62 protein-coding genes (1 of these 62 only partly in view) are annotated in these 57549 nt (G+C 37.5%); 18 read left to right on the top strand and 44 right to left on the bottom strand.

Annotated elements, in window-relative coordinates; translation table 11 throughout:
* From ACG916_RS09805 to rpiA, 3 genes are all read right to left on the bottom strand, one after another.
* Nucleotides 1-229 carry the 5' portion of a VOC family protein gene (locus tag ACG916_RS09805; protein WP_336951402.1) on the bottom strand. It extends 128 nt beyond the left edge of the window, so the window shows 229 of its 357 coding nt (coding positions 1-229); it begins with the start codon at nucleotides 227-229; its stop codon lies beyond the left edge, outside the window.
* 52 nt (nucleotides 230-281) lie between these two features.
* A complete protein-coding gene (locus ACG916_RS09800) occupies nucleotides 282-956 on the bottom strand; it encodes a M48 family metallopeptidase (RefSeq protein ID WP_419327471.1) in 675 nt (224 codons plus the stop codon).
* A gap of 92 nt (nucleotides 957-1048) precedes the next feature.
* Entirely contained in the window at nucleotides 1049-1720 is a 672-nt protein-coding gene (rpiA, locus tag ACG916_RS09795; RefSeq protein WP_336951404.1) for a ribose-5-phosphate isomerase RpiA, read from the bottom strand.
* 115 nt (nucleotides 1721-1835) lie between these two features.
* On the opposite strand from rpiA, the gene ilvA reads away from it, so the two are divergent.
* Nucleotides 1836-3374 carry a threonine ammonia-lyase, biosynthetic gene (gene ilvA, locus ACG916_RS09790; protein ID WP_336951405.1) on the top strand — a complete coding sequence of 513 codons (1539 nt, stop codon included), beginning with the start codon at nucleotides 1836-1838 and terminating at the stop codon, nucleotides 3372-3374.
* A gap of 81 nt (nucleotides 3375-3455) precedes the next feature.
* Here ilvA and ACG916_RS09785 read toward each other — a convergent pair whose 3' ends face one another.
* Both ACG916_RS09785 and ACG916_RS09780 read right to left on the bottom strand, forming a co-directional pair.
* Nucleotides 3456-3956, bottom strand: a complete 501-nt coding sequence (locus ACG916_RS09785) for a hypothetical protein (protein ID WP_419327470.1) — start codon at nucleotides 3954-3956, stop codon at nucleotides 3456-3458.
* Between the two features lie 48 nt (nucleotides 3957-4004).
* Nucleotides 4005-4550, bottom strand: a complete 546-nt coding sequence (locus ACG916_RS09780) for a hypothetical protein (RefSeq protein WP_419327544.1) — start codon at nucleotides 4548-4550, stop codon at nucleotides 4005-4007.
* A gap of 245 nt (nucleotides 4551-4795) precedes the next feature.
* Here ACG916_RS09780 and ACG916_RS09775 point away from each other — a divergent pair, with 245 nt between their 5' ends.
* Together ACG916_RS09775 and ACG916_RS09770 are read left to right on the top strand one after the other, a co-directional pair.
* On the top strand, nucleotides 4796-5446 hold the full coding sequence (locus tag ACG916_RS09775; protein ID WP_004720766.1) for a potassium channel family protein: 651 nt from the start codon (nucleotides 4796-4798) through the stop codon (nucleotides 5444-5446).
* 8 nt (nucleotides 5447-5454) lie between these two features.
* The gene (locus tag ACG916_RS09770; RefSeq protein ID WP_336951408.1) at nucleotides 5455-6807 is read left to right on the top strand and encodes a TrkH family potassium uptake protein; all 1353 of its coding nucleotides are present in this window, start codon (nucleotides 5455-5457) and stop codon (nucleotides 6805-6807) included.
* 203 nt (nucleotides 6808-7010) lie between these two features.
* Here the strand turns inward: ACG916_RS09770 and zapE are convergent, their stop codons facing one another.
* Together zapE and ACG916_RS09760 are read right to left on the bottom strand one after the other, a co-directional pair.
* On the bottom strand, nucleotides 7011-8159 hold the full coding sequence (gene zapE, locus ACG916_RS09765) for a cell division protein ZapE (protein WP_004720770.1): 1149 nt from the start codon (nucleotides 8157-8159) through the stop codon (nucleotides 7011-7013).
* Between the two features lie 108 nt (nucleotides 8160-8267).
* Nucleotides 8268-9278, bottom strand: a complete 1011-nt coding sequence (locus ACG916_RS09760; protein WP_336951409.1) for an AraC family transcriptional regulator — start codon at nucleotides 9276-9278, stop codon at nucleotides 8268-8270.
* Nucleotides 9279-9432: 154 nt separating this feature from the next.
* Between ACG916_RS09760 and ACG916_RS09755 the strand changes: the two genes are divergently transcribed.
* Both ACG916_RS09755 and ACG916_RS09750 read left to right on the top strand, forming a co-directional pair.
* Entirely contained in the window at nucleotides 9433-10956 is a 1524-nt protein-coding gene (locus ACG916_RS09755) for a flavin-containing monooxygenase (RefSeq protein WP_336951410.1), read from the top strand.
* Nucleotides 10957-11043: 87 nt separating this feature from the next.
* Nucleotides 11044-11952, top strand: coding sequence for a LysO family transporter (locus tag ACG916_RS09750; RefSeq protein WP_419327467.1), 909 nt, complete (start codon nucleotides 11044-11046; stop codon nucleotides 11950-11952).
* A gap of 203 nt (nucleotides 11953-12155) precedes the next feature.
* Here ACG916_RS09750 and pyrF read toward each other — a convergent pair whose 3' ends face one another.
* Both pyrF and ACG916_RS09740 read right to left on the bottom strand, forming a co-directional pair.
* Nucleotides 12156-12851, bottom strand: coding sequence for an orotidine-5'-phosphate decarboxylase (gene pyrF, locus ACG916_RS09745; RefSeq protein WP_419327466.1), 696 nt, complete (start codon nucleotides 12849-12851; stop codon nucleotides 12156-12158).
* A 103-nt stretch (nucleotides 12852-12954) separates the two neighbouring features.
* The gene (locus ACG916_RS09740; RefSeq protein WP_419327464.1) at nucleotides 12955-13503 is read right to left on the bottom strand and encodes a helix-turn-helix domain-containing protein; all 549 of its coding nucleotides are present in this window, start codon (nucleotides 13501-13503) and stop codon (nucleotides 12955-12957) included.
* A 116-nt stretch (nucleotides 13504-13619) separates the two neighbouring features.
* Here ACG916_RS09740 and ACG916_RS09735 point away from each other — a divergent pair, with 116 nt between their 5' ends.
* The 6 genes from ACG916_RS09735 (at nucleotide 13620) to ACG916_RS09710 (ending at nucleotide 20638) form a co-directional block, all read left to right on the top strand.
* On the top strand, nucleotides 13620-14282 hold the full coding sequence (locus ACG916_RS09735) for an AzlC family ABC transporter permease (RefSeq protein WP_419327463.1): 663 nt from the start codon (nucleotides 13620-13622) through the stop codon (nucleotides 14280-14282).
* Between the two features lies 1 nt (nucleotide 14283).
* Nucleotides 14284-14619 (top strand): branched-chain amino acid transport AzlD family protein, encoded by a 336-nt coding sequence (locus ACG916_RS09730; protein WP_419327462.1) that lies wholly within the window; start codon nucleotides 14284-14286, stop codon nucleotides 14617-14619.
* A 1078-nt stretch (nucleotides 14620-15697) separates the two neighbouring features.
* A complete protein-coding gene (locus tag ACG916_RS09725; protein ID WP_004821263.1) occupies nucleotides 15698-16234 on the top strand; it encodes a fimbrial protein in 537 nt (178 codons plus the stop codon).
* Nucleotides 16235-16321: 87 nt separating this feature from the next.
* Entirely contained in the window at nucleotides 16322-17026 is a 705-nt protein-coding gene (locus ACG916_RS09720) for a fimbrial biogenesis chaperone (protein ID WP_419327461.1), read from the top strand.
* A gap of 24 nt (nucleotides 17027-17050) precedes the next feature.
* Nucleotides 17051-19555, top strand: coding sequence for a fimbria/pilus outer membrane usher protein (locus tag ACG916_RS09715; protein WP_419327460.1), 2505 nt, complete (start codon nucleotides 17051-17053; stop codon nucleotides 19553-19555).
* Nucleotides 19556-19570: 15 nt separating this feature from the next.
* Nucleotides 19571-20638, top strand: coding sequence for a fimbrial protein (locus ACG916_RS09710; RefSeq protein WP_419327459.1), 1068 nt, complete (start codon nucleotides 19571-19573; stop codon nucleotides 20636-20638).
* A gap of 141 nt (nucleotides 20639-20779) precedes the next feature.
* Here ACG916_RS09710 and ACG916_RS09705 read toward each other — a convergent pair whose 3' ends face one another.
* From ACG916_RS09705 to ACG916_RS09575, 27 genes are all read right to left on the bottom strand, one after another.
* A complete protein-coding gene (locus ACG916_RS09705) occupies nucleotides 20780-21145 on the bottom strand; it encodes a lipopolysaccharide assembly protein LapA domain-containing protein (protein ID WP_336951420.1) in 366 nt (121 codons plus the stop codon).
* A gap of 24 nt (nucleotides 21146-21169) precedes the next feature.
* Nucleotides 21170-21472: an integration host factor subunit beta gene (locus ACG916_RS09700; protein WP_004720793.1), complete on the bottom strand. Its 303-nt coding sequence runs from the start codon at nucleotides 21470-21472 to the stop codon at nucleotides 21170-21172.
* Nucleotides 21473-21631: 159 nt separating this feature from the next.
* Entirely contained in the window at nucleotides 21632-23314 is a 1683-nt protein-coding gene (gene rpsA, locus ACG916_RS09695; RefSeq protein ID WP_336951421.1) for a 30S ribosomal protein S1, read from the bottom strand.
* A gap of 119 nt (nucleotides 23315-23433) precedes the next feature.
* Nucleotides 23434-24123, bottom strand: coding sequence for a (d)CMP kinase (gene cmk, locus ACG916_RS09690; RefSeq protein WP_419327458.1), 690 nt, complete (start codon nucleotides 24121-24123; stop codon nucleotides 23434-23436).
* Between the two features lie 11 nt (nucleotides 24124-24134).
* Nucleotides 24135-24569: an SRPBCC family protein gene (locus ACG916_RS09685; protein ID WP_419330061.1), complete on the bottom strand. Its 435-nt coding sequence runs from the start codon at nucleotides 24567-24569 to the stop codon at nucleotides 24135-24137.
* A gap of 85 nt (nucleotides 24570-24654) precedes the next feature.
* Entirely contained in the window at nucleotides 24655-25179 is a 525-nt protein-coding gene (tadA, locus tag ACG916_RS09680; protein WP_419327456.1) for a tRNA adenosine(34) deaminase TadA, read from the bottom strand.
* Nucleotides 25180-25185: 6 nt separating this feature from the next.
* Nucleotides 25186-26307: an enoyl-CoA hydratase/isomerase family protein gene (locus ACG916_RS09675; RefSeq protein ID WP_419327454.1), complete on the bottom strand. Its 1122-nt coding sequence runs from the start codon at nucleotides 26305-26307 to the stop codon at nucleotides 25186-25188.
* Nucleotides 26304-27017, bottom strand: a complete 714-nt coding sequence (gene ung / locus ACG916_RS09670) for a uracil-DNA glycosylase (protein WP_419327453.1) — start codon at nucleotides 27015-27017, stop codon at nucleotides 26304-26306. Before ung ends, ACG916_RS09675 begins: the two co-directional genes overlap by 4 nt.
* 73 nt (nucleotides 27018-27090) lie before the next feature.
* Nucleotides 27091-27687, bottom strand: a complete 597-nt coding sequence (locus ACG916_RS09665; protein ID WP_336951426.1) for a 6-pyruvoyl trahydropterin synthase family protein — start codon at nucleotides 27685-27687, stop codon at nucleotides 27091-27093.
* A gap of 220 nt (nucleotides 27688-27907) precedes the next feature.
* On the bottom strand, nucleotides 27908-28864 hold the full coding sequence (gene gspK, locus ACG916_RS09660) for a type II secretion system minor pseudopilin GspK (protein WP_419330060.1): 957 nt from the start codon (nucleotides 28862-28864) through the stop codon (nucleotides 27908-27910).
* 48 nt (nucleotides 28865-28912) lie between these two features.
* Nucleotides 28913-29569, bottom strand: a complete 657-nt coding sequence (gspJ, locus tag ACG916_RS09655; protein WP_336951429.1) for a type II secretion system minor pseudopilin GspJ — start codon at nucleotides 29567-29569, stop codon at nucleotides 28913-28915.
* Nucleotides 29569-29952, bottom strand: coding sequence for a type II secretion system minor pseudopilin GspI (gspI, locus tag ACG916_RS09650; protein WP_336951430.1), 384 nt, complete (start codon nucleotides 29950-29952; stop codon nucleotides 29569-29571). The genes gspJ and gspI overlap by 1 nt, the downstream gene beginning before the upstream one ends.
* Nucleotides 29939-30505, bottom strand: coding sequence for a prepilin-type N-terminal cleavage/methylation domain-containing protein (locus ACG916_RS09645; RefSeq protein WP_419327450.1), 567 nt, complete (start codon nucleotides 30503-30505; stop codon nucleotides 29939-29941). Before ACG916_RS09645 ends, gspI begins: the two co-directional genes overlap by 14 nt.
* A gap of 5 nt (nucleotides 30506-30510) precedes the next feature.
* Nucleotides 30511-31125, bottom strand: a complete 615-nt coding sequence (locus tag ACG916_RS09640) for a TetR/AcrR family transcriptional regulator (RefSeq protein ID WP_004821232.1) — start codon at nucleotides 31123-31125, stop codon at nucleotides 30511-30513.
* 89 nt (nucleotides 31126-31214) lie between these two features.
* On the bottom strand, nucleotides 31215-31988 hold the full coding sequence (locus ACG916_RS09635) for a TatD family hydrolase (RefSeq protein WP_419327449.1): 774 nt from the start codon (nucleotides 31986-31988) through the stop codon (nucleotides 31215-31217).
* A 27-nt stretch (nucleotides 31989-32015) separates the two neighbouring features.
* Nucleotides 32016-32357 (bottom strand): PilZ domain-containing protein, encoded by a 342-nt coding sequence (locus tag ACG916_RS09630; RefSeq protein ID WP_336951434.1) that lies wholly within the window; start codon nucleotides 32355-32357, stop codon nucleotides 32016-32018.
* Between the two features lie 26 nt (nucleotides 32358-32383).
* Nucleotides 32384-33364, bottom strand: a complete 981-nt coding sequence (locus ACG916_RS09625) for a DNA polymerase III delta subunit-related protein (RefSeq protein WP_336951435.1) — start codon at nucleotides 33362-33364, stop codon at nucleotides 32384-32386.
* A gap of 52 nt (nucleotides 33365-33416) precedes the next feature.
* Nucleotides 33417-34178 (bottom strand): 3-deoxy-manno-octulosonate cytidylyltransferase, encoded by a 762-nt coding sequence (kdsB, locus tag ACG916_RS09620; protein WP_336951436.1) that lies wholly within the window; start codon nucleotides 34176-34178, stop codon nucleotides 33417-33419.
* Between the two features lie 4 nt (nucleotides 34179-34182).
* Complete coding sequence (gene lpxK, locus ACG916_RS09615; RefSeq protein WP_336951437.1) at nucleotides 34183-35199, bottom strand: tetraacyldisaccharide 4'-kinase; 1017 nt, start codon at nucleotides 35197-35199, stop codon at nucleotides 34183-34185.
* Between the two features lie 6 nt (nucleotides 35200-35205).
* Nucleotides 35206-36936, bottom strand: coding sequence for a lipid A export permease/ATP-binding protein MsbA (gene msbA, locus ACG916_RS09610; RefSeq protein ID WP_336951439.1), 1731 nt, complete (start codon nucleotides 36934-36936; stop codon nucleotides 35206-35208).
* A gap of 3 nt (nucleotides 36937-36939) precedes the next feature.
* Entirely contained in the window at nucleotides 36940-37362 is a 423-nt protein-coding gene (locus ACG916_RS09605; RefSeq protein WP_336951440.1) for an ExbD/TolR family protein, read from the bottom strand.
* A 20-nt stretch (nucleotides 37363-37382) separates the two neighbouring features.
* The gene (locus ACG916_RS09600) at nucleotides 37383-38015 is read right to left on the bottom strand and encodes a MotA/TolQ/ExbB proton channel family protein (protein WP_336951441.1); all 633 of its coding nucleotides are present in this window, start codon (nucleotides 38013-38015) and stop codon (nucleotides 37383-37385) included.
* Nucleotides 38016-38050: 35 nt separating this feature from the next.
* Nucleotides 38051-38941, bottom strand: coding sequence for a ParB/RepB/Spo0J family partition protein (locus ACG916_RS09595; RefSeq protein ID WP_004720851.1), 891 nt, complete (start codon nucleotides 38939-38941; stop codon nucleotides 38051-38053).
* A complete protein-coding gene (locus ACG916_RS09590; protein WP_004720853.1) occupies nucleotides 38938-39720 on the bottom strand; it encodes a ParA family protein in 783 nt (260 codons plus the stop codon). Before ACG916_RS09590 ends, ACG916_RS09595 begins: the two co-directional genes overlap by 4 nt.
* A 24-nt stretch (nucleotides 39721-39744) precedes the next feature.
* Nucleotides 39745-40377 carry a 16S rRNA (guanine(527)-N(7))-methyltransferase RsmG gene (gene rsmG, locus ACG916_RS09585; RefSeq protein WP_336951442.1) on the bottom strand — a complete coding sequence of 211 codons (633 nt, stop codon included), beginning with the start codon at nucleotides 40375-40377 and terminating at the stop codon, nucleotides 39745-39747.
* A 106-nt stretch (nucleotides 40378-40483) separates the two neighbouring features.
* Entirely contained in the window at nucleotides 40484-41173 is a 690-nt protein-coding gene (gene murU / locus ACG916_RS09580; protein ID WP_336951443.1) for an N-acetylmuramate alpha-1-phosphate uridylyltransferase MurU, read from the bottom strand.
* On the bottom strand, nucleotides 41170-42189 hold the full coding sequence (locus ACG916_RS09575) for an aminoglycoside phosphotransferase family protein (RefSeq protein WP_336951444.1): 1020 nt from the start codon (nucleotides 42187-42189) through the stop codon (nucleotides 41170-41172). Before ACG916_RS09575 ends, murU begins: the two co-directional genes overlap by 4 nt.
* A 119-nt stretch (nucleotides 42190-42308) precedes the next feature.
* Between ACG916_RS09575 and ACG916_RS09570 the strand changes: the two genes are divergently transcribed.
* The gene (locus tag ACG916_RS09570) at nucleotides 42309-44759 is read left to right on the top strand and encodes an LPS-assembly protein LptD (protein ID WP_419368149.1); all 2451 of its coding nucleotides are present in this window, start codon (nucleotides 42309-42311) and stop codon (nucleotides 44757-44759) included.
* Nucleotides 44759-46075 carry a peptidylprolyl isomerase gene (locus ACG916_RS09565; protein ID WP_419327445.1) on the top strand — a complete coding sequence of 439 codons (1317 nt, stop codon included), beginning with the start codon at nucleotides 44759-44761 and terminating at the stop codon, nucleotides 46073-46075. The genes ACG916_RS09570 and ACG916_RS09565 overlap by 1 nt, the downstream gene beginning before the upstream one ends.
* Before the next feature lie 463 nt (nucleotides 46076-46538).
* Here the strand turns inward: ACG916_RS09565 and hfq are convergent, their stop codons facing one another.
* From hfq to tsaE, 4 genes are all read right to left on the bottom strand, one after another.
* Nucleotides 46539-47036 carry an RNA chaperone Hfq gene (hfq, locus tag ACG916_RS09560; protein WP_419327444.1) on the bottom strand — a complete coding sequence of 166 codons (498 nt, stop codon included), beginning with the start codon at nucleotides 47034-47036 and terminating at the stop codon, nucleotides 46539-46541.
* Between the two features lie 90 nt (nucleotides 47037-47126).
* Entirely contained in the window at nucleotides 47127-48071 is a 945-nt protein-coding gene (gene miaA, locus ACG916_RS09555) for a tRNA (adenosine(37)-N6)-dimethylallyltransferase MiaA (RefSeq protein ID WP_419327443.1), read from the bottom strand.
* A 6-nt stretch (nucleotides 48072-48077) separates the two neighbouring features.
* Complete coding sequence (gene mutL / locus ACG916_RS09550; RefSeq protein ID WP_419330056.1) at nucleotides 48078-50087, bottom strand: DNA mismatch repair endonuclease MutL; 2010 nt, start codon at nucleotides 50085-50087, stop codon at nucleotides 48078-48080.
* Between the two features lie 64 nt (nucleotides 50088-50151).
* The gene (tsaE, locus tag ACG916_RS09545; protein WP_419327543.1) at nucleotides 50152-50610 is read right to left on the bottom strand and encodes a tRNA (adenosine(37)-N6)-threonylcarbamoyltransferase complex ATPase subunit type 1 TsaE; all 459 of its coding nucleotides are present in this window, start codon (nucleotides 50608-50610) and stop codon (nucleotides 50152-50154) included.
* 147 nt (nucleotides 50611-50757) lie between these two features.
* Between tsaE and ACG916_RS09540 the strand changes: the two genes are divergently transcribed.
* From ACG916_RS09540 to ACG916_RS09530, 3 genes are all read left to right on the top strand, one after another.
* Nucleotides 50758-51675 carry a pseudouridine synthase gene (locus ACG916_RS09540; protein ID WP_419330054.1) on the top strand — a complete coding sequence of 306 codons (918 nt, stop codon included), beginning with the start codon at nucleotides 50758-50760 and terminating at the stop codon, nucleotides 51673-51675.
* A 107-nt stretch (nucleotides 51676-51782) separates the two neighbouring features.
* The gene (locus ACG916_RS09535) at nucleotides 51783-52094 is read left to right on the top strand and encodes a type II toxin-antitoxin system RelB/DinJ family antitoxin (protein WP_419327440.1); all 312 of its coding nucleotides are present in this window, start codon (nucleotides 51783-51785) and stop codon (nucleotides 52092-52094) included.
* Between the two features lie 94 nt (nucleotides 52095-52188).
* Nucleotides 52189-52632: a GNAT family N-acetyltransferase gene (locus ACG916_RS09530; RefSeq protein ID WP_004821200.1), complete on the top strand. Its 444-nt coding sequence runs from the start codon at nucleotides 52189-52191 to the stop codon at nucleotides 52630-52632.
* Between the two features lie 133 nt (nucleotides 52633-52765).
* On the opposite strand, the gene ACG916_RS09525 is transcribed toward ACG916_RS09530, so the two are convergent.
* The 3 genes from ACG916_RS09525 to ACG916_RS09515 form a co-directional block, all read right to left on the bottom strand.
* Nucleotides 52766-52990 (bottom strand): peptidyl-tRNA hydrolase, encoded by a 225-nt coding sequence (locus tag ACG916_RS09525; RefSeq protein ID WP_336951451.1) that lies wholly within the window; start codon nucleotides 52988-52990, stop codon nucleotides 52766-52768.
* Nucleotides 52991-52992: 2 nt separating this feature from the next.
* Complete coding sequence (locus ACG916_RS09520; RefSeq protein ID WP_419327439.1) at nucleotides 52993-53715, bottom strand: pseudouridine synthase; 723 nt, start codon at nucleotides 53713-53715, stop codon at nucleotides 52993-52995.
* Between the two features lie 107 nt (nucleotides 53716-53822).
* On the bottom strand, nucleotides 53823-54731 hold the full coding sequence (locus tag ACG916_RS09515; protein ID WP_419327438.1) for an NAD(P)/FAD-dependent oxidoreductase: 909 nt from the start codon (nucleotides 54729-54731) through the stop codon (nucleotides 53823-53825).
* Between the two features lie 101 nt (nucleotides 54732-54832).
* Here ACG916_RS09515 and ACG916_RS09510 point away from each other — a divergent pair, with 101 nt between their 5' ends.
* Both ACG916_RS09510 and ACG916_RS09505 read left to right on the top strand, forming a co-directional pair.
* Nucleotides 54833-55291 carry an RrF2 family transcriptional regulator gene (locus ACG916_RS09510; protein ID WP_336951455.1) on the top strand — a complete coding sequence of 153 codons (459 nt, stop codon included), beginning with the start codon at nucleotides 54833-54835 and terminating at the stop codon, nucleotides 55289-55291.
* A gap of 108 nt (nucleotides 55292-55399) precedes the next feature.
* Nucleotides 55400-55858 (top strand): DUF441 domain-containing protein, encoded by a 459-nt coding sequence (locus tag ACG916_RS09505; protein WP_336951457.1) that lies wholly within the window; start codon nucleotides 55400-55402, stop codon nucleotides 55856-55858.
* Nucleotides 55859-56072: 214 nt separating this feature from the next.
* Here ACG916_RS09505 and ACG916_RS09500 read toward each other — a convergent pair whose 3' ends face one another.
* Nucleotides 56073-57086 (bottom strand): diguanylate cyclase domain-containing protein, encoded by a 1014-nt coding sequence (locus ACG916_RS09500; RefSeq protein ID WP_336951459.1) that lies wholly within the window; start codon nucleotides 57084-57086, stop codon nucleotides 56073-56075.
* Nucleotides 57087-57549 lie beyond the last annotated feature (463 nt).

The raw sequence follows: 57549 nt of genomic DNA, 5'->3' as shown, positions 1-57549 counted from the left end.
CATAAAGTTCATCCACATTGTCGACCTCGATTGAAAAATCGGGTACATCTGTATTATTTCCCCCTTCGGAAGCAATACTGATTTGTGGATGCATCATTTCCTGACTGGCAAATGTTTTGATCCAGCCATGATCCATCACCAAGTCCATCGCTAAAAAATCACCATAAAAAGCTTGCGCACTGGCTAAATCTAAAGCTTTAATATTACCTATGATTCTTTTTACACTCATACGCTTTTCCTCATTTTTTGTTTTAATGCAATCTAGAAATTTACTTATTTTATTACGCCCACCACCAAGGTATTACGCTACCTTTTAAAACTTTACGATGTTGCTGATAGTGTTGATCATGCTTTTCAACTTCAAACCAAAAAGCAGCGCTATGATCAAAATGTTTGGTATGTGCCAATTCATGTACACAGACATAACGGGTAATTTGTTGATCAAATAAAACCAAGGCACTATTGAGCATAATATCATGACGGGCTGTACAACTTCCCCAACGTGTTTTTGGGTTTCGAACAGCACACTGTCCAAACTTTAAACGAGTTTCATCACTGACTTGCTTTAAATAGATTGGTAAATAATGCTTTGCATAAGCAATTACAAAAGCTTTTAAATAGTTTTCAGGCTGACGGTCGCTGACAAATAATTGAGGCTTTTGCTCATCTAAAATATAGCTATTTTTTTGAGTTTTATAAATAATTTCTATGGGGTGTTTTAAATTAAACAGTTGCAAGCTTGTCGGTAATATCTGATCAACTTGCTGTATTTTTTCCTGCTGTTTATGCCAGGTCTCAATCATCCATTGTTTAGACTCGTGTAAAAAATGCTGAATCTGACGTTGGCTACAATACTTAGGCACAGTTAAGCGAATCTGTGTTGGTTCAACACGTAAACGCAAGCGTGTTGCCCGTGCATGATGAGTGATTTTAATTTCAGGAAGATTTGCAGTCATAATACGCTTATTTTTAGAATCTCCCCCAACCGTTCTTTAAAGGCAAAGAGGAAGCCTCATCTTTACTCGAGCAGAAGTTAGGGGAAATTTTTTTATCCTGCGGTACGCTCTTCAATACCGTTATTGGTCGCAACTACAGCAACATCAGCTTTATTGATCGCAAAAATACCGTTACACACCACTCCAGGAATATCGTTAATGGTTTTTTCGACCTCTAATGCATTCAAAATATTTAAGTTATACACATCTAGAATGACATTACCGTTATCCGTTACCACACCTTCACGATAAACTGGGTCACCGCCTAGTGATACAATTTTACGTGCTACTGCTGAACGTGCCATAGGAATCACTTCAATAGGCAAAGGAAATTCACGGCCTAACTGATCGACCCATTTCGAGTCATCAACAATACATACAAACTTTTTCGCAATAGATGCCACGATTTTTTCACGCGTGAGTGCAGCCCCCCCGCCTTTAATCATATGTAAATGACGGTCAATTTCATCAGCACCATCCACATAAGCATCTAAACCACTGACATGGTTCATATCAACCACCTCAATACCTAATTTCTTAAGACGTTGAGCCGTTGCTTCTGAACTGGCAACTGCTGCTTCGAGTTGTAACTGAGGTAATAATTCAATTAAGAAGTTCACTGTACTACCAGTACCAACTCCCAAAATGCCCCCTCTTGGTAAGTGTTTTAAAGCGGCTTGGGCTGCAGCTTGTTTTTTCTCGTCCTGGGTTGCATAAAGGCTCATGACATCTCTCAATAAAATTTCAATTTCCTGCACATTTTGCATAATTTTAAAACGCAAAGGTACAACGGTTTGTTACAATGAGCGCTCATTTTAAACTGTTAGATGGAAAATTAACATGCTGTCTCGTTTGGTTCGACAAATATTACAGGCAACGGTGTATGACGTTGCAATCGAAACCCCACTCGAAGCAGCGCCACGAATTAGTGAAAAACTAAACAATAACATTCGCTTTAAACGCGAAGATTTACAACCTGTCTTTTCCTTCAAACTACGCGGTGCGTATAACCGTATTAGTCAATTACCGAAATCTCAGTTGGAACGTGGCGTTATTACTGCTTCAGCAGGTAACCATGCTCAGGGCGTGGCTTTATCTGGTCAAAAGTTAGGTATTCGCGCCATTATTGTGATGCCAAAAACCACCCCTGACATTAAAGTTCAAGCAGTAAAGCGTTTGGGTGGTGATGTTGTGCTTCACGGCGACTCATTTGATGTTGCTAACAAATATGCGATTCAACGCGCAAACGACGAAGGTTTAACCTTTATTCCGCCTTATGATGATGAACTGGTCATGGCCGGCCAAGGTACAATTGCCAATGAAATATTGCGTCAATGGCGTGATGTTGAATACGTATTTGTTGCTGTGGGCGGTGGTGGTTTAATTGCAGGTGTAGCAGCATATCTTGGTGATGTTGCTCCGCATGTCAAAATTATTCCTGTCGAATATGATGAATCTGCATGTTTAAAAGCAGCATTTGAAGCGAATCAACGTGTGGTACTCCCTTCTGTAGGATTATTTGCAGATGGTACAGCTGTTGCTCAAATTGGTGAAAAGCCATTTGAAGTGATTCAACTACAAAAATCTGATAACTCAGGTCCAATTGTTGAACGTGATGTCGTCTTGGTCAACACAGATGAAATCTGTACAGCAATCAAAGATACCTATGATGAATGTCGTAGTATTGTAGAGCCATCAGGTGCGATGGCACTTGCAGGTATCAAAAAGTACGTCGCTGAGCATGGTCTTGAAGGCAAAAATATGGTGTCAATTGTTTGTGGTGCCAATATGAACTTTGACCGTTTACGTTATATTGCTGAACGTACCGAACTCGGTGAACGTAAAGAAGCTATTTTTGCAGTGACCATTCCAGAAGAAAAAGGTTCTTTCCTGAATTTCTGTCGTGCTTTGCAAGGACGTAATATCACTGAGTTTAACTATCGTGCCAGTGATGCATCTGCCGCTCAAGTCTTTGTCGGTATTAGCTTAAAGGCTGGTGAAAAAGAACGTCATGACATCTATGAAGCAATGAAATTACATTATGATGTCGATGATTTATCGGATGATGAAGTTGCAAAATTGCATATCCGTTATTTGATTGGTGGTCATGCTGATATTGCCAATGAACGTTTGTTCCGTGTTGAGTTTCCAGAACGCCCAGGTGCTTTATTAACATTCTTAGAGCGTCTTGGTCCAACCCATAACATTAGCCTATTCCATTATCGTAATCACGGTGCAGCAGAAGGCCGTGTTTTGGTTGGCTTGGATGCAGAAGATGCGGTACAAAATCCAGATGGACTGATTGAGACTTTGGAAAATATCAATTACCCATATCAAGAAATTACCAATAACTTAGGTTATCAACGTTTCTTAAAATAGAAAGAGCTTCAAAATAGAAATAGCCTATAAATTTTTTATGGGCTATTTTTTATAAAATCAGAACAATTCGAAAAAGTTAACTTAATAAATCGCCATATTTAAATCACCATCATCATTAAATGCGTCATTAAAAGCATCCACAATTTGATTTAACTGTTGCTCATCTTGTGTCGGCACAAGCATCCAATATGGATTCTCTCGATAGACCACCAATAAAGAAAGCTGATGTAGATTGGCAGTCACTTTAATTTTATCAAAAATAATTTCTTCGGTTTGTTCCATCGCATCGATTTGATTATCAAATGAGACGTCATCATCTTCCTCATCGTACTGATCAAATACTTCTGCTATTGCAACTTCGATTTCATTTTGCAATTGCTCAGTATCAATATTGTACTGGTTAAAGTAGAAATCATTTTCAATTCCATTGTCATAATATTCTATTAATTCAATATAATGCAGAAAATCATGCTGTTGATTTATCCATTCACTAAAACTATAAAATTCAGTATTTTGAGGAATTTTTTGTGCATTTAGCTCGGGAATTAAATGTTGAAGTAATGAATATATTTTCTGTGACATGGATATCTCTCTATTTTATTATCAATAAGTTGAATTAATAGCAAAAAACTAAGTCGATCTTGAACAGTCAAATAATGCATAGTGTTCTATACTGACATCTTCATCATGAAATTGCTTATTAAAACACTTGCAGAACTTTTCAATTTTATATTCATGATTCGGTACAATCAACCAATAATAGTCTTCAGCATAAATCAGCAACAGTTCATGATCATGTTGTCTGGCCTGTTTTAATATTTCTTCAAAAACAACATCATAAACTTGATCTTGAACATTGTAATAGCATCCAATAACATCTTTGTGTACTTCATAATGATCAAATAAAGGCTTCGCTCTTTCACGAATTTGAGTTTGAATTCCTAAGCTATCTACTGCATATTCATGAAAAACAGCACAACGCTCAATCTCATTTTCATGAAATTGCATACGATCAATTTTCATTAAATATCCACGAAATCGCCCACCAAACTTTTCAGCTTCGATCCAACTGAGAAACTCGACAAAACGTTTACGATATTTCTTTTTGGGAATATCTCTTTGCTCCAATGCTGGGAACCAATGTTGGAGAATTTTAAAAATTTTCTTATCGTCCATTTTTTTATCATCCATTTTTTATTCTTGGATCAAAAGCCCAATCTTGGCTTTGCATTTTTAAATTTCAAAGCAATGATATCGGATCAATTTTAAGTTTTTATGACATAAATCTGGTTTTATTTACATTTATCGCTTTTTATTCTCAGTTTGTAGATTGGCGTTGCAATACTTTAAAGATAAAATATATAAAAATTGAATATGATCATACCAACACAAAATCAGTGTCGGGATAAGGACTTTGTAGAATGGCGCAATTCGCTGTCATCGGTTTAGGCAGTTTTGGTGAAGCAGTTGCACTAGAACTCACCAACTTAAATCACGATGTAATAGGTATTGATACATTAAAGAAAAATGTAGAAAACATTGCCGATAAAATCAGTCATGCAGTTATTGCAGATGCTACCGATGAACATGTGTTAGATGAACTGAATATCAAAAATTGTGATGCCGTGGTGGTTGCCATTGGTGAAGATATTGAAGCCAGTATTCTATGCGTACTGCATTTAAAAAATTTGGGTATCGAAAAAATCTTTGTAAAAGCCAAATCTAAATCACATCATATGATTTTGTCTCATTTAGGCATTACAAAAATCATTCACCCTGAAGAAGATATGGGGATTCGTGTTGCACAATCACTTAGTTATCCAATGGTGAGACGTTATATGGCGTTAAATAATGATCGCTATATCGTCAAAATTGAAATAGGTGCAAATTTACAAGGCGCGCAATTTCAAACGGTCATGGAAAACACCCCCGAACTTACAACCTTGTTATTACAACGCGGTTCACATGTACTGTATGATATTGCACCGGGGACGATTTTACAGGAAAAGGATATTTTAATCCTTGAAGGGCCTGTAGAAATGTTAAGACAATTTTCGATTCGTTTCTTATAGTTATAACTATGCGTTTATCTAAAAAAGAACTAATCAACAAAAAACACAATAGTATTAATCTCAGCCCACCGAGCTTACTTGCTTTAGGTTTTTTAAGCTTCATTATCATCGGAACACTATTCCTTAAACTTCCCTTTGCTAATCAAGGCAATTTGACATGGCTAGAGGCCCTGTTTACTGCAACCTCTGCTGTAACTATCACTGGGCTATCTGTCGTCAATATTGGCGACTCCTTAACCACTTTTGGTCAAGTTGTGGTGATGATACTGATCCAATGCGGCGGCTTAGGTTTTATGACTTTTGCAATCTTAGCTGCTTTGAGTCTTTCCTCAAAAGTTGGTATTCGGCAGCAAGTCATGGCACAGGAAACTATTGGTCAAACCAGTTTGGCCAAAGCGACCTTTACAGTAAAAGGGGTTTTTCTTTATTCATTGTTCTTTGAAGCGATTGGTACAGGGATTCTAACCATGGCTTGGTCACATCACTATGACCTTGAACATGCATTTTTTTATGCGCTTTTTTATAGTATTTCTGCTTTTAATAATGGTGGGTTTTCTTTATTCCCCAATAGCTTAATGAGCTTCTCTGACCAGTATATGGTGACATTTACCATCAGTATGCTGTATATCATCGGTGGAATTGGTTTTGTTGTCTTGATGGATATAAAAAGAGCCAAGCGTTGGAAAAAGCTTTCTACCAATAGTAAGTTAATTCTGTCTACGATTGCTGGCTTAAACCTCTTTGCTTTTATTGTTATTTGGGCAATCGAAGCTTCTAACCCCTTAACACTTGCCCCCATGTCTATTGGTGATCAAGCTTTAAATGCATGGTTCCATGCCACTGTACCTCGTTCATCAGGTTTTAACAGCTTGGAAGTCAGCAGCATGACCAATGCATCAACCTTAATTACCATGGTATTGATGTTTATTGGTGGCGGCTCATTAAGTACTGCGGGTGGAATTAAAGTCGGCACATTCATTATTATGATTTTAAGTGTCATTACCTTTTTAAAGCGTTCAGATGAAATTACTGTTTTTGGACATTCTGTTTCTCATCAAGCCACGTTTAAAGCTCTTGCAGTCATTTCGATTACATCGTTACTGATCTTGATTGGCTTTTTTACCCTACTGATTCTAGAACCTGATAAAAAGTTTTTAGACTTACTATTTGAAGCCGTTTCTGCGGCTTGTACTGTCGGCCTATCTCGAGGGATCACAGAAAATTTGCATGCAGGAAGCCAAATCGCTTTAATTTGTCTAATGTTTGCTGGACGCTTAGGACCACTAACACTTGCGTATTTGATTGCGACACCGAATAAAAGTCGTGTTCGCCATCCAAATACTGAAATTCAGGTGGGTTAATTGTTTTAATCATCAAGTGAATACAACTGAAACTGCTTTGTAGGATCATTTTAATCTTATCACGTATATCTAAAATAGGCTGAGACTCCTTAAATAGATTGCTCAGACAATCCTTGCAAAATGTATACTGATGACAGTATCCCCCATAAAAAAAGCGATCTTATCAATGATAGGATCGCTTTTTTACATCTTTCTAAGGATGATTATTCTACTTCTAACTCACTATTGCCTTTAATCAAACGATGCTCTGACTGCAAATATTCATCTGATTGCATTTCGAGTAAACGAGAACGTGTACGTTCAATTTCAAAAGCCAGCTTCTCTCCATCATAAATTTCAATAATCGAGTCTTGAGAGGTCAGTAATAGCTTTACTCCACGATCATAAAACTCATCTACCAGATAAATAAAACGACGTGTACCTTCTGACAGCAAATCAGTTAAGTGCGGAACATTACTCACCAAAACGGTATTATAAATATTGGCAATTTCAATAAAATCCGATGGGCTACGCGGTTTCATACAGAGTTCTCTAAACTCACACCACAATACATCTTCGGTATGGCCTAAAGTTTCAACAACACGGTTATTAATCGTAATTGGTTCTTCTGACACTGTTTGCGATGTGGTTAATGCATTAAAACGCTTTGCCATCCAGACTTTATTATCATCTGTCAGTGGTGATTTAAACAATTGCGCTTGTTTTAATACCCGTAAACGATAGTCAACACCCGCATCAACATTCAATACCACACAGTGTTTTTTCACCATTTCAATCGTTGGAATAAAACGATCACGATGGATTCCATTTTTATATAAACCATCTGGGGCAATATTTGATGTGGCAATCAAGGTAATGCCACGGGTAAATAATTTTTGAAATAAATCACTGAGAATCATTGCATCCGTTACATTCGACACAAAGAACTCGTCAAAACAAATTACTACAGCTTCTTTATAAATTTGATCTGCAACGATATCTAACGGATTACGCTGCCCAGAAAGCTTGTTTAACTCCTTATGCACAAACTGCATAAAGTGATGAAAATGCATACGGGTTTTACGGCGAAAAGGAATCGAATCGTAAAATTGATCCATGAGCCATGTTTTTCCACGCCCGACACCGCCCCACATATATACACCTCTCGGTGCAGTTTGACGACGGAAACGACGAAAAGCTTTCTTCGATGCTTTATAACGATTGATCAATTCTTGCCATACCCGCTCCAACTCATGTACTGCTTGAGCCTGAGCATCATCTGGTAAAAACTGTCCAGATGACAATGCTTTTGCATAACGCTCAGCGGGTGATACGGGAGTAAATGCTGTTGAAGTTGTATTCTGATCTAACATATCATTTTGTTACTTTTAAAGGCTAAAGGAAGTATATCGAATATTCATTTTTGATAAATAAAACTTTGGGATAATTCTAACTCTATATCTCATATCAGCACTACCTGTTTATTTACCATATTGACGCGGGCTTTGCCCAAACCAACGTTTAAAAGCATGATTAAATGCAGCGGGTTCTGAGTAGCCAAGTAATTCAGCAATCACCTCAATTGAATATTCCTTATATTCAATTAATCGCAATGCTTTGTGCTTAATCAGCTGTTCTCGAATTTGTTTATAGCTGGTATTTAATTGCTGCAACTGATGGCGTAAGGTTCTTTCAGGCACATTCAACGCCTGAGCTACTTCGGCCATCGAGGGAATAATCCCTTGCTGTAATTCCAAATAATCATTTACCCGTTGAATCAATGGCGCAATTTTCTGTTCTTCAGCATTTAATCGCTCAATTTCAGCAATACACTTGGCTTCGTAAACCCGATGTGTGATCGGATCTGCGGAGGGAATCGGCAGTTGCATCACATCTTCATTGATCCAAAAAGCAGCTTTTTCACAATTAAAATGTAAATCCGAACCGTAATAATCATGATATTGCTTTAATACATTTAAATCCTGAGGCTGCTGAAAGGGTAATTCGATTCTCACGCTGGGCGCTGTAAGTCCCATCATTTTATAAATATCATCCAGAAATTTATAAGTGCCAGAGATTTCGCATTGTGCTCTCAACAAACCCATTTCTGTTTCTAAATCTACTGGTTTGTAAGTTAATGCAATTTGATGATCACCTTTCTCAAGTCCTAAGACACCGTATAAATAGGTTAGACCTTGATAATGAACACCATTTTGAATCGCATCACCAACATTACCACAGGTCACCAAGAGCATAAGCAATGGACCATAGCCCGCCAAAGAATAATGCTGACCAATAAACAACCCCGTTTCTGGCTGCACACCCTGCCCAATCACTTTTTGTATATCCCACTCTAAACTGGGGTGAATGATTGAGCTGGGATCGAGTGCATCTGCTTTGATCCCAATGCTAGAAAGTCGTGAATCTACATCGATTCCAGCATTACGCATACCATGAATTAAATACATTAAACCGAGAATCGAGCGTTTCATTAGATCATCATTTGATTTCTACCCAAACTTTGTACTACAAAGATGGTTTTTTGCAAATTGCCGAATATATCAATTTTTGTGTCAGTGCAATCATATTTCAAGCACTGCATTTCCGATATTCTATGCAAAACTGGAAAAGTCAGAGCGAACAAAAATGAGTACAGCCCCTACGACTGAAACAAAAACCCAATCAACGCAAGTTGCAATTATCGGATCGGGATTTGGTGGTTTAGCCATGGCGATCCGCCTATTGCAAGCCAATATTGATGATTTTATTATTTTAGAAAAAGCAGATGATGTGGGCGGTACATGGCGTGAGAACCAGTATCCGGGTGCGGCGTGTGATGTTCAATCACATATGTACTCGCTTTCTTTTGCACCCAAAACGGATTGGTCAAAACGTTATGCCGAAGCACCTGAGATTTTTGACTATATTCAAGATTTAATTCAGCAATTCAATTTAAAGAAATACATCCAATTTAATCAAGAAGTGGTTTCTACACATTATGATGAGCATAATTTCAATTGGCATTTAACACTAAAAAGTGGACAAAAAATTGAGGCTCAATTTGTTATTTTTGCATCAGGGCCATTGCATGTACCACAGATTCCTAAAATTAAAGGGCTTGAAAAATTCAAAGGCGAAGTTTTCCATTCATCACATTGGAAGCATGACTATAATTTAAATCAAAAAAATGTAGCATCCATTGGTACTGGTGGTAGTGCAATTCAATATATTCCTGAAATTGCTGCAAAGGTGCAAAATCTTTATGTATTTCAAAGAACCCCTGCTTGGGTAATTCCTCGTGATGAACGTGCCTATAATGCACTTGATAAAAAACTATTTAGTCGCTTTGAATGGTTTAGGAAATTACACCGTGCACGCTTGTACTGGTCAAATGAATCACGTGTCGTCCCCATTGTAAAACCACAAATCATGAAATATGGTCAGAAACTTGCTGAAGCTTATATAAAATTCCAAGTTAAAGACAAAGAAATCGCCAGAAAACTGACCCCTGACTATATTATGGGCTGTAAGCGTATTCTGATTTCCAACAAATACTTTCCAACATTCAACCGTAAAAATGTTGAATTAATTACCGATGGAATTCAGGAAATTACTGAAAATAGCATCATCACCAAGGATGGCAAAGAACGTCAAATTGATTGTTTAATTTATGGTACTGGTTTTATTACAGACCCACGCATCTATTTAAAATCATTTGATTGCTATGGTGAACACGGCGTTGAATTAAAAACGGCATGGAAAGATGGTGCAGAAAGTTTTTATGGGATCAGCACCAAAGGCTTTCCAAATCTATTTCAATTGCTTGGTCCAAATACCGTACTGGGGCATAACTCTGTAATTTTCATGATTGAATCTCAAGTGAATTATATTTTGCAGTTGATTCAAATGGTTGCAAAAACACAGACTCAAGCAGTGACGGTAAAAGCTGAAGTACAAGATCAATTTAATGAAAATGTACAGAAACAGCTTGAAGGTACGGTATGGCAATCAGGCTGTGTCAGTTGGTACCAACAAGATGGTGGTAAAAACTTTGCATTATGGCCAACCTATACCTGGAAATTTTGGCTCAGCACTCGCAAAGTAAACCCAGCAGATTTCCGCTTATTAGGCCGTGAGCAAAGCGCAAAGCAAAAATCAAAAGCTGCATAAACTTGGTTAATATTCTTCTATAAATTTTCAACCGCTTTTCTGTGCTTCGACTATAATAGATAGGTATCCATTGCCTATCTATTTTTCATGCAATCACTTTGGCTTATTTTCCAACTTTTATTTTGTTTATGCTTAGGGTTTATTTTAGCCCGCAGAATTCCACAATCCATTGAAAAAATAGCTTTTAAAATACTGCCTTATTTTACCTATATTCTTTTAATTGCGATTGCAATGGAGTTTTCTCAAACAATTCATAATATTGCCAGCCCTGAACAGATTCTCACCAGTTCCATCACAATTGCATTCAGCACATCATTGGGTGCATTTTTTTGTTGTTATCTGGTATTTACAGCAATTGGCTACAAACCATCACAAGGTAAAGTTTCTGCTGAATTATTGATGGGTTCATTACTCAACATCAGCTATGCATTTATTGCACTAGCTGTAGGGTATGGCTTAGCAGAGTTGGCCCACCTTTTCCATGTTCCACTACATGTCAGCACATGGAATTTACTTTTAGTTTACATGTTACTGATCGGCTTGGATCTGGCTTACTCGCCACTGGATCGTTCTTGGTTAAACTGGAAAATTATGCTGGTACCGATTGCCTGCGTGATTGGCTCACTATTGGGTGCTGTTGCGGCATTTTTCTTGATTCAAGACATCAGTATGAAAGATTTAATCATGCTATCGCAAGGTTACGGCTTCTATTCTATGACAGGGATTGTGGTGACTGAATTAAAGAATGCCCATCTGGGAAGTATTGCGTTAATGAACGATTTATTTAGGGAGATTTTTGCCATTTTATTTATGTATATGATTGGATGGCGTTATCCACGTTCAGCAATTTCTTCTGCTGGTGCAACCGCAATGGATGTCACCTTACCTATGGTGAAACAAGCTTGCGGCAATGATTATATTCCACATGCAATGGTCAGTGGTTTTGTTCTGTCGGTATTGGCACCAATTGCGGTAAGTGTTTTAGCTGCACTTTAAAATTAAGTGCTGAATGTGGCATCCATCGTACTTTATCTGACGAGATAGCAATACTGATCAATAGAATCACTGGAATAAAAAGTTTTTTAAACTTCTGAAAAAAGACCTAGTAACGCAGATACACTACAGTGTATACACAGCAATTTTTATTATATAAATCAAAAAATCACCCTCTTAATCCAATGACAAAGAGGGGTTTATTTTTATAGAGTCGCTAAAATATCTTGTAAGGTTTTACTTGGATGTTCAGATTGAGTAATTGGACGACCAATCACTAAATGAGTAGAACCATCAAGCATGGCTTGCTTAGGTGTTACAATACGCTTTTGATCATCTGCATTTGCACCAGCTGGACGAATTCCAGGTGTTACTAAAGCAAATTCGGCACCTAAGTCCTGACGTAACATCTTGGCTTCCTGGGCCGAACATACCACGCCATCCAGACCACTTTGTTGAGTCAATTTAGCCAGACGTTTCACTTGTTCAAATGGCTCAATATCTAAACCAATATCACGCAAGTCTTCACGTTCCATTGAAGTAAGAACAGTAACCGCTATCAATTGTGTTTTATAGTTACCTGCTTTTAACCGTTCTACACAAGTTTCCATCATTTTACGCCCACCAGAGGCATGGACATTGACCATCCATACGCCCAAATCAGCCGCAGCACAAACCGCCTGTGCGGTTGTGTTTGGAATATCATGAAATTTTAAATCGAGGAATACTTCAAAGCCCTTATCATGTAGTGCCTTCACAACAAGAGGGCCTTCATGAGTAAATAGTTCTTTACCGACTTTTAAACGACATAGTGATGGGTCAAGCTGATCAGCAATTGCTAGGGCGTCATATTGGCTTTTTGCATCTAAGGCAACAATAATACTCACGAATCTCAGTTCCATCACATAAATTTTCGCTCATTATAAAGCGATTCACGCAATGTACAAAGTCAGAAAATCGACTTCATCACAAATCAATCAACTTTTCTTAAATATTAAGAATGCTTTATCTCTGCTCTGAAATCAAAATTGCACGTGTATCTTGCTCTAGTGCTTCAAAAATATGCGCTTGATCTGCGGGATAAGAAATATAGTCCCCTGCTTGAAGCAACTCAGCACTGTCTAATAAACCGACTTTGGCAGAGCCCTGCATGATAATAATATGTTCAACACTACCAATAGGATGCGGTTTACTGCTACGCGGCTCACCCGGTTGGGTTGTAAGCATATACACGTCTCGTCGTGCATTGGGTGGGCATGTCGCCAACAAAACAGCCTGATAATTTGATATTTCAGAAACAACTGAAGCGCCTTCGCCATAACGAATCACTTGTGTAGTTTGGGCTTGTGCTTCCATAAGTTTGGCAAAAGGAATATTTAAAGCCACACAAAGTGCCCATAAAGTTTCTAGACTCGGATTACCCTGCCCAGATTCAAGTTGCGAAAGCGTGGATTTCGCAATGCCTGCACGTCGAGCAACTTCTCCCAAAGATAATGCAGCACTTTTTCTTTCTTTTTGCAGATTATTTGCAATGATTTCAATTGGTATAGACATTACTCTTCCAAAAAATACGATCGTTCTGTTTGACGAACAATAACAATCAAACTATTATAAAAAATGATCGTTCATTTTATCGAACGATCTTATTAACCCAAGCAAGGCTCATACAAATGAAGTATAAAGAAATAAAAAATTTACCCAAGCCCCTGATAAAATCAATCGCGATTCTCTGCATCGCAACCGCACTGATCGGGATTTCATTAGGTACGCTTGCAGTCAATTATCAACTGCCGATCTGGATACCTTTACTACTTTCAATCAGTGTCTTGGCTGGTGCTGCAGAGTTTACTTTCATTGGCATGATTGCTACTGGAAGCAGTCCGATTACAGCTGCGATTGTAGGATTGCTGATTAATTTACGACATCTGCCTTTTGGTTTAGCGATTACCCATTTTATAGAAAAAAATAAATTAAAATATTTTGCTACACATATTATGAATGATGAAAGCGTTTTATTTGGTTTAAGCCAATCTTCAAATGAGCTAAAACTGAGTGCTTATTGGCTGTGCGGAGTCGGAATTTTATTTGCTTGGCCCATAGGCGTTTTAAGCGGTTATGTATTGGGAAGTCATTTAGCTTATGCAAAATTACTGGGTATCGATACGATTTTTCCTGTCGTATTGTTTGCTCTTACCTTTAAAGCACTAAAAAGAAAATCTGCTCGAAAATCGGCAATGACTGGTGCAGTCATCAGCCTCGCTACTTTTCCATTTCTACCCTTAGGGATTCCGATACTTATGTCATTATTTGGCTTGCTTGTAGGAAGAAAATAACATGCATCAACAATTTATTATTTTGATCGGGATCATGCTGCTGGCGATGGGTACTTATCTGATTCGATATGCGGGACTTTCCCTCAGCCAATATTTCACAATCACTCAACATCAAGAGCAACTCTTTAATGATGCCGCAACAACTTTACTGTTTTCTATTGCGATTCTCACTACTTTTTTTGAAGGTGCGGATTGGGCAGACTTAGGCAAAATCATGGGGGTATTGGTGGGTTTATTTCTGATTTGGAAAAATCACTCCCTTATCACGACGATTGTGATCGCAATGCTGACCACCACAATATTTCGCTTTGCAGAGTTTTTCTGGCTAGCCCAATAAAACTATTAAAGCTTAAAAAAGCGTTTTACAACAATCAAAGCGCTTTTTTTAACAGCATAATGCAAATGATTACGCATGCTTAATTATTGATTGAATATACTGTTTTAATCTCTATGCTTATTTTTTATGGATACTTAATCAATCAATCTTAAAGCGCTTAAAATTCATTTTATATTTGATCATTGTGAAGCACCTCACTTACTCCACCAAATAAAAATTTTCAAAACACTGCCTTTTCTAGATTTTAATCGTTACAACAGATAAATTCTTTTTCATATATTTAAAAACCTATACAAACTTAAAACAATATTAAATTAAAATTATATTTTTCTTATTCATTGCATCCTTGTTTACACTAAATTTTTTATTTTTAATTTATCTGTCTGCGCTATTTCCAAATATATTCTTTATAACTAAACAAACATTACATCATAACTAAACAATTAATCTCTTTGATAAATAAAAAAAGTAATCATATTAAGTGAAGCAAAGTCGCATTAAAAAAACCTTCTGTTTTTAAAAGCAATCTAGGATGAACGCGATTTTATGTTGATTTAAGCATTTAAAAATAGTTTACAGAGAAGCTAAATAAAATACTAAAAAATCATTTAAATTTAAGTTAATAATTTTTTTAATGAAAATGATCTAGTACAATGCAGCGTATTAAAATAAAATCCAACATTTAATTAACCATGATAATAAATTATTTTAGAAAATCTTAAAAACTTATTCTCGCTTAATATAAGCAGATCAAAATAATTTGCTATAATATGACGCTATTCACAAAAAGTGACATTTTTTGTCACTTTTTAGTAAACAGAAACAAATTCTTGTTAAAATAAATAAACATATTAATTATAAATATCCTCTTGTATTTAAATAATAAAAAATAAATCCAAAACAAATAACGTTATATTGTATTTGTAACACAAAAATAATGTGATATTTGTCTCTTTTTTTCATTGTTTTTATTTAGGAAAAATTTATATTAGCCCTTATTGTTTAGCTCCTAAACACTTCCCCTTTATTAGGAAAGTACCAGTAAAGGGCAAATCAACGCAGTATTGAGAGAAATTCTATGAAAAATATTCAATTGGGTTTAGCGATCATTGGCTTAGGTTTAGCATCTTCAACAGTTTTTGCGGCTGCTGATGGTACAGTAACAGTTACAGGAAAAATCGTTGATCAAACCTGTACAGTTGGTGGTACTGCTGGTAACTACACTGTTGTTTTACCGACTGTAGGTAAATCAACTTTAGCGACAGCGGCGACAACAAATGGCGACACTAAATTTACTATTAATTTAACAGCATGCCCTGTAGGTAATGTAGGTGTTTATTATGACAACACCAATGCAAATATTAATACTGCAGGTCGTTTAAACAATACCGTAACCACTGGCGGTGCAACAAACGTAAATATTCAATTATTAAACTCTGCAAAAGCAGTGATTGACCTAACTAAAGATCGTACAGGTCAAAACATTGTGACTTCAAATGTGGCAACTGCAAATGGTTCTGCAAATCTTGATTTTTATGCACGTTACTATGCAACAGGTGCAACAACAGCTGGTGATGTAAGCACAACTGCAACTTACTATGTTGTATATCAATAATTAAACATTTGGGTCTGTAAGTTTTTTAAACAGGTCTGGTTAATTTTTATATCTTAACCAGACTTGCATCTTCCCAAGGGTCTTTCAATGAAAAAACTATTTTTTATTTCTAGCTTGTTAATGCTCAGTACTTTGATTACATCCGCTCATGCTGGTATTGTGATTACAGGTACCCGTGTAATTTACCCAAGTGATAAAGAATTTGTATCTGTGCAATTAACCAATGTAGGTGATCAAATTGCATTAGTACAATCATGGGTGGACAGTAAAGACATTATTGCAGATCCAACCACAACCCAAGCCCCATTTATTGTTACCCCTCCAATAACCACGATTGAAGCTGCTAAAGGTCAATCTTTACGTGTCATTTTCAATCAAAAACAAAAACTTGCTACTGATCGAGAAACATTGTTTTGGCTCAACGTACTTGATATCCCAGCCAAGCCAACAGCTGAAGCAAATTACTTACAATTTGCGATTCGTAACCGCTTAAAACTGTTTTACCGACCAACTGGCATCAAAATGGAACAGCAACAAGCGTTTCAAAAAGTTGAAGTACAGCGTGTAAATAACCAATTACAAATCAATAATCCGACACCTTACTACCTAAATTTTGGTAAATCGAATCTTGTTTTAAAAAATGGTACGCCAGACGAAATTAAAAATCTAAGTTTTATAGAACCATTTTCAAAACAACAAATTGAGGTCGAAAATTTATCAGACGCTAAGTCCGTACAGCTTTATTTAATCAATGACTACGGCAGTTTATCGACAATAGAGAAACAGTTTTAATCTAAATTATTGGGAGAATTGTGCTTGAAACATTTCACACTTAGGTATAGTGTTTTGGCGCTAAGTCTATATCTATGCAATCAAAATGTTATAGCGCAAGCACCACAATTCGATAATAGCTTTTTATACGGCCAAAATTCTAAAACAATTGATCTTGAAAAATTTATTTCAAGCGATAAAGTCGCGCCAAATGATTACATCCTTGATATTTACCTAAATGGTCGTTATATCACTCGCTCTATTGTGCATATTTCAGATGTTCCTGAATCACCTGAAAAGCAACGCTATTGTATTCCACGCAGTACTGTTAAGCAGCTTGATTTCAATCATAAACTTATCGATTTAGATAAAGTGAGCGGAAACTGTATCGATACACGCTTAATGAATCATGTCGTATTCTGGAAACTGAATATAGCAGAACAACGTGTGGATGTTTCAAGCCCTCAATCGATGTTAAATGAGCGACCATTTGGCTATATAGATCCATCACTTTGGGAAACTGGTGGAAATAGTGCTTTTCTCAAATATTACTACAATTACTATAATTCAGATTATGGTCAGGACAACAAACAAGATTCTAGTTTTCTCAATATTAATTCTGGTATCAATATTGATAATTGGCAATTCCGTCATTCTGGTAGCACCAGTATGGGAGATAGCAGTCATTCAGGCCAATATACCAGCTATGAAAACAAACTTATGCGAGTACTGCCTAGTTTAAAAACCCAGCTTACTCTTGGTGATTTCTATACCAATACAAAAACCATCAACAGTAATTCGAGTATTGCCATTCGTGGTGTACAGCTTGCTAGTGATGACAGAATGCTTCCGATTTCATTGCAAAGTTACGCACCCACAATTTCAGGTTATGCAAAAAGTAATGCTTTAATACGCGTTCGCCAAAATCAACAAATTATTATGGAACGCACTGTTCCTGCTGGTGCATTTAATATTGCAGATCTCCAAACACCTGGGACGGGTGGTACATTAAATGTAGATATTATTGAAGCAAATGGTGAAATCCGCAGTTTTGATTTACCTTATAATAATTTTATTCAATCTATCCGCGCACAACAGTATCGTTATCAAATTGCAGCAGGTACTTTTCGTCAAAATAGCAAATCCTATGATGAGAAATTAATCAATGCATCTTTTGATTATGGATTAAATGATTTTATCTCAGTAAGCAGTTCAGCACTGGTCAGTGATCATTATCAATCCTATATTCTAGGAACCGCATTCAATACTAAACTCGGTGGTATTGCTTTAGAAAGTAATTATGTTAAAGCAGATATAAACCAGTCCAACCAAAATTTAGACAGTTCTTTGGTTACGCTACGCTATAATCTTGCACTAAACAGTGCGAAAACAAATATCAGTTTAAACAGTACTATTTATGGAAATGATCAGTATTATTCCTTTGATGAAGCCATGCAGAATCGTTATATTCAAAAAAACAGTGCTGCATTGGTACTTAATGGTCGGCCCAAGTCATCAAACTATATTCAACTGAGCCAGAACCTAGGTCATCAGTTTGGTGCTGTTTCAGCCAGTTTTTCACAGTATGAATTCTGGCATCAAATCAATACACAAAAATTTTATCAAATTAGCTATAGCAATAGTTTTAAAGGCATCAGTTACTATGTGGGTATGCAACATACTCAAAATGATCAATACAAATTAGATAAAGACACTCAATACTTTGTGAATGTGAATATTCCTCTGTCGTTTAAAAAGAAAAATAGTAATTTACGTCTAAGTAGTGAAGTCTATCCAGATAATAATGCACTCAATACCAATCAAGTCGGCATATTTGGAAATTTAGGTGAAAATCAGCAGTTCGGCTATAACTTCAATTATTCAAATAGTAAAGATAAAGATCTCTTCAGCAGTTCTTTGAGTTATCGAACTAATCCGGTTTATTTAGCATCAACTTATGCAACCGACTTTGACCAACAGCATCAATACTCTTTACAAGCACAAGGCGCTATTGTTGCACATCAACACGGCATTACTTTAGCCAATGATTTAAATGATACTTTTGCAATTATTCATGCCAAAGGCTTAGAGGGAACCAGCCTCTCCAATGGAAATAATATTAAAATTGATCGCTGGGGCAATGCGATTATTCCCTATCTAAATCCTTACCAATACAATAGTATCAACTTAAACCCCAATACAATTCCACTCAATACCGATGTTAATGCTACCCAATTACAAGTTGTACCTAAATTAAACGCCAGTATTTTGGTGGATTTTAAAGCATTAAAAAGCACAAAAGCCTTAATTGAACTTAAACACGCAAATGAGGTGCTCATTCCAATGGGTGCTCAAGTGAAAGATGCTTTGGGTAATGCAGTGACTACAGTAGGACAAGGTCAGCAAATTTTTATGCAAAATATAAATCCTGGACGCTATAGCGTTTATTGGAGTAATACTGATTCTTGTCAATTCGATATTTCCAAAGAAATATTGGAGCAAAGTAAAACTCAAATCCCTTTTGCAAGCTTTAACTTAAACTGCAAATAAACACGGAGTAATTTTATGCTGAAATATAAATTGTTATTTATGTTATCTACACTCCCTGCAAGTTTTGCAGTATTTGCAGATTGCAGTGTCGGTAGCAATTTCACCAGCGGTTATAGCATGCCAACGATGAATGCCAGTACCATGAATATCAATAAATATGAAGGAACATCAGTACAGTCCAATGTATATTCCCGCGAAGTTGCTTCAGCAAATTTTGATATTTTCCGTGTCTATACTGGATGTACTGTTGGGGTAAATAGAACCATTTTTGGTAATGTTTTTGCCACCAATGTGACGACCTATGATGCCAATATTTCGCGCTTAAATGCTTACCTGGCTTTAGGGATTAAAGTTGAAATGGGCGATGCACCGACGAGTGGTACATTAAAAACACTAAATACTACTGAATTAGCAATTTATAGTTATAGTGGTGATACGCATGGTGTAAAAATGAGGGTGACATTATATGTTTTACCCAGAACATCAACAATGACCTCATACCCAACCACGATCAATGTTTCGAATCTACGAATAGCAACCATCAGTTTAAAACGCGTTAGTGATAATGTTCTTATTCCTGCAAATACACAAATTCCAGTGTATTTAAATGCAACAGTCAATATCTCTGAATCCACATGCTCACTGAGTCAAAGCAGCTATACCATTGCGCTACCTGATGTTAGTGTACGAAACTTGGGTTTAGTCGGAAATGAAACCGCATTGAGCTCAAGCAATACAGCAACCCTCAGTATAAATTGTGCAAATTTAAATGATGGTGCAGGTCGTGAAATAAAAGCTTATACCACCGATGCATTGAATCAATCCAATGCAACAAATATATTAGAGAATCAAATCGGGGCTGGATATGCTACAGGTGTGGGGATTCGTTTACGTGATAAAAATAATGCGATAATTAGTCTAGACCCAAACCAATCAAGAAGTACCAATAAATGGACCTTTGGTAATTTAAATACATCACAATTGATTCAGCATGTAATTAAAGCCAATTACGTAAGAACAGCAAATACCGTAACACCAGGTTTGGTGAGATCTCAAGCTTATTTAAATATCGTATATGATTAAAAAATAGTGAAATTATATTCTTTTGTTTTATTTGATGATATTAAACAAGGTTTTTGATGTTAAATAATCAACAGACTCAGAAATCAGTAAAAATAAAAAAGCGCTTTCCAGTGGTGGTAAAGCGCTTTTCTAGCATAATGATTAAAGCGGATTGACATTCTTATTTTCTGGTTGAATATCTAATACCGTCTTTTCATGACGAGCACTTGCGGCAGCTTCAGCAGCGGCCAATTGTGCTGTCTGTATTTGTTCTTTTCGAAGATGATCAATATCTTTACGAAGACGCTTAACTTCCCATGCGTTTTGGAATACACGAAATACCTGTACGCCAAGCAACAATCCAAGAACAATCCCGAGCACCAAAGTTAAGAGTAGCAATAACCCTAAACGCATTGCTGGTACTTGAGTAAACAATAAATCTACAGGTAGTTCCGCTGGATTCTGCAAGACTAATGCTAAAGCGTAACCAAAGACTACCAGTAGTAATGCAATTAAGAAATAGCGCATACTCACCTCATTCGAATTTTTTTATTAATTAGCAGATTCGTTTACTGCATCACGGAGTGCTTTACCAGGTTTAAAGTGAGGTACAGCTTTTGCTGCAACTTCCACTGATTTACCTGTTTTTGGATTACGACCCACGCGTGGCTCACGGTGATGTAAAGCAAAACTACCAAACCCACGAATTTCAATACGGTCATCTGAAGATAATGATGCAATCATTTGATCGATCATAATCTTAACTGCTTCTTCGACTAATGGCTCTGCTAAATGCGGATTTTTGAGAGCAATTCTTTCTATTAAGTCAGACTTATTAAGTGCTTCAGTTGTCATTTAAGACCTCATTAATTTTAATGCTAATTGATATACACCAGATAATATCCTTTTTAAATACAAAAAGGTAGCGCAGTCATCATATACTACGCTACCTTTTACACTATTTGAATAAAAAATATTAATTAATTACATTAAATAATACTTCTTAACAATCACTTAGTGGTTCATCTGCGCTTTGATTAAATCACCAATAGTCTTAGGACCATTGTCTTGACCAGTAGGCGCAGTTGTAGTTTTCAAGTTTGCTACAGCTTCTTTTTCTTCAGCTTCGTCTTTAGCTTTAATCGACAAGTTAATAGAACGTGATTTACGATCTACATTGATGATTTTAGCTTCAACTTCTTGACCAACTTCTAAGAATTTAGTTGCATCTTCAACGCGATCGCGGTTGATTTCAGATGCTTTCAAAGAAGCTTCAACTTCGTCAGCTAACTTAATTGTTGCGCCTTTAGCATCAACAGCAGTTACTGTACCTTTAACCAACGCACCGCGTTCGTTAGTCGCTAAGAAGTCATTGAACGGATCGCTGTTCATTTGCTTGATACCAAGACTGATACGGTTGCCTTCAGCATCTACAGACAAGATAACTGCTTCAACTGTATCACCTTTCTTGTAACGACGAATAGCGTCTTCGCCTTGCTCATTCCAAGAAATATCAGACAAGTGAACTAGACCATCGATACCGCCAGGTAAACCGATGAAGATACCGAAGTCAGTAATAGACTTGATCGTACCAGAAACTTTTTCACCTTTGTCGTGTGACTTAGAGAACTCTTCCCATGGGTTCGCACGAGTTTGCTTGATACCCAATGAAATACGACGACGCTCTTCATCAACTTCAAGAACCATAACATCAACTTCATCACCAATCTGAACAACTTTAGATGGGTGGATGTTTTTGTTTGTGTGATCCATTTCTGAAACGTGTACTAAGCCTTCAACGCCTTCAGCGATTTCAGCGAAACAACCGTAGTCAGTTAAGTTTGTAACACGTGCTTTAACGATAGAACCTTTAGGATAACGGTTCATGATCGCTAACCATGGATCTTCGCCTAATTGCTTAAGACCTAAAGATACACGATTACGTTCTTTGTCAAATTTAAGTACTTTAACAGTAACTTCTTGACCCACTTCAACAACTTCTGAAGGGTGTTTGATGCGTTTCCAAGCCATATCTGTGATATGTAGAAGACCATCAATACCGCCAAGGTCAACAAATGCACCGTAATCAGTAAGATTTTTGATCGTACCAGTAACTGTTTGACCTTCTTCCAATTGAGAAAGAAGCGCTTCACGGTCAGCTGAAGATTCAGCTTCCATTACAGCACGACGAGATACAACAACGTTGTTACGTTTAGCATCAAGTTTGATTACTTTGAATTCTAACTCTTTGCCTTCAAGGTGAGTTGTATCACGAATAGGGCGAGTATCTACCAATGAACCTGGTAAGAATGCACGAACTGGACCGATGTCAACAGTGAAACCGCCTTTAACCTTACCAGAAATAACACCAGTAACGATTTCGCCGTCTTCAAAGATTTTTTCAAGCTTAGTCCAAGTTTCAGCACGTTTCGCTTTTTCACGTGATAAAACTGTTTGACCCATACCGTTGTCAAGCGCTTCAACAACAACATCAACTTCATCGCCAACTTGAACTTCAAGTTCACGTTGTTCGTTTAAGAATTCTGAACGTGCGACAACACCTTCAGATTTAAGGCCAGTGTCAACAGTAACCCAGTCAGAGTCGATGCTAACAACGATACCTTTAATAACGGCACCTTTGTCGATATTGAGAGTTGATTCGCTTTCTTCAAAGAGGGCTGCAAAAGATTCGGTCATGATATACCTAGTAAAGTCAACGGTCTTGGATCAGACAAGGCCGGTTTAGTTAAGCCATCCACATAGTCCGTATAAAACTGATCAAGCTATGCTTTGGCTAATATTTGATTAAATATTCTTTATTTAGCTAAATGTAACTCAACATAATCAGTCATCAGTTTAAACACTTCATCGATATTCATTTCTGAGCTATCAATGATATAAGCGTCTTCTGCTGGCTTGAGTGGAGCGACTGTGCGTTCCATATCTCTTTTATCTCGAGCTTGTATATTTGCTAAAATGTCGCTTATTTTAACATCCAGCCCCATTCCCTGCAACTGTTTTACACGACGCTCTGCTCGGGACTCTGCTGAGGCAGTGAGATAAATTTTTGCTTGCGCTTGCGGAAAAATAGAAGTGCCCATATCACGCCCATCTGCAACTAAGCCAGGCAACTGAGCAAAAGCATGTTGTCGATCTACCAATGCCGCTCTAAGCACTGGAATTGCTGCGACTTTTGAAGCAAATTCACCAACGCGTTCAGTCCGAATCGTTTGTGAGACATCTTCACCATCCAACAAAATCACGATTCCGTTGTCAGTACTCTTAAATACGATATCTAAATTTGTTGCAATCGTCACACTTTGTTGCAATACAGATTCAGTATCTAATGAGTCCAACAATTCTTTTTGATGCAATGACAATCCAAGCAAACGATATAGCGCACCAGAGTCTAATAAATGGAATTGATAGTAATTCGCAAGTTTTGCTGCAAGTGTTCCTTTACCAGAACCACTTGGCCCATCGATTGTGATAATTTGAATTGTCATTGAATTTCCAATTAAGCTACAGACTTAGCAAGTTTCTTAAATCCAAGTGTAATCGCTAGTTTAAGCTGTGCAAGTATTAATTTACTCACAAATGGTGCACGTGCTTGTAATTCAATCGTATAGTCAACACGGGTTTTGTTCGCATCAAGCGCTGTAAACTCAATAATTCCAATATGATGTTTAATCAATGGATTCTTAATTAACTTATATTGAATACGTTTATTGACATCCAGATGAGTAATTTGCTCTTGAATCGGTTTGATCGGACCAAACCCCATACGACGGATAGACCCCAATCCATCTGGGCGTTCAGGATCAGCAGCATCTTTCACTCGTATAACTTGGATGGGAGCAAAAGCCACATTATAAGTTGAATGTTTTGCTAACAAGTCAAAGACTTGATCGATTGGTGCATCAAACTCTTGTTTTACTTGAATAGAATTCATTGTTATATCCTTTTAAATTTTAACTATATTTTTAAACCTTTAAGTTGACAATTTTAATTGTCACTAAAATCTTGTGTATTCTAGATCATTTTAATATGTCATTTAAGGTCTTTTGTTGTAACTTTAATTGTTTTTTTTGCTCACGACGCTTTTTAAAAAAATTAGACAGTTGGGTTGAACACTGTGATTGTAAACAGCCCCCTTCAAACTGAAATATATGATTGTAATAGCCAATCTCTAACAGTTGACGACTACTGATGAGTGAACCTGCTTTAGGTTCGACCGCGCCAAAAACCACACGTTTGATTCTTGCATGGATTAATGCACCGACACACATAGTACAAGGTTCAAGTGTGACATATAAAGTTGCGTCTTCAGGTAGGCGATAATTTTCAATCTTTTGACACGCATTGCGCAGTGCCTGAATTTCCGCATGGGCTGTTGGATCATGCTGAGCAATCGGTTGATTATAACCTTCACCGATAACTTGCCCCTGACTTACAATCACAGCTCCTACTGGAATTTCACCGATAGATGCAGCAAATGCAGCTTGCTCTAAAGCCAGCTGCATCCATTGTTGATCTATGTATTGTTGAGCTTCTTCAGTCATACGACCTTAAATAATACCATACTGACTTAGAAGCGCATTCCAACTGTCAATCGTTGTGACAGGTGGATTTTTGGCAAGTATTCCACGCAATGTTCGAGACTCAACCTGTTCCCACTCTGGGGATAAATCTTTATCAACCAAACGTGCACGTACACCCTCAACAAAATCAGGATGACGAATTTTCCAATCAGAAATTTGTTTTTCTAATTCAAAAACCTCAGACCAAGGATGAACTTGACGTCCCCACTGCCATAATAACCACGTAATCGCAGCAGTACTTGGTGAGCCCTTTTGTAGATTCTCGCTGGCTTGACGCAACCAATCACTACGCGCATCGCTTAGACCAATAATCGCTTCATAATCATGTTCAAAGCTTACACCACGACAAACACTATGAATCACATCCAAAGAGTTTTGCAACGGGCCTGGTGAAACAGGACGATGTAAACTATTTAAGGTGTCATCTAAAGCACGGAAATCACCAGCAGGATAATGCTCCCAATCGATATCAATCAGTTTCTGTAAAACCACATCACGTTGGGCATCACAAATATGAGTTGCCCAGCCAATCCCATAACCACCCGCTGCAGTCATGATCGAACCTGTTAACCCCGTGAATAAACCTATTGGACCACGATCTGCCAAGAAACGTGTAGCTCCCACATCTGGATATAGACCGATATTCACTTCAGGCATAGCAAGACGCGAATATGGCGTAACCAAACGGAATGGGGCCGCCATAAATAAGCCTAAGCCCCCCCCCATAACATAACCTTCACCCCAAACTACTATAGGCTTAGCATAATTATGCAACAGTAAATCTAAAGCATATTCCGTTTCAAAAAACTTATTGGCTGTTTCAACTTCATTGTTGATCACCAATTGGCGAAGTTTACGAACATCACCACCTGCACAAAAAGCTTTTGGCGTGGTTGAGTCCAACCAAATTGCCTTAACCGAGTCATCATGATGAAAATCCTCAAACAGCTTCAATAATGCCGTAACGATGGATTCATCAAGTGCATGAAGCGACTTAGGACGATTTAAGCGAATAATTCGCCATCCCTTTTTTGCTTCTTCGATAATCAGATCTGGGTGATAATTATTTATTTCGGGAGAGTTTGTCATGCGTCCAGCTGCCAGTCGATTGGCTCAATGCCATATTGTTTCAGATAATTATTTGTTTTTGAAAAAACCTTACAACCAAAAAAGCCACCACGATTTGCCGCCAATGGAGATGGGTGTGCAGCTTTTAATACCAGATGCTTCGTTTGGTCTATACGTTGCCCTTTTTTCTGAGCATATGCGCCCCAAAGTATAAATACAATGTGCTCTCTATGCTCATTCAACACATCAATCACATGATCTGTAAAATTTTCCCAACCGCGTTTTTGATGTGATGTTGGTTGCCCCGCTTCCACTGTCAACACGCTATTTAAAAGCAATACACCCTGTTGAGCCCATTTGGTGAGATCACCATGTCGGGATACAGGCACAGCTAAATCTGTATTTAACTCATGAAAGATATTACGTAAAGACGGAGGCAATGCAACGCCTCTCTGTACGGAAAAACTTAACCCATGCGCTTGATCAGGACCGTGATAAGGATCTTGTCCTAAAATGACCACTTTTACATGATTCAATGGCGTTGTGTCTAATGCATTGAAAATAAGTGAGCTGGGTGGGTAAATAGTTTTATTTGCATTTTTTTCAGTAACTAAAAAAGAACGCAAATCATCCATTTGCTGACTCAAAAGGAACTCAGCTAAACCTTCTTTCCAACTTTGATCTAACCGAACTTGATTTAATTTTGTTTGTTCGAGTTCAGATAATTGCATCAACTTTCATCCTAAATTTCATTTTCCTAAAAATTTATTTGTCCTAAGATAGATTTCACTCAAAAATCATCATTTAAATTTTAACCTGTAAATCCACTTCAGGGTTTTGAAACAGAATACCTTGTTTCAATTTTTCATACATGTCTGGGTCAGACCATTCAGATTTAACTTGCTCAGAAAAAATAATTTTATCCAGACTCAACAGCCCCATCTGAGCATTTTCAATATCTTCTTGAAAACTTTGCGCATAACCTGTATCGGTTTCATGCACAATCACAGAATAGACTTCAACATCCCCTTCCCCATTTTGGGTAATGGTTGATTTTAAAATCTGTTGAGCAAGGAAAAAGAATATCCGTGAAAACTGTTCAGCTGATGGAGAAACAGGCAAAGCCACCCAACGTGCACTAAAAGTTTTACAAGCCTGAATATATTCAGGATTATCTTCTTGCCAAAAACAGATCGCATGGTCAAAACTGTCGAAAATTTCTTTGATTACACCTTTAAGCAATCCAAAGTCATATACCATTTGACCATGATCAAGTTTTGAAGCTTTAAGTAGTAATTCAACTTTATAGCTGTGCCCGTGTATAGACCGTTTGCAACGATCTGACGTGCAATTCCGCACAATATGTGCATTTTCAAACTTAAATAACTTACGAATTAACATGAGCCAAATTTTATAAACAAATCGGTAAAGAATCTCGATTATAAAGCAAAACTCGAACCCTGAGCATTAATTTTCACGTTGATTGCAATTAGCAAAAAGGATAATCTCATTTTTTAGGCCTATTTAGCTTATCGAATCATATTTACGCAATCAACCAACCTTTTAACTACCTTTTATAGTTATTTAAAATCATATAGTTAAAAAATATTTAGCAAAATTTTCAAAATGGCGCAAGGCTACGTGAATAAACATAAACTTGCGATTTATCATTACGCATAAAGCGCGTGGTAAATTGGCGCTTTCGATTGCTTAAAGATACTTCTATCTTAGCTTTAAAATAATTGGATGTTACACCGAAAATCTTGTCTGCTTCGGTTTTGCTTGTAGCCTCCAAGGTGTCAAATGGTGCGACTTTCATCAACTCTCCCACATTGGCAAAGTGCTCCAGTTTTTCTTGTCGCGCTTTTAAAGCTGTTTGTATACTATTTACGTCTAATTTTTCATCTATGGCTGCCAAAACCATTGCAGGTGCTGTATTGACATTAATTCGTGTGGCAATATCAGGCAGTGCCGATATATATGGTGCGATTAAATCATACTTCTTTTCTTCAAAACCACGTACTTGTTTAAGTTCTTCAACACTGGCAAATTTTCGATTTGCAGCCAAATAAGGTTTAGGCAAACCTTGGTAATAACTTGTTTCAGCGCCTAAGGAACCTATCGTTTCATTATCTGGATCTTGCCAATCAATCACTGCTTGAACAGCATCAGCGGGTAAACCGACACGAACCAACAGTTTAGAAAAATATTTCTGTGCAGCATCGTTGGGCTTACCTTCATTGGTTAATAAACTGTTTAAATTGAATTTACCTGACTCATCTTCTAACACACCTGCAACATATCCATCTTCAACCGGAAATGCTGGCATTGGTTTTGCCCAAGTTTCCTGTAAATAATCTGCCTCTTTACTGTTTTCACTGTCTTGCACCAATATTTCAGAGTAAAACGCTTCTGCACTCTTTGCATAAAAAAGGGCTTGGCTTTGACGTTTTAAAAACCCTGTACTTTCATTGGTATAATTTTGACGTTTAGCAATCGTCGCGGCAATGATGGTTGCTAAAGCAACTATTACTAAAATCGTAATTAATGCGATACCCTTTTGCTGCTTCAATTGCATGATTGATTTACCTAAATTTAGTGATCCGCATCTACCACAATACTGATTTTAAATAGCTGGGCTGTTATTGATCAAATAGTCAGAATTGAGCAAACTAAAAATCCATTCATATTCTATATCACGAATCGTGACTTTGATTTTAATCCCACGTGGTAATTGCCCTTCATTTTTAATCATATCGTTTGGCCAGCGATCTAATTCAGTTGGATTTAAAGCATCAATACGATACTGATCCACATCTGCCAATAACACACTCGACAAAGGTTGTTCTGAATTATTTCGATTTAAATTTGAATATTTCAGACGGTAAAGTTTTTTCTCTTGTGGATTGTAAACATATTCAATTCGTTCATAGGGTGACAACCCTTGTTTAAGCGGATCGGTTACACCAGTTTTACTGAAAGATAGTTTTTGGTTATCTAAGCGTAAAGCGGGTTCAATTTCCTCACCATTTCTTGCAGAAATGGGAACAATTTGCAAAGTATCACGTTGAATCTGTTGATACGCGCCTTGTAATTGGCCTAAATTTTCCTCATGCATAACATTGCGATCTTTAACTTTTATCAAATAGTCAAATATTTTCCACCCCAATGCTGACAAAACAGCAAAGATTGCGATGGCCACCAAAAGTTCAATTAAGGTAAAGCCTGTGCTTTTCTGTGAATACACAGTTTGATTTTTTTTATGCTTGATTAGATTCATCATTATTTTTCTTTGATCGGATAATTAAAGAACACCATATTGGTAATCCCTGCTTCTACTTTACCCGTATCAGGATCAAAAAGGCTCACTTGCACATCTATTTTTTGTACATTTGGGCTCAGTGTAGTTTCTGCTTTTTTATCTACCTGCCAAGTTTCACCTTGTGTGGTGATTTGTTTGGATGACGTTCCTGACAGCCATTCACGATTAATCATCATCATCGAAATTTCGTTCTGTGCAACAAACTGAGCCTTGGTTCGTAAAATCGCATTGGCTGTCGACTGTGTATATTGCATAGCTACTTTGGTCAATGCCATTGCTGCGACTGCAAAAATCGCCAAAGCCACGACCACCTCAATTAAAGTAAAGCCTTTATTTTTCTTCATCTACCTTACCCAAATAATCAACTCGAATTACCTCACCCACTGGCTTTTGCTGATAATACATTTGAATTGTGACAGGTTTGACTTCACCATTTCCAAACCAAATCAATTTAGGTGCATTATTGCCCAAAAGTTCTGAGTTATTTGCATTTTGGAATTGATGATCTTCCGTTTCAATAGAAAATGAAACGTATTCTGGTAACGCTCTTTTAGGAAAGTCTGTCACTTCTTTCCATGGTTTATTGTCAACCACTCGGGTAGGTTGTTCGGCATCTTCATTTACTTGAATATATTCAATAACGCCATATTGTGCATCCGCAACATCTGTAGCATTGTGTAAATCGAGTGCATAAATACGCGCTTGATCATTGGCTTCACGATTAATCTGCTTTAAATCCAGCAACAACATCTCACGCGCTTGCATAGCTTTACGCTGATCTACACCATCAATATTTAAAATGATCAATGAGGCTATAATACTGATGATGACGATCACCACCATCACCTCAATTAAGGTAAAACCTCGCAATTTTTGAGATGATCGTAGATTTTTCATTGCAGCTAAGCAACCTGTTCTGAGGCTTGTGGATGTTTTGGCACAGCCAATGCCTGATCAATCAATGCGACACGCAAGGTATCTCGACAACCTAAATAACGCTGATAGAAGCTTGAATTCAGTATCGCGGCTCCACCATGAGTAATTGACCAAATTGAAGCCAAATAATCACGTACAGACATCAAACTTTGAATTGACTCTAGATAACTTTCAGTCATTCGAATAATGATACGTAAACGTTGTTTACGCACTTGATAAAGTTCACTAAATAAATGATGGATGCCTTGCCCAGTGGTGGATAATCGCTCTTCGATCTGATGGAATAACACTGCACGTTCAGGATGGTGTAAATGGTGCAACATAAAAAAAGCCAAATGCTCAGGAAATGCTTTTTCAGTATCACGAACCATTTCAAGTAACATACGTTCATTACGAATGATGAGCAATATATACAACTCATCCTTACTCTGAAAATGCTTATAAAGTGTTCCCTTGGCTAGATCTAGTTCTGCAGCAAGGGCATCCAATGTCATCCCCGCTTCACCATTTTCTAAAAGCAGTTGTTCAGCAACCTGAAAAATCAATGCTTCTCTTGCTCTAAACTGAGCCTGTCGATCCATCTTCACCCGATAAACTCTCTTGTTAATTCTATCCGTTAATAAATTGAGGCACTTCTATTGATTGCTTTTTAAAAATCAGTACTTTTCAATCACTTTTGTCGAAGCAGGTTTTCAAAATTTTGTGTCGTAATGAAAGCGATCTCTTCAAGCGTTTTATCATATACATCACTCAGCGCTTTGGCTACATAAGGAACATATTTTGGTTCATTAGGCTTTCCTCGATAAGGCATAGGTGCCAAATAAGGACTATCCGTTTCAATCAACAAGCGATCTAAAGGCACTTGCTTTGCTACATCTCTTAGATCTTGTGCGTTTTTAAATGAAACAATTCCAGAGAAGGAAATATAATAGCCACAATCTAAAACGGCCTTTGCAGTCTCCCAATCCTCTGTAAAACAATGCAAAATACCATGTGTTGATTTTTCAGCTCGAATAATATCTACAGTTTCATGTTTTGCTGAACGGGTATGGACAACTACAGGTTTTTTAACCTGTTGCGATGCGTGAATATGTCGTGCAAAACAGGCTTTTTGTTCAGTAATAAATTCTGTGCTATGAAAATAATCCAAGCCTGTTTCACCCAAGGCCCAAACTTTTTCAGCTTGCGCCAGATCAACCAGTTTTTCAACACTTGCTCGTTGCATCACAGCAGGATCTTCACATGGATGCACACCGACACTATAGCCTACATCTGAATGTCTTGCGGCAATTTCTGCAAGTGCGATATGGTCATCCAAATCTACAGAAATCCCCATAAATTTGGACACACCAGCATCTCTTGCTTGTTGTAATGCGGCATCGAGATCCCCAGCATAAGGTTCAAGATTTAACATGGTTAAATGGCAATGCGTATCAACAAACACAGAAATTCCTAAAAATTGAAAATTGGCTTACATTGTAAAGCTAGGACGGTCTAAAGACATACTGCCTGCGAGTAATTTTTCAGCTTCCATTTTGTAATAGATGCCTTTTTCACCAGTGAGTTGAATCGCAAAACCTTGTGGCTTAATTCCATTTTGCTTTTGCGAAATCCAAATCACTTTCCCTGTTAAAGGAATTTTCTGCGATTGATCCGGCAAACCTGCCAATACAAACACTTCATCTCCCATTTTTACAGGATTCTTTGACGGTACAAATAAACCACCACCTAAAATATAAGGCATATAACTGGCTTGTAAGGTTGCACGATCATTGATGTTAACTTGAATCAAACCGCCCATACGTGGTTGCATGATTATTCCCCCTGAATATTCAAATTTTATGTCACATTCATTAACTGAATCGACAATTGATCAATAATTAGATTTGTTTGTACATTTTGATCAACTTTTAGCTTCGATTGTTGTAAGTCTTGATAAATTGAGAATAAAGTTTGCAATTGATACTGCGCTGCAAGCTCATCTAACTCCAAATCTGAATTCTTTACAACTTGATTCAGCTTGACACAAATTATATCTGACAACAAGTATTCAAACATTTGTAAAAAATCATAAAAGCTCAGTTCTTTATTCCATTTTGAAGCAAACTGTAAAGGCATACTTTTCTGACTGACCAGTTTTTGCCAATCCTGTAAAAACTCCCCACGTCGGTTTAACCAATCTAGCTCAGCAAGCGCCAATGCTTGCAGTGGCATATTATTAGATAAATTCATCAACAAGTTAATTTTAGAATGCATTTCAGTTGGTAAATGCTGTTGCAAATATTGTTCTGAAAGCGTGGGGCTAATACGATCCATAGCAAAATGCTGTAATCGACTACGAATTGTTGCTGGGAGCTTTAGATAATGTTCCGCAAGTAAAATAATCTGTACCCGGTCACCTGGCTCTTCTAGCGTTTTTAATAATGCATTTGCAGAAGCAATGTTTAAAGCTTCTGCAGGTTCAATCACAATAACACGCCAACCATCTACTGTTTGCTGCACAAATGGTAGTAGATCACGGATCTTCTCGATCTTAATTTTCGCGTTTTGCTTCTTATTCTCTTCATCGGTCGTGATATTAACATAGTTAGGGTGGGTATCTGATTTGAGCCACTGACAACTTGTACACTCGCCACAAGCACCTTGAGGTGTTTTATTTAAACACAAAACCCATGACAAAAAATGTTGGGTAAATGCATGTTTACCACAACCGTTTTTACCATAGAACAATAAACCATGCCCTAATTTTGGAAAGCGACCTGTTAAGGTTTCCCATGTCTGTTGCTGCCAAGGATAAACCTGAGAATTAGAAGCATCCATGAATCAAAAACCTAAATACAAGTGAGGTAAAAACAAGTGACGCAAATTCAAACTATTCAAAAACCGCTGCATCTAAAATGTTTAAGCGATCTAAATCTTCTTGAGTATCGACACCTGGTGGTAAATTTACTTGTGCGATATCAATCGCAATACGATGTCCATTTTCTAAAACACGTAATTGCTCTAAGCTTTCCAATTGCTCCAAAACACCCATATCCCAACTGACATATTCCTGTAAAAGCTTGACACGATAAGCATATAAGCCCAAATGACGATAAGCATGTTGATGTAGCTTTTGCTCAGCCTGTTTAGCACCCTCTCGATCATAAGGAATTTGCGCACGACTGAAATAAAGCGCTTCTTTAAACTTTGACATCACTACTTTTACAATGCTGTCACGCTGAAACTCATCAAGCTGATGTATAGGCTCACATAAGGTCGACATTGAACAATCAGCTTTCTGCGCCAATAGCTCAGCAACTTGAATCACCAATTGTGCAGGCAACAACGGCTCATCACCCTGAACATTCACAATAATATCCTCAGCATCCCAACCTTTGATTCGAGCAACTTCACTTAAACGGTCTGTGCCCGAAGGATGATTCGGATCTGTCATCACAACATCCACACCTTCTGATCGACAAAGCGCTGCAATACGTGGATCATCTGTCGCTACACAAAGATCATCAAAACCCTGTACTTTTTTTGCTTGGTCGACCACACGTAAAATCATGGCTCGCCCATGAATTTCTAAAAGAGGTTTACCTGGAAGGCGTGAACTCGCAAAACGCGCAGGAATAACAATATGTTTCATCAAATTAACCTTGTATTAGATCAATACCAAGTTGAGTAAGTTGTTGGTTGAGTAATAGATAACATTCATCAGACAAGACCGCTCCAACTGGAACCACCCAAATCTCACGACTAAATGTAGAATGATTTTTCAATAAGGGTAAAAGCTTTACCGCATCTTTTTCAGTGGTGATAATGGGATTATTATCCTCAAACTGTAAATCATCAATTTCATAATCATAATGGTCTGGAAACTCATGACATTGAAATTGAGTTACACCTATACTTTCCAAGGTGTTATAAAAGCGTCGAGGAAAACCAATTCCAACGACTGCATAATAATCGAGTGTAGGATCAAACTGCTCAGATTGGTCAAAACTTGGATTTAATAGATAAGGTTCAGTCACCTCTAAATGCATATTCAGAGATGAATGTGGCTGATGGGCATGCTCAATCACGGTACCGTGTTTTAAACGACTCACAGGCTCGCGTAAATAACCTTCAGGAAGCAGCTTCTGATTTCCCAGCCCACGATTATTATCCAGCACAATCCATTCGATTTGACGCTCTAAAGCCCAATGCTGTAAACCATCATCACTAATGATTAAATCAAGTTCATAATATTGAAGGAGTAATTCAATATTTCTTTGGCGATTCGCACCCACCACCATGGGAACTTCTGTAGACTGAACAATTAAACAAGGTTCATCGCCTACTTGATCAGGCACAGAATCTAATGTAACCAGTGCTGGAAAAGGTCCTTGACCACCATAACCACGACTAATCACGCCAACACGCACATGGTTATGTTTCAAATGCTTCACCAACTGAATCAACAGTGGTGTCTTGCCACTCCCACCCACAGTAATATTTCCAATAATCATTACTGGGACAGGTGCTTTATAGGTTTTTTTTATACCTGTTTGATACAGCTGCTTATTTACCGTAAAACCGAACTGATATAACCATGATAATGGCCGCAATGCAATCAACCACTTGGACTGTTTATTCCAAGCATCTTGAATGATTTGCGCAATAGACATGTTGGGTTATTCCTCAAAGTTACGTTCATACAATTGATAGTAAGCGCCATGCTTCGCCAATAACTCAGTATGAGTACCTTGCTCTATGATACGCCCTTTATCCATAACCACAATCTTATCCGCTTTCTCAATCGTGGATAGACGGTGAGCGATCACAATCGTAGTTCTGTTTTGATCAAGCATCGCTTCATCAAAAGCTTTTTGAATAAAGTGTTCAGACTCATTGTCCAAAGCACTAGTGGCTTCATCAAGAATCAGAATCGGTGCATTTTTAAGGATTGCACGCGCAATGGCAATACGTTGACGTTGACCACCAGAAAGACTTAAGCCTTGCGCACCTAAAGGCGTGTCATAACCTTTAGGTAATTCCATAATAAAGTCATGTGCATAAGCTGCTTTAGCTGCTGCAATAATGGCTTCTTCAGATGCTTTTTCTAACTGACCATATGCAATATTTTCACGCACCGTTCGATCAAATAAAACAACTTGCTGGTTAACCATCGCAACTTGAGTACGTAAACAACTCAGTTCAATGTCTTTTATAGGCAACTGGTCTAAATAAATTTGCCCTGCACTAATCTCCTGAAAGCGCACCAACATATTCACCAATGAAGACTTACCCGCACCTGAACGCCCAACCAGAGCAATCGTTTGTCCAGCCTGGATCTCTAATGAAAAATCATCAATTGCTTTCACTTTATTTTTATATATCAAAGACACATGATCAAACTTGATATCACCCAATAATTTAGGTGTTAAATTTCCCGTATTCTCTTCTTGTGGTAAGTCTAGAACCTCAAATACAGAATATGCTGCCGCAATACCACGTTGTAATTTTTCATTAATATCAGTGAGGTTTTTAATAGGTTTAGCCAGCAACCCAGCTGCTGTAATATAAGCAACAAACTCTCCTGCAGAAGTATCACCTAGAATTTGTGGACGTAATGCCAGCCAAATAATGATACTCAGAGCAAAGGCCATGACCAATTGTACCAATGGACTATTTAAGTTTTGTACGACGACCATTTTCAAACCACGTTTTAAGTTTTCTTCTGAAGACTTATAAAAACGTTTTTGTTCACTTTCTTCGCCAGCAAAGCTCTTTACAACAGCATTACCGCTTATTGTTTCTTGAACAATATGATTCACATCCCCCATAGTGTTTTGCACTTGAATGGAGAGTTTACGCATACGTTTTGAAGCTTTACGCACCAACAAGCCAATAATTGGCATAAAAATAAAAATACATAAGGTCAAACGCCAATTGGTGTAAAGCAGATAACCCAATAAACCTAAAGCAATTGCACCATCACGAAGTAATATTTTTAATGATTCAGATGACGCTGCGGTTAACTGCTCTACGTTATACATAATTTTTGCAGTGATATGACCTGATGAATTATCCAAATAATACTGTGCTGGTAGTTTTAAAAGTTTGGCATAAACCTCTTGACGAATACTAAATACCAAACTTCTTGAGATGACTGCGGTAAAGTAGCCTCCCATAAACAACCCTAAGCCACGGAAAAAGATCAACAGGATAATCAGTGCAGGAAACCAATCAAGATCACCACGATTGCCACCCTGAATTGCATCAATTATATATTTAAGTAACTTCGCTACGGAGACTTCAGTTGCTGCATTTATGCCAAATCCAACAATAACGAGTAAGGCTGCCCCCCAATACGGCTTTAAATACGCCAAAAGACGGACATAGACCTTAAAATCCTGATTCACTAATTAATAACCTCGAGATGGAACTTTGGTACTGATATTGATGTTAACGAAACCTAGCTGTCCTGCAACATCCATCACTCGAATAACATCTTGATGGGTTGCTTTAGCATCTGCAGCAATCACAAACATCAGATCACGATTATCATTTGCTGCTTGCTTAATTGCAGTACTTAAATCAGCAGACTCTTTACTCGAAAGCGCCTGCCCATTTACTGCATAATGTCCTGCGGAGTCTACCATGACTTCAATTTTATTTTTGTATTCTTTTGGCGGAACACCATGTGCATCAGGCAAAGAAAGATTGATTCGACTTTGCTGATTAAACGTGGTGGTCAGTAACAAAATCACCAATATAAATAATAAGCAATCAATCAGTGGAGTAAGATTGATATGAATATCTTCAACTGTTTTGCGTCTAAATTTCATGAAACACCCCTAAAACGGATTTAACCAGCTTTCTTTTTTTCACTTTCAAGGTGCGTCTGAAAAAATAAGGCTGCATGAAATAAAGTCGACTGCTGCTCTAGTTCAGCCACATATTCCTGAACTAAACGCTGATAATAACGATAAGCAAATAGTGCAGGAATGGCGATAACCATACCAGCAGCTGTGGTAATTAATGCTTTAGATATCCCTGGAATCATCATGGTTGGATTGGCATTGGAACCCAAATCAATGACCAGAAAGGACTCGATAATCCCTATCACTGTACCCAACAAACCCAATAAAGGTGCAACAGCGCTCAATGTACCTAAAAAATTTATATTTTTTTCTAGATATCCAATTTCGCGGGAAGCTGTAGCTTCCATTTGAGCACGCGCAAACGCTTCACCTTGAGTATAAGCATCTATACCATCTTTAAAAATATAGCCTAATGCTGTTTGGCAAACAGTTTGATCTTGTTCCATTTCATCTAAAACATCGTCAACATTGCGACCTTTTTGCATTATAAGCGACTTAGGTAGAACTAAAGATCGTTTCAGCCGTATAAATCTCTCGATTGAAATCGCAACAGTAAAAATTGAACATAAAACCAATGGCAGCATTAACCAACCGCCGGCTTTAACAAGTTCCCACATCTTTAGTTCCCCAAATTAATTAAATCGCTTAAACATTATTGTTCTGGTAAACAGATATTTAAAATTCCATCTAACTCATCAAGCGAGTTATAACTGATGACCAGCTTGCCTTTACCCTGTTTGTTATAGTCTAATTTTACACTTGCACTAAAACGTTCTGACAATTTTTGGGTCAGTTGCTGTACATCAGGCGCAAGTGGATCTTTAGATTTTTCCTGCTTTGGCGTATTCCAATCACGCACCAACTGTTCGGTTTGACGTACAGACAAACTCTTATCAATCACAATTTTTGCAATTTGCAATTGATCTTTAGCTTTTAGGGTCAATATCGCACGAGCGTGCCCCATGTCTAATAAACCTTGTTGCATTAAATCTTTGATTTCATCTTCTAGGCTTAATAAACGCAATAAATTACTCACGGTAGTCCGTGCTTTACCTACAGTATCTGCAATTTCTTGATGACTCAAACCGAATTCTTCATGAAAGCGTTGTAATGCCAGTGCTTGATCAACTGGGTTTAAATCTTGGCGTTGAATATTCTCAATCAATGCCAGGGCAATCGCAACTTGATCGGTCAAATCACGTACAATTGCAGGAATTTCTGTCAAACCCGCCAATTGTGCCGCACGCCAACGACGTTCACCAGCTATAATTTCATATGGAGTTTCGTCATTTTCAATAGGACGAATTACAATCGGCTGCATTACACCATGTTTTTTAATTGATGCTGCAAGTTCTTGCAAATCTTGCTCACCAATAAAACGACGGGGTTGATAAGCGCCACGTTTTAATTGGGTTACATCCATCTGTTTTAATTGGCCATGATCCAATGCTTGAACTTCAAGTTGTAATTTTTCTTTTTGGATTGAACCTAATAACGCATCTAAGCCACGACCCTTTGCCAATCCTCTTTTTTTCACGGTCATGCTTTATTTCCTTTTTTCACTTTACTCTTTTTCAACATTTCAGCTGCTAAATTTAAATATGCAATTGCACCTTTAGAGCTTTTCTCAAAATAAATAATCGGCAATCCATGTGCTGGCGCTTCGGCCAACCTCACATTACGCGGAATCACTGTATCATAAAGTTTCTTACCAAAATACTGTTCTAATTCGGCAGAAACATCACGGGTGAGAGCATTACGCGCATCATACATTGTGCGAAGTACCCCAATAATTTCCAACTCAGGGTTTAAAGCTTGTTGAATTTTATCAATAGTCTGCGTCAGATCTGCCAATCCTTCTAATGCATAGTACTCACATTGCATTGGAATAATCACTGCATCCACTGCTGCTAAAGCATTGACCGTAATTAAACTCAAACTTGGCGCACAATCAACAATAATATAATCAAAGTCTTTTTCAATTTGCTGTAAAGCGTTACGCAAAATAAACTCACGTCCATCTTGCTCTGCAATTGCTAACTCAACACCTGCCAAATCACGATTTGAACCAAGCACTTTATAACCAACTTCGGCTTTACTAATTGCAGTTTCAATCGGTACTTCACCCAGAAGTACATCGGTGACAGAATACAACAAATCATTTTTTTGAATACCCGACCCCATTGTAGCATTACCCTGAGAGTCCATATCCACCAATAAAACACGCTTTTTCAACACTGCCAAAGAGGCAGCCAAATTCACGGCTGTCGTGGTTTTACCTACGCCACCTTTCTGGTTTGCGATAGCAATAATTTGAGCCATGGTAACCCCAACCCTTAGTCTGTTTTAAATCTGTTTTAATAAAAGTAAATGACGTTGTTCGTCCAACCGAGGTACATGCAATTCAATAATGTCACAACTCCACTTATCTTTTAAAGCATCAACCTCTTCAATGGGAATCAAACCTTTCATTGACGCAATGATACTGCCTTCATGCATATAAGGTTTTGAAGCTGTCACAAAATCTGTCAATGAAGCAAATGCACGACTGGTGATCACATCAAATTGCCCTAGATCATGGATACTATCTTCGTTTTCTACACGAGTCTGAACTGCGACAACATTTTTTAGTTTTAAATCTGCAATAAATTGTTTCAGAAAACGAATTTTCTTACCATTTGAATCCAACAAAACACATTGGCGTTCAGGTTGACACAGTGCAATGATCATCCCTGGCATGCCCCCGCCAGTACCAATATCGAGTAAACGACCAGCGGGTAAATCATTTAAAATACTTAAGCTATCCAATAAATGCTTAACCAACATTTCTTTTGGATCGCGAATCGCTGTTAAGTTATAAGCTTTGTTCCACAGGACGAGTGCATCTTGATATTGCAACAATAATCCTAATGCTTCATCACTAAGTTTTAAGCCAAGCTTTAGACTGCCTTGCTTTAACTCTTGAAAAAATGGATGCATGATCAAATAACATCTTTAAAAAATTAGCTGAAAGTATACCTATTTCTCGCCCGTGGAACAGTAGTTAACGATGAGTTAATACGCACTTAGGCCTATTTATTCGCACTTAAGTATACTCACCCTGTCTTATTTGCAAATCTAAGGCTGTTAAACGCTCAGGTGTACCAACATCAACCCACGCCGCTTGCATTTTCTCTGCCGAAATTTTACCGTCTAGCATGCCTTGTTTAAGCAAAGGTGCAAGTGGTCTTTTACCATGCTCCAGCCCATCAAACATTTTTGGATTGATCACAGCGATACCACTGTAAGTTAAATTTTCTCCTTGCTGATTTTGATCAAAGGTATAAGCACGACCATTTGCCAAGGTAAAATCACCTTGTGGATGTTGTTCAGGATTATTGACAAAAACCAAATGCGCAAGATCATCAGCAAGATCCATATTCAATAATGATGTAAAATCAAAAGTGGTCCATACATCGCCATTGACCAGAATAAAAGGTTGATCACCGAGAAGTGCTAAGGCATTGATAATCCCACCTGCGGTTTCCAAGCCCTCATCTTCACGCGTCCAGCGTATAGTCACACCAAATTGTGAGCCATCACCTAACGCACCGATCAGAATATCTGCCAACCATGCAGAGTTAATCACGATTTCAGTTACACCCATTTTTTTTAATTTTTCAATATGCCATACAATTAGTGCTTTGCCGCCCACTTCCAATAAAGGCTTTGGCTTATAGAGGGTCAAAGGTCGCATTCTATTGCCTAGACCAGCTGCTAAAATCATCGCTTTCATGCTGCAACCACCTCATATGCGCCATATTTTTCTTCAAATTTTGGCAAAACCCGTGCACGAATAAAACTCATGAACGGTTGTAATTCTGGGTAAGATTTTGACTCTTCCAATAAATACCACATGACACGAGGCAAGTCCTTGAGATAACCAGATTTACCGTCACGCTCAAACAAACGAACAAAAATACCTAAAATTTTGATATGGCGCTGAATTGCCATGAAGTCAGCATCTTGTTTGAATTGATCAAAATCACGATCTTGCTTCGCAGATTCTGGCAATAAGTCATAAAATACTTTAAACCACTCATACACACGCTCAGGACTCCACTGTACGTAGGCATCACGGGTAATCGAAATCAAGTCATAAGTGTCAGCACCAATCACTGCGTCTTGAAAATCAATCACACCTTGATCTTTCTCAGCTTCAAGAATCATCAGATTACGACTATGGAAATCACGATGTACGATTACTTGAGGTTGTGCCAAAGCAGCATTGGCAAGAATAGCAAAAGTTCGTTTAATTAATCCAAGCTCATCATCTGTTACTTGGATTGCTAATGATGGTAACAACCAATCTGTTAACAATTCCATTTCTGAGATCAGCTTTTCATAGGCATATGCGGGCAAGTGTGATGAATCAGCAAAAATAGATTGCAACTGCACCAACTGTTTAAAACTTTGTGCATAATGTGCATCTACCGTTTGATCATTCAATTGTGTAGATAGCAAGATATCGCCAAAATCTTCAAGCAACAATAAACCTTGATCTAAATCCTTGGCAACAATATGAGGTACACGCACCCCATTTGTGTCAAAGAACTCATCAATCGCAACAAAAGGACGACAATCTTCCTTCTCAGGAGGTGCATCCATAAGCATAAATGTTTTATTATTCAAGGTAATTCGTGCATAACGACGGAAACTCGCATCGCCTGCTAAAAAATTGATTTCAAATTGATCTGAACTGAGTACAGATGTTAACCATGTTTGTATCAATTGTTCACGTTGTGTATTCATTTGCAATTTAATCTAATTCAGGCTGAATTTTTGAAGTGCTAAGTGTAGCTACTTATCGACTTTTTCTCTATGATGCGACAATAATTAATTGCGATTAGCATATTTGGTTAATGAGACAAATGAAGCATCAGTTTAAATTTAATCCTTTAGCGACTGCTATTTTGACACTTCTTTGTGGAAGTTCAGTATCCAGCTATGCTGAATCGACAGACACTGTTTCTGAAGTTAATAATAAGCAACTGAATGCAGCCATCAAAGAAAGCTTTGCAGGGCAAAATTTCTTTGAACAATATTATGTGGACAAAAACTCGCCTGAAGCACAGGTACGTGATTTAAAAAATCCAAGCACGCGTTATTGTGAAGGTGTTTGGGTTACTCCTTTTAGCACCCAAGCTAAATCGACAAACCCAGAAGAAGCATCATCTGTGATTACCGCAGACAATGGTTATTACAATCCCAATGGTGACTCTTTCCTGTCTGGTGATGTGGTCATTGACCAATCTGGACGTATGATCCGTGCTGATGAAGTGACCATTGATAAAACACAAACTTTCGCCAAAGCGAAAGGCAATGTACAAATGGCACAAGGCGGTATCATCGCGCAAAGTGATCAAATCGATTACAATCTGAAAGATGAAACTGGTCAGTTAAATAATAGTTTCTATATTGCAGAATTGACCCACGCACATGGTCATGCAGAAAAAATAGAAAGAACTTCACCAACCAATATCGTTCTTGAAAATGCCACCTACACCACCTGCCCACCCGATGAAAAACCCACTTGGAAAATTCAGGCCAATAAAATTGAATTGGATCAAGATACGGGGCGTGGTGTAACGCGTGGCACCAAACTCTATGTTAAGGATGTGCCTGTACTCGCAGTTCCATATTTCAACTTCCCAATCGATGACCGCCGTACTACAGGGATTTTAAATCCTAGTTTCGGTTTTACTAATGATGGTGGCTTTGAACTCGCAGTTCCCGTTTATTTAAATTTGGCGCCCAACTATGATGCCACCATTACACCACGGCTGATAACTGATCGTGGTCTTATGGCTCAAGGTGAGTTTCGTTATTTAACTGAGAACTTTGGTGCTGGTAGCGTTTGGGGAAGTTATTTACCTTCTGACCGTGATTATAATGATGAAGATCGTAAAGACCTACATTTCCTACACAAGTGGGATATCACCAAACAATGGTCAACCAATTTAGAATACAATTATGTTTCTGATAAAGATTTTTTCTCGGATCTAGATAACAATCCAAACACACGAACAGAACTTAACCAACGCCGTGCTTGGGAACTCAATTACAATCACGGTATTCCAGGGTTAAAAGCTCAGCTTAAAGTTGAAGACTTCCAAACACTCGATAAAACCATCAAAGATGTTGATAAGCCATATGCCCGCCTACCGCAGTTTTTGCTCAATTATGTAGCTGGAAATCCACAAGGTTTGGAATACGAGTTTAATAACGACACTGCTTATTTCCAAAAAGACATCAATGATGCCGATTATAATAACCAGCCAAGTGGTACACGTTTATATAACCAATTTGCAACACGTTATAATTTCCGTAATCCATGGTCTTTTGTAATTCCAGAAGTTTCTGTACGTAGTTTAAATACCTTTTATGATCAAACTACTGTAGATCAACTTAACTTAAATAACCAAAGCCAAGATAGCAAAAATAAATCTGTTGTTGTTCCTCAATTTACCTTGGATACGGGTTTAACTTTCGAAAAGGACAGAAAATTCCTCCAGACCATTACACCTCGCGCTTTCTACGCCTATGCACCATATAAAAATCAAACAGGTTATCCAAACTTTGATTCAACAACAGCTTCTATTAGCTATGATCAATTGTTTAGCCCGTACCGTTTCTATGGACACGACCGCTTAGAAGACAATAACTTTTTATCGCTTGGTTTAAGCTATAGCTTGTTTGATACAGTGGGCTTAGAGCGTTTAAGAGCAAGTATCAGTCAAAGTTATTATTTTGATGATCGAAAAGTTACCTTACTCAACAATACAGATGATTTAGATAGAGAAAAACATACTGGTCCTGTGCTGAGCCTTTCTAGCCAACTTTCACAAAACTTCACACTGAGTACCAATTCAGCATGGATGTCAAATGGTGATAGCGCTCAACATGACTTCCAATTGTATTATACAGGGCAACGCGGAAACCTTTATAATGTTGGTTATTTTTATCGTAATAACCTCCCTGACCGTCAACGTGCATATGATCAAGCAGTTGCATCATTTATACAGCCTGTAAAAGACAACTGGCGTATTATGGGACATGTTCAATATGACCTTGACAACCATGTCGCACGCGAATATTTATTGGGTGTGAATTATGAATCTTGTTGTTGGGGAATTTCCGTCTATGGTCGCTCGTATTTTAATGATCTAGATGATGTTTCTCTTCCTGATACAAAGCCAAAACGCGCAGTGATGGCTGAGATCACACTAAAAGGACTTGGTGGTTTGAACAACAAGTTAAGTTCATTACTTGAAAATCGTATTTTAGGTTTTGATAAAGCTAATCAATCTTGGACACATTAATGAAGACGCAAAAATTTAAAAAATTATTTAAAGCATCAACCTTAGCTTTACTCATCTCCACCGCGGTATCAGTTTATGCTGCTCCGCAGGACCAAATCATAGCAATTGTTGGTTCTACAGCAATTTTAAAAAGTGATTTAGACCAAGGTGTTGCTGAAGCGACACATCGACTTCAGGCACAAAAGAAAGAAATCCCACCACAAAACATTCTGCAACAGCAAGTACTGAGTCAGCTCATCACCCATGATGCACAGCTTGAACAAGTGAAGAAGTATGGCTTAAAAGCAGATGAAAAAAGCTTAAATGAAGCCGTATTGAAAGTTGCCCAACAATCTGGTGCAAATTCTTTAGAAGCTTTTCAAAAAAAATTAGATGCTGTTGCGCCTGGTACTTATGAATTACTGCGTAACCGTGTTGCGGAAGATTTACTCATTCAACGATTGAGTCAACAACAAGTAATGTCTCGTATCAAGATCACTGACCTTGATGTTGAAAACTTCTTAAAATCACCTGAAGGTCAAGCTGCTGTTGGTAGTCAAGTTCATGTACTACATATGCGTATTTCAGGAGAAGCGCCAGCAAGCGAGTTAGAAAGTATTGCAAAAGCAGTCCGTACTGACTTAAAAGATAGCAATGACGTAAAAAGCTTAGAAAAGAAATTTACTACAGCACAAATCAAAGTCGATGGCGCTGATATGGGCTTTCGTCCGCTTTCAGACATTCCAACAGATCTTGCTGCACGTGTGACTACCCTTGAACCAGGTCAAACCACTGACTTAATTCCAGCAAAAGACGGGGTTCATGTTTTAAAATTATTAGAAAAAAAATCGAATGAACAAAAAGCATTGGTTTCACAGTTTAATACTCGTCATATTCTGATTAAAACATCAGAAGTTGTTAGCCCTGAAAATGCAAAGCAAACCATTGAAAGTATTTATAATCGCTTAAAAGCGGGTGATGATTTTGCTACGCTTGCTTCAACTTATTCAAATGATCCAGGTTCTGCTCGTGATGGCGGAAGTCTTGGCTGGGTAAGCCCTGGCATGATGGTTCCTGAATTTGATAAACTCATGCAGAGCTCGCCAGTCAATGAAATTAGCAAACCATTTCAAACTCAATTTGGCTGGCATATTCTTCAAGTCACAGGTACACGTCAACAAGATATGACTTCAGAATACCAAAAGCGTATGGCACGCCAAATTTTAGGCGAACGTCAATTCGAATCAGAATATGACGGCTGGCTAAGAGAGTTACGTGCAAATACTTACATTGAAATCAAAGATCCCAGCTTAGATCCAAAGAAAAATGAAAGTTAAGCCTGCGCTTAGTATTTAAATTAAAAAGCCAGTGTTCTACACTGGCTTTTTAATTTCAAAATCTTGGTTATCTTATTATTTCATAAATGGCTTGCATTGTTGATTAAAATTGAGCTGATGAAGCATGAAGCATGAAGCATGAAGCATGAAGCATGAAGCAAAGAGAATAGCGAGGCTATCTTCAGGTTTCATAACGTAAACCCAAGAAAATTTTAAACACAACCCCAAGCAAGAACAATGCGTGGCTTTATTTGCAGCGCAAGGACCAACGTTTTTACCATTACGTCGATACTCAGCGAAATGACGTTTACATCATTCAGAATGACTAAATTTCGTATCATCTAAAAACGGTGTAGGTGCAAACATAGATAAATTTCAACATAGTCTCATATTAAGAGAAGCCAATAAAAAAGAGACGCCAATTTGGCGTCTCTTTTACAATCGTTCTTGTTAAATCAAGAAATTAACGATTGTTTTCATCTTCTTGTGAATCTTCAAATTTTGTTTCGCCGCCAAAGTCAGTACCTTGACCGCCGAAGCCACCTTGACCACCGAAGCCACCTTGACCACCGAAGCCACCTTGGCTACCGAAACCACCTTGACCACCGAAACCGCCTTGTTGACCACCAAAGCCACCTTGTTGACCACCGAAGCCACCTTGACCACCAAAGCCACCTGCTTGACCGCCGAAGCCACCAGCTTGACCACCAAAGCCACCAGCAGCGCCTTGAGCACCAGCAGGAGCACCAGCAGGACGTGGATTACGTGCAGGTACAACAGTTGAAATAGCATGCTTATAAACCATTTGGCTTACTGTGTTTTTCAACAAAACAACATACTGGTCAAAAGATTCAATATGACCTTGTAATTTAATACCGTTTACAAGAAAAATAGAAACAGGAATACGTTCTTTACGGAGAGAATTTAAGAACGGATCTTGTAAAGTTTGACCTTTAGACATTTTATACTCCAAAAAAAATTAAAATCAGCGCAAAAACTACCTTTATTTTTCAATTAAAATTTATAAAAAAGGTAGTTGTTAAATTTTGCTTTATCCGTATAAGTTTCGCAAGTCTTCTTGTGCTTGGTTTATCGTAAAAAAAGTTTGAAAAGAGTGTGTTTCTTGCAAAGATCGTAACCAAGTGTATTGACGTTTTGCTAATTGTCGTGTTGCAAAAAGTGCTTTATCCTTCATTTGGCGCTCACTTTCTTGACTCAAATCACTGTTTTTTAAAAAATCTATCGCTTGTCTATATCCAACTGAGCGTGAAGAAGGTAAATTTTCTTCAAGATCGTATTTTTTCATAAGATTTTCAACCTCATTTAAAAATCCGATTTCCCACATTTTTTCCAAGCGTAACTCAATTCGCTTGTGCAGCTCAAGACGATCAGGCAATAAAGCATAATTATGAAAATGATAACGGTAAGGTTGATTCTTCGGTTGTTCTGCCTGTAGTTGAGTAATAGGACGACCAGTAATTTTATACACTTCTAAAGCACGAATGATTCGTTGCTTATCACTGACTTTAAATTTTTCACCTGCCAACACATCAACAGATTTTAATTCATCATACACCGATTGCCAGCCTTCCGTTTCACCTTTTAACTCAATCGCAGCACGAATCGCATAATCAGCACTCGGTAAATTTGTAGAGAGCCCCTCAAGTAACGCTTTAAAATATAGCATTGTACCGCCAACTAAAATAGGTGTTTTACCGCTTGCATGGATACCATCAATCAGTCGACAAGCATCCTCGACAAATTCAGCAGCAGAATAAACCTCAAGAGGCGTAATAATATCAATCAAATGATGCGGATAACGCTCCTGCTCTGCTTTAGTCGGCTTTGCTGTACCGATATCCATATCTTTATAGACCAAAGCAGAATCTACAGAAATGAGCTCATAATCCCCATGATCATACAATTCACATGCCAAAGCAGTTTTTCCGCTTGCGGTTGGTCCCATTAAATTGATGACTGGCAATTGATTTGACATGTACAACTACTCTCCTCGAGCAAATAATTTATCTAATTGGAGTAATGGAAATGCACGCCAAGTTGGTCGACCATGATTACACTGACTTGCAAATTCTGTATGTTCCATTTGTCGCAGCAAAGCATTCATTTCTGAAAGACTTAGCATTCGATGTGCGCGCACTGCGCCATGGCATGCCATTCCTGCTAAAATTTGATCACGCTTCTGTTGTAGTGCTTGAGCTTCATCATTTGGATCTAAATCATTGAGTAATTCAGGTACCAAGGATTCAAAATCTGCTTTATGTAAAATCGCAGGCACACCACGCACAATTACTTGATCATCACCATATTGATCAATTTCTAGACCTAAGCGCTCCAGCTGCGGTTTTAAATCATCAACACGAGTTGCTTGCATACGGGTAATTGAAATAATTTTAGGAATAAGCAACTGTTGTGAAGTCCAAAATTCAGGTTTATCCCATGCAGATTTCATTTGTTGAAGTAAAATACGTTCATGCGCTGCATGCATATCGACAATAATTAGACCTTCCGTGTTCTGTGCAAGAATATAAATCCCATGCAATTGCGCAATGGCGATTCCCAAGGGATATTCATCAACTTGATGGATCTGTTTATTTTGAGTTTCCTGCGCAGATCGCTCGTAAGATGCTTGATCTATTAAGCCTTGATCGGAATTTCCAGAGTCACGCAAAGGGGCTAAATAGCTTTTCAATGCGTTATTGAGTTGCTGACTACCACGATACTGCTGTTGCGGCTCATACTGAGAATAATTGACTGTTTGGGCTTGTGTATTACTAAAATCTGTTAGACCACTATTCTGTATAGCCCCATCTGAATTGCTTAGGCTACTTTGATCAACCACATGTTGCTCAGCGGTTGCATTTCGATGTAAATAAAACTGTTCTTGATAACGTGGCTGAGCTGGTAATAATTGATCTGCTATTGATCCATCCTGCTTCATTGCAGAAGATAAATCCGCAGTTGCAGTTTGAAATTGAGATAAGGTGTCTTTAGCAAAATGTCGTACAAACTCATGCACTTCACGTTGATTAAGGAAGCGAATTTCATGCTTGGTTGGATGCACATTCACATCAATATTTTCAGGATCTACTTCTAAAAATAGCAAATAGGCAGCATGTTGATGCCCATGCAAAATACCATCATAAGCCATCCGTAAAGCATGCGAAATGGTTTTATCTTTGACGATACGACCATTCACATAGACATATTGCAAATCGGCTTGTGCACGCGCATCTGAAGGATGTCCTAACCAACCTGATAAACGCATACTAATACTGTCTGCATCTATCCAATACGCATTTTCAGTGAATTGGCGACCTAATAATTGCTGTACCCGTTGAAATCTTAGCTCACCACTATCTGCAATCGGCAAATTAAGGCGAATATTGTCATTATGTTCTAAAACAAAGCAGATATCGAAATGCGTAAGTGCCATTCGACGTACAATTTCTTCAATATGACCAAATTCAGTACTTGGTTTCTTTAAAAATTTACGCCGCGCAGGCACATTAAAAAACAAATCCTGAATACGGATATGTGTACCTTGTTGGGTTGCTACTGCTTGAATATCTTGATGATCAAATGCTGTACCATTGACTTCAAGTTGATAACCTACACCCGAATCATCCTGACTACTGGTTAAGGTTAAACGCGAAACAGCGGCAATAGATGCAAGCGCCTCACCACGAAAGCCCAAACTCATAATTGCTTGTAAATCTTCAGCAGATTGAATTTTACTGGTCGCATGTCGAGTCACTGATAGCGCTAAATCTTCAGCATGAATACCTCGTCCATTGTCAATAATTTCAATCAGGGTACTTCCACCATTTGCTACGCGTATAATCAGCTCTGTCGCACCTGCATCTATCGAATTTTCAAGTAACTCTTTCACTACAGATGATGGGCGTTCAATCACCTCACCTGCAGCAATTTGGTTGGCAAGGGCTGGATCTAAACTTTGGATACGTCTTAAACTGATATCTTCACGTTGCATTCAATTAACCTAAAATATAAATAAATCAGAATATCTGGTTGGTTTAAAATGCTGAAAACATTGATCAACTCAACGCTTCAATCAATTCAGCAGAAACACTTTCAATCATCACTTCACGAGCAACTTCATCGTCTGTTTTTAAAATAGTAATCACATGATCTGCTTGTGGGATTTCATCAGCGCCTTTAGAGGGCCATTCAAATAAAAATAAAGCATTCTCGACTTCTAAATAATCTCGAATACCCATTAGTTCGAGTTCATAAGGATCATTTAGACGGTACAAGTCAAAATGAAAGACATCTTTCACATTGATCTTGTAAGGTTCTACCAATGTATATGTGGGACTTTTCACCGCACCTTGATGCCCTAAACTTTGCAACCAATAACGTGTGAGTGTGGTTTTTCCCGCACCTAAGTCACCGATTAAATAAATTACGCCTTTTGCAATATGTTGAGCGAGCTTTTGTGCCAACATTTGGGTGTCTTGTTCATTGCTCAGAGTTAATTTATATGAATATTGCATAACGCTCACGATATGATTCAAACTAGACAATATGATAGCATTGCGTGACTTTAAAACCTATGTTGCATTGTTTAGAAATCATGTTTTGATACTTTCCAACACGCTTAGACAACTCACTTTAAACTTATCTGCATAAAAAATACGCTTATGAAACCCGTCACCCTTGTTTCAGAATATCAACCGCCAATGAGAGATGGTGTAACAGCTTCAAAAGTTTATCTCCCTAAATTAGAAAATTTACCTACAAATTTATTCAGTTATTTATGTAACCATTTTCCGCATATTTCAACCAATGAATGGCAACAACGTTTTGAAGATCAACTCATCTTGGATATGCATGGTCAAGTATTAACAATAGATCATCCCTATCTAGCGAATACTCATCTTTACTATTATCGATTTCTAACGCATGAGATTTATGTGCCTTTTCAAGAAAGTATATTATTTGAAAATGAGGACTTCATTGCCGTAGATAAACCTCATTTTTTGACCATCAGTCCCTCAGGCCAATATATACAAGAAACATTATTAGTCCGTTTAAAAAAAACGATAAATAATCCTAACTTAACCCCCATCCATCGTTTAGATCGTGAAACTGCTGGCATTGTATTGTTTTCTAAATGCCCACAAACACGTGGTCTATATCAACAAATGTTTGCACAACGGCAAGTCAATAAAACCTATCAAGCAATTGCAAAATTTGATTCTGAGTTAAGCTTTCCACGTTCTGTAGATTTAAGAATGGAAAAGGGCGAACCTTTTTACACCATGAAAGTTGTTGATGGAAAATCAAACTCATATACCGAAATTGATCTCATTGAACATAATCAAATTTGGGCAAAATACTTACTTAAGCCATCAACGGGTAAACAGCATCAATTACGGGTACATTTAAATTGGTTAAATATTCCAATTAAAAATGACCCCTTTTATCCGCGGGTTCAACATAAAGATGCTGCTGATTTTTCACAACCTTTGCAGCTTTTAGCCAAAAAAATTCAGTTTCTTGACCCGATTAGACAAGTAGAATATTGCTTCTGTTCTAACTATGAATTGACACTGTAATTTTGACGTAATGACAAATATATGACTTTTTGGCGATTAAGCATTGAAATTCCGAAAGCTTTGATTAAAATAAGCATTCAAACTCTAATTTTGTTTGGTCACTATTCATGAGAAAAACCGAAGTCTATCAAGTACGTCTTGATTCACAAGAAAAAAAACTAGCATTTGCTGTTTTTAAACAATTGGGGATTACGCCTGCACAAGCAGTTCGACTGTTTTTTAAACAAGTTGTCATCACAAAATCCATCCCTTTCGCTATAGAAAATCAAAATATCAATATGGATCAGTTACTCAAGCTGAGAAAACTTAAGCAAGACCAACAAAACGGGCAACTCAATTCATCTGTTGATTTAAATGATGACGATGAAGATCTATTTGCAGAGTTAAATGCCATCTTGGGTGAAAGTGACAAAAAATAACACTGTCGCATTTTTAAACAAATAATTAAGTTTACTTTTCTATTTTTTGGTTATGCTCTTTTGCAAAGATAAAAATCATTGCAAGGAGTAATAAATGATCGTTAGACGAGCGACCAAAGAAGATTTAAATCAACTTGCTACTTTATTTGATGAATATCGCCAATTTTACGGCGCATCTTCCAATATCCAACAGTCCTTTAATTTTTTAAAACAACGTTTTGAAAATAAAGAAAGTGTAATCTTCATCCATGTCAAAGATGATGTTTTTACAGGCTTTGTGTTGTTATACCAAGGCTTTTCATCTGTTTCTTGTTCAAAGTACTATATTTTAGATGATGTTTATGTAACACCTGTTTTTCGTCGACAAGGTTCTGCCAAGCAACTGATTGATACTGCAATTCTTTTTGCACGTCATGAAGATGCGCAACGAATCAGTTTAGAAACCCAGAAAAACAATTACCATTCACATCAGCTCTATGAGCAAATGGGTTTTGTTAAAGACAATGAATTCCAGACATTTCATTGTTTTCTTAAGTAATTTGTACTATACAATTTTTAATCAATTCAATACAGGTTTCAACATCTTTGCGAATTTAAGTACATTGGGTATCGTGTCCTGTGAAATAGGAAAGACCACAGCACAGGATTTTTTACTATCCAATACTGTACTTTCATGTCCTAAATAACACTTTAATTTGAGCAATTTTATCAAATTCTTTTTGATTCACTTTAACCACAACTTTACGAAAAGAATGTTCTAACCAATTTTTATAACTTTCGGCATCAGCATCTTGAACAAATTGTAAATGCGCAGCCAAAACTGCATGCGCAACAAGAGTTGGAACCATAAAGTCTGGCATTTTATCTAAAACAGCAATAAAGAGCTTTAAAGCCATGATCAAATCACTATTTGTTCATTTTGACTATTTCTAGCAGCATTCACCTGATCTTCTGTCAAATAAACCCACTCGCCTTCAACCAATTCTTTAAGTGCTAATTGTCCGACTTGTGCACGATGCAAGCTTTCAACCCTATTACCCACTGCAGCTAACATCCGTTTGACTTGATGATAAACCCCTTGGTGTACAGTCATTTGTAATGCATATTCAGCCAAGCGCTGTACATCTGTTGCTGCAAATGTACCTTTTTCATTGCGTAATTCTACACCCTGTTCAAGTTGTTGAATCTGATCATCTGTAATTGGATCTGCTGTTTGTATTTGATAAACTTTAGCCACGTGCTTTTTAGGATGAGTCAATGCTTGCAAAAACTGCCCATCATCCGTGAGTAGCAATAGACCCGTCGTGTCCTGATCTAAACGACCAACAGTTTGTAAACCACGGTTCATAAGTACATCATCGAATAAATCAAAAACACTAAAATGGTGTGTTGATTGATGGGAACATTCGTAATCCTGCGGTTTATTTAAGGCAATATAGACTTTTTCACGGTATTTAAATGTTTCGGTATAGACTGAAAATACTAGATTTTGGGTATCAAGCTTAAATTTAGGGTCTGTAACGACCTCGTTTTGGATTTGAATTGCACCATTTTTGATGAGTTGTTGGCAATGCTTACGTGAACCAAAGCCTTGTGATTGCAACATTTTTTCCAAGAACATAAATCAATACCTTAAAAATTCACGATACATTTTAAAGTATCGTGAATTGAAACCCAAACAACATTCAGGCTTTTTTAGCCTTATTGATTAATCAATATATGCTTTTATCAAGTATTAAAGATAAATGACTTATGTACAGCAACACCCGCCAGTGCTCCATCTGCAACTGAGAAAGCAACTGAACCACCTGAACGGGTGATATCACCACAAGCATATATCCCTTTAAGATTGGTTTCTTTGATGGCTGTGGTTTGAATGGCTTCGCTATATTCATTTACATCAAGCGCTACACCCAGTTTTTTGATCCAAGGGGCATTGATGCGCATAAAAGTGGAAATGAATAATCCATCTAATTGAACCTGCTCACCATCTTCCAAGACTAAATCACAATGATTGTGTATTTTAAGAATTTTGCGGGTATTTAATTTCACATTTCTTTGTTTAAGCTGTTTAAGTATGACGGGATCTAATTCAGCTTGTGAAATTGCATCATTTAAAAATAAAGTGGTATTGCCCCAGTCGGGTAACATCAGTGCCATATGGATCGAATGTAAACCTGAACATAACATTCCAAGTGTTCCAAGATTTAACTCATAGCCATCACAATATGGACAATGAAAAATGCTTTTCCCCCACCGTTCTGCTAAACCATCAATTTCAGGTAAATCATCTTTAACGCCTGTAGCAATAATTATTTTTTTGACTTTAATGATTGTACAGGTCTCATCAGCTTGATCTATTTGAATTTCATATTGCTGCCCGACAGCTCTCACATCGGTGACTGATGCGTTAATACATGACAAAGTTTGATATTTATCTAACTGTAATTTTGCATCTCGAATAATTGTTGCTGGCGTATTGCCATCTTGGGTTAAGAAATTATGCGAATGTTCAGCAAAACGATTACGACGCATGCCTGCATCAATCATTAACACTTTTTTTCTAGCACGAAGCAATGGTAATGCTGCTGATAAACCTGCATAACTCCCACCAATAATTACGACGTCATAATTCATTTTCAACACCAATAAGTAACTTTTAAAGTTACTATATTGAGTTATTTTTATAATTGCAACTTTTAATGTTACAATTAGAAAAAGAACATTGACTTAAAACTATGCGTAAAGACAGTAAGCTTTCTCGAATGTTGCATGTGCTATTACATATGGCACGTGAAAAAAAACCGTTCACCTCTGAACAAATTTCAATCATGTTAGACACCAATCCTGTCGTAGTGCGTCGTACCATGTCTGGTTTAAAAAAAGCAGGCTTTGTTCATGCAGACAAAGGCCCTGGTGGTGGCTGGACTTTAGTGCAAACCTTAGAACAAATATCATTATTTGATATTTATCAGGCTGTTGGAGAACCTACTATTTTTGCGATTGGCAATGAACAAGAAACACCCAACTGTCTGGTTGAATTGGTGGTAAATAAGGCTTTAAACCAAGCTATGCAAGAGGCACAAAACATTTTAATACAACAGCTTAAATCAACAAATCTGTCTAAACTAGCACAAGACTTTGAGTATGAATGGAATTTATTGGGTGCTGAAACTCAAAAATTTATTGTCCATTAAATCCGCATTCAGCTGAATTTAAATGTAACTCATCGCCTGACAAGACAAATTCACATGCTGCTTTTCAGTATAATGGGGCGATATATTAATTTTTAATGATGAATATTGATGAGTTTTTCTAGTCTAGACCTAAATTTAATTGTGCTTCTTGTTTTATTGGTCTGCGGCATTTTCAGTCACAATACTGCGGTCACCATTGCAGCTGGGATTTTGATCGTCTTTAGAATCACACCGTTAAGTGAATTTTTCCCATTATTACAGACCCACGGTTTAGAAGTAGGCGTTATTATTTTAACTATTGGTGTGCTTACTCCAATTGCCAGTGGCAAAATCCCTGGTGATGTCATTTTAAAATCATTTATGCACTGGAAATCATTAACAGCTATTGCGATTGGTTTATTAGTTGCATGGTTAGGTGGCCGTGGAGTTTCCTTAATGACCAGCCAACCCAATGTCGTTGCAGGTTTATTGATTGGAACTGTCGCTGGAGTTGCTCTGCTCAGAGGTGTACCTGTGGGTCCCTTGATTGCTGCAGGAATTCTATCTTTACTGATTGGAAAAACTTAAAGTATTTTAAAATATACTCTCTTTACCCTGATCTGATAGTTTCGAGATTTGCTTAAAACTATCAGGTTAAGTTAGAGCTACATTCAATTCATAAAATTGATAAATGCTTATACATAACGATTGGCAGATACTCTTAATGCATATGATCCACATAAATGATATTAAACAAACCTAAACTATACTAAAATTTATTTCAAATTAAAGATTTTAAATCTCAAGTGTTTAGATTGATGATTTTTCTAGAACGTTTATGTTCATACATTTTAAGGTCTGCAAATTCAATCAACTTATTGAGTTCAATGCCATCTTCAGGAAATAAAGCCAGACCTACACTTGCACCCATAGTCAATTTGACGTTTTCAAATACAAATGGTAATCCACATGCTTCAACAATACGATTCATGACTTTTTTTGCCAACTGTTGATCGCCAAGACTGCTTAAAATCACTGCAAACTCATCGCCCCCCAAACGTGCAACCAAATCATCGTGTCGCGTAGTATTGACAATACGTTTACCAATTTCCTTTAATGCCTCATCACCTAAACGGTGTCCATATTGATCATTGATTGGTTTCAAGCCATCCATATCAATGATCAAAATCCCAAGTAGTTTTTGTGTACGTTTCGCTTTTTCAACACCTTGTCTTAGACAATCAAGAAACAAAGCACGATTGGCAAGTCCTGTTAACTGATCCTGTGTGGCAAGTTTATAGAGTTCTTGGGCACCAAACTTACTAGCATGATACATTGCAGCAGCAATCAGTTCAGACATGAGAGTAAGTAAATTTATATCACTTTCTTTAAAAGCATTTACGCGTTCTGAATAAATTTTTAATACACCAATCGGTTCATCACAATGAATTAGTGGTACAACAGCCATAGAACGCAGCCCAACCCGTCTACATGCTTCACGATCTACACGCGCATCAGTTTCACTATCTTTACAATACAAAGTCGTATTCTGCGCGATACAGAGCCCTGAAAGGCTAGAGCCCATCTTTAATCGTAGGCCTAGAAATTGATTAGCGCCATTTGAAACGGCACGATAAACCATATCACCTTCTTCAGCGAGCTCTACAATTGCACCTTTTGCATGGGTAATCAATTGAACTTGCTCTGCCACTAAAGTCATGACAGCATTGATATCTAAGCCTAATTTTGCAATTGCTGTCTGCGTCTGAATCACTGACAGTAATTGTTTTGAGGTTGGTTGTTTCGTTTTAGACATACATCATCCTAGACGAGGGTGATCCAATTTAAGTATATAAGGTCAAACTCTACATTGATGAAATAAGTATGAGTGCCTACTAGCGCTAGCTTCATTTCAAAGCCTGAATAAGTAAATTATTATCAAGCACAGAGTTTATGACATACATATTATGATGATTCATATTTAAAGTATATTACTGTGTTCATTAAATTTTTGAGTAAAATTCAATCCATTACATCTTTTAAGCTTTAATTTAACTCAAACATTCAATCACTCATCTAATCATTTTTGAAAGTTTAAAGTCTTAAATAGAAAATCTTAGTCTAAATCAAGATTTACCACCCCAATATAGATCTTATAAAACTGTTTCATATTCAAATGAGTAATGAGTAATGAGTAATGAGTAATGAGTAATGAGTAATGAGTAATGAGTAATGAGTAATGAGTAATGAGTAATGAGTAATGAGTAATGAGTAATGAG

The organism is Acinetobacter legionensis (assembly GCF_048552295.1).
GTDB lineage: Bacteria > Pseudomonadota > Gammaproteobacteria > Pseudomonadales > Moraxellaceae > Acinetobacter.
This window is presented reverse-complemented; position numbering and strand designations above follow the sequence as displayed.

What these genes read in the sequence shown, in the direction of transcription:
- ACG916_RS09525 (WP_336951451.1), bottom strand. Translation starts at nt 52,990, where the DNA reads ATGGCTTTAAAGCTCTTTATTGCTGTTTTAGATAAAATGCCAGACTTT.
- ACG916_RS09605 (WP_336951440.1), bottom strand. Translation starts at nt 37,362, where the DNA reads ATGAAATTTAGACGCAAAACAGTTGAAGATATTCATATCAATCTTACT.
- ACG916_RS09705 (WP_336951420.1), bottom strand. Translation starts at nt 21,145, where the DNA reads ATGCGCTATTTCTTAATTGCATTACTACTGGTAGTCTTTGGTTACGCT.
- murU (WP_336951443.1), bottom strand. Translation starts at nt 41,173, where the DNA reads ATGAAAGCGATGATTTTAGCAGCTGGTCTAGGCAATAGAATGCGACCT.
- ACG916_RS09770 (WP_336951408.1), top strand. Translation starts at nt 5,455, where the DNA reads ATGCGTTTATCTAAAAAAGAACTAATCAACAAAAAACACAATAGTATT.
- ACG916_RS09785 (WP_419327470.1), bottom strand. Translation starts at nt 3,956, where the DNA reads ATGTCACAGAAAATATATTCATTACTTCAACATTTAATTCCCGAGCTA.
- rpiA (WP_336951404.1), bottom strand. Translation starts at nt 1,720, where the DNA reads ATGAGCCTTTATGCAACCCAGGACGAGAAAAAACAAGCTGCAGCCCAA.
- ACG916_RS09510 (WP_336951455.1), top strand. Translation starts at nt 54,833, where the DNA reads ATGCGTAAAGACAGTAAGCTTTCTCGAATGTTGCATGTGCTATTACAT.
- ACG916_RS09780 (WP_419327544.1), bottom strand. Translation starts at nt 4,550, where the DNA reads ATGGACGATAAGAAAATTTTTAAAATTCTCCAACATTGGTTCCCAGCA.
- gspJ (WP_336951429.1), bottom strand. Translation starts at nt 29,569, where the DNA reads ATGATGAATCTAATCAAGCATAAAAAAAATCAAACTGTGTATTCACAG.
- ACG916_RS09740 (WP_419327464.1), bottom strand. Translation starts at nt 13,503, where the DNA reads ATGTCTATACCAATTGAAATCATTGCAAATAATCTGCAAAAAGAAAGA.
- ACG916_RS09515 (WP_419327438.1), bottom strand. Translation starts at nt 54,731, where the DNA reads ATGAATTATGACGTCGTAATTATTGGTGGGAGTTATGCAGGTTTATCA.
- hfq (WP_419327444.1), bottom strand. Translation starts at nt 47,036, where the DNA reads ATGTCTAAAGGTCAAACTTTACAAGATCCGTTCTTAAATTCTCTCCGT.
- ACG916_RS09535 (WP_419327440.1), top strand. Translation starts at nt 51,783, where the DNA reads ATGAGAAAAACCGAAGTCTATCAAGTACGTCTTGATTCACAAGAAAAA.
- mutL (WP_419330056.1), bottom strand. Translation starts at nt 50,087, where the DNA reads ATGCAACGTGAAGATATCAGTTTAAGACGTATCCAAAGTTTAGATCCA.
- zapE (WP_004720770.1), bottom strand. Translation starts at nt 8,159, where the DNA reads ATGTTAGATCAGAATACAACTTCAACAGCATTTACTCCCGTATCACCC.
- ACG916_RS09730 (WP_419327462.1), top strand. Translation starts at nt 14,284, where the DNA reads ATGCATCAACAATTTATTATTTTGATCGGGATCATGCTGCTGGCGATG.
- ACG916_RS09600 (WP_336951441.1), bottom strand. Translation starts at nt 38,015, where the DNA reads ATGTGGGAACTTGTTAAAGCCGGCGGTTGGTTAATGCTGCCATTGGTT.
- ACG916_RS09725 (WP_004821263.1), top strand. Translation starts at nt 15,698, where the DNA reads ATGAAAAATATTCAATTGGGTTTAGCGATCATTGGCTTAGGTTTAGCA.
- rsmG (WP_336951442.1), bottom strand. Translation starts at nt 40,377, where the DNA reads ATGCATCCATTTTTTCAAGAGTTAAAGCAAGGCAGTCTAAAGCTTGGC.
- ACG916_RS09645 (WP_419327450.1), bottom strand. Translation starts at nt 30,505, where the DNA reads ATGAAAAATCTACGATCATCTCAAAAATTGCGAGGTTTTACCTTAATT.
- ACG916_RS09630 (WP_336951434.1), bottom strand. Translation starts at nt 32,357, where the DNA reads ATGCAACCACGTATGGGCGGTTTGATTCAAGTTAACATCAATGATCGT.
- rpsA (WP_336951421.1), bottom strand. Translation starts at nt 23,314, where the DNA reads ATGACCGAATCTTTTGCAGCCCTCTTTGAAGAAAGCGAATCAACTCTC.
- ACG916_RS09685 (WP_419330061.1), bottom strand. Translation starts at nt 24,569, where the DNA reads ATGAATTCTATTCAAGTAAAACAAGAGTTTGATGCACCAATCGATCAA.
- ACG916_RS09575 (WP_336951444.1), bottom strand. Translation starts at nt 42,189, where the DNA reads ATGAATACACAACGTGAACAATTGATACAAACATGGTTAACATCTGTA.
- ACG916_RS09665 (WP_336951426.1), bottom strand. Translation starts at nt 27,687, where the DNA reads ATGTTAATTCGTAAGTTATTTAAGTTTGAAAATGCACATATTGTGCGG.
- ACG916_RS09750 (WP_419327467.1), top strand. Translation starts at nt 11,044, where the DNA reads ATGCAATCACTTTGGCTTATTTTCCAACTTTTATTTTGTTTATGCTTA.
- ACG916_RS09570 (WP_419368149.1), top strand. Translation starts at nt 42,309, where the DNA reads ATGAAGCATCAGTTTAAATTTAATCCTTTAGCGACTGCTATTTTGACA.
- ACG916_RS09520 (WP_419327439.1), bottom strand. Translation starts at nt 53,715, where the DNA reads ATGTTCTTGGAAAAAATGTTGCAATCACAAGGCTTTGGTTCACGTAAG.
- miaA (WP_419327443.1), bottom strand. Translation starts at nt 48,071, where the DNA reads ATGTCAAATCAATTGCCAGTCATCAATTTAATGGGACCAACCGCAAGC.
- ACG916_RS09755 (WP_336951410.1), top strand. Translation starts at nt 9,433, where the DNA reads ATGAGTACAGCCCCTACGACTGAAACAAAAACCCAATCAACGCAAGTT.
- ACG916_RS09700 (WP_004720793.1), bottom strand. Translation starts at nt 21,472, where the DNA reads ATGACAACTGAAGCACTTAATAAGTCTGACTTAATAGAAAGAATTGCT.
- pyrF (WP_419327466.1), bottom strand. Translation starts at nt 12,851, where the DNA reads ATGGAACTGAGATTCGTGAGTATTATTGTTGCCTTAGATGCAAAAAGC.
- ACG916_RS09530 (WP_004821200.1), top strand. Translation starts at nt 52,189, where the DNA reads ATGATCGTTAGACGAGCGACCAAAGAAGATTTAAATCAACTTGCTACT.
- ACG916_RS09595 (WP_004720851.1), bottom strand. Translation starts at nt 38,941, where the DNA reads ATGACCGTGAAAAAAAGAGGATTGGCAAAGGGTCGTGGCTTAGATGCG.
- ACG916_RS09625 (WP_336951435.1), bottom strand. Translation starts at nt 33,364, where the DNA reads ATGGATGCTTCTAATTCTCAGGTTTATCCTTGGCAGCAACAGACATGG.
- ACG916_RS09775 (WP_004720766.1), top strand. Translation starts at nt 4,796, where the DNA reads ATGGCGCAATTCGCTGTCATCGGTTTAGGCAGTTTTGGTGAAGCAGTT.
- ilvA (WP_336951405.1), top strand. Translation starts at nt 1,836, where the DNA reads ATGCTGTCTCGTTTGGTTCGACAAATATTACAGGCAACGGTGTATGAC.
- ACG916_RS09710 (WP_419327459.1), top strand. Translation starts at nt 19,571, where the DNA reads ATGCTGAAATATAAATTGTTATTTATGTTATCTACACTCCCTGCAAGT.
- ACG916_RS09505 (WP_336951457.1), top strand. Translation starts at nt 55,400, where the DNA reads ATGAGTTTTTCTAGTCTAGACCTAAATTTAATTGTGCTTCTTGTTTTA.
- ung (WP_419327453.1), bottom strand. Translation starts at nt 27,017, where the DNA reads ATGCAATTATCTGAACTCGAACAAACAAAATTAAATCAAGTTCGGTTA.
- ACG916_RS09590 (WP_004720853.1), bottom strand. Translation starts at nt 39,720, where the DNA reads ATGGCTCAAATTATTGCTATCGCAAACCAGAAAGGTGGCGTAGGTAAA.
- ACG916_RS09540 (WP_419330054.1), top strand. Translation starts at nt 50,758, where the DNA reads ATGAAACCCGTCACCCTTGTTTCAGAATATCAACCGCCAATGAGAGAT.
- lpxK (WP_336951437.1), bottom strand. Translation starts at nt 35,199, where the DNA reads ATGTCTATTGCGCAAATCATTCAAGATGCTTGGAATAAACAGTCCAAG.
- ACG916_RS09640 (WP_004821232.1), bottom strand. Translation starts at nt 31,125, where the DNA reads ATGGATCGACAGGCTCAGTTTAGAGCAAGAGAAGCATTGATTTTTCAG.
- ACG916_RS09720 (WP_419327461.1), top strand. Translation starts at nt 16,322, where the DNA reads ATGAAAAAACTATTTTTTATTTCTAGCTTGTTAATGCTCAGTACTTTG.
- gspI (WP_336951430.1), bottom strand. Translation starts at nt 29,952, where the DNA reads ATGAAGAAAAATAAAGGCTTTACTTTAATTGAGGTGGTCGTGGCTTTG.
- ACG916_RS09800 (WP_419327471.1), bottom strand. Translation starts at nt 956, where the DNA reads ATGACTGCAAATCTTCCTGAAATTAAAATCACTCATCATGCACGGGCA.
- ACG916_RS09675 (WP_419327454.1), bottom strand. Translation starts at nt 26,307, where the DNA reads ATGACAAACTCTCCCGAAATAAATAATTATCACCCAGATCTGATTATC.
- ACG916_RS09500 (WP_336951459.1), bottom strand. Translation starts at nt 57,086, where the DNA reads ATGTCTAAAACGAAACAACCAACCTCAAAACAATTACTGTCAGTGATT.
- cmk (WP_419327458.1), bottom strand. Translation starts at nt 24,123, where the DNA reads ATGACAATTCAAATTATCACAATCGATGGGCCAAGTGGTTCTGGTAAA.
- tadA (WP_419327456.1), bottom strand. Translation starts at nt 25,179, where the DNA reads ATGACTGAAGAAGCTCAACAATACATAGATCAACAATGGATGCAGCTG.
- gspK (WP_419330060.1), bottom strand. Translation starts at nt 28,864, where the DNA reads ATGCAATTGAAGCAGCAAAAGGGTATCGCATTAATTACGATTTTAGTA.
- ACG916_RS09735 (WP_419327463.1), top strand. Translation starts at nt 13,620, where the DNA reads ATGAAGTATAAAGAAATAAAAAATTTACCCAAGCCCCTGATAAAATCA.
- tsaE (WP_419327543.1), bottom strand. Translation starts at nt 50,610, where the DNA reads ATGCAATATTCATATAAATTAACTCTGAGCAATGAACAAGACACCCAA.
- kdsB (WP_336951436.1), bottom strand. Translation starts at nt 34,178, where the DNA reads ATGAAACATATTGTTATTCCTGCGCGTTTTGCGAGTTCACGCCTTCCA.
- ACG916_RS09565 (WP_419327445.1), top strand. Translation starts at nt 44,759, where the DNA reads ATGAAGACGCAAAAATTTAAAAAATTATTTAAAGCATCAACCTTAGCT.
- ACG916_RS09760 (WP_336951409.1), bottom strand. Translation starts at nt 9,278, where the DNA reads ATGAAACGCTCGATTCTCGGTTTAATGTATTTAATTCATGGTATGCGT.